General features: G+C 53.8%; 57 protein-coding genes and 1 tRNA gene (2 of these 58 only partly in view). 43 read left to right on the top strand and 15 right to left on the bottom strand.

The annotated features are described in order from the left end of the window. Positions 1-96 carry the final stretch of a divergent polysaccharide deacetylase family protein gene (locus SOM82_RS00520; protein WP_320460670.1) on the top strand. Its footprint begins 849 nt before the window's first position, so 96 of the gene's 945 nt are visible here — the last part of the coding sequence; the start codon falls outside the window, past its left edge; its stop codon occupies positions 94-96. 23 nt (positions 97-119) lie between these two features. On the opposite strand, the gene SOM82_RS00515 is transcribed toward SOM82_RS00520, so the two are convergent. The 3 genes from SOM82_RS00515 to kbl form a co-directional block, all read right to left on the bottom strand. Next, positions 120-920 carry a glycosyltransferase family 2 protein gene (locus SOM82_RS00515; RefSeq protein WP_320460669.1) on the bottom strand — a complete coding sequence of 267 codons (801 nt, stop codon included), beginning with the start codon at positions 918-920 and terminating at the stop codon, positions 120-122. Positions 921-1,060: 140 nt separating this feature from the next. Next, complete coding sequence (gene tdh, locus SOM82_RS00510) at positions 1,061-2,086, bottom strand: L-threonine 3-dehydrogenase (protein WP_064324310.1); 1,026 nt, start codon at positions 2,084-2,086, stop codon at positions 1,061-1,063. A 9-nt stretch (positions 2,087-2,095) separates the two neighbouring features. Continuing rightward, positions 2,096-3,292, bottom strand: a complete 1,197-nt coding sequence (kbl, locus tag SOM82_RS00505) for a glycine C-acetyltransferase (protein WP_320460668.1) — start codon at positions 3,290-3,292, stop codon at positions 2,096-2,098. Between the two features lie 340 nt (positions 3,293-3,632). Between kbl and rfaD the strand changes: the two genes are divergently transcribed. From rfaD to SOM82_RS00480, 5 genes are read left to right on the top strand one after another with little or no spacing between them, the layout of a single operon-like run. Then, entirely contained in the window at positions 3,633-4,565 is a 933-nt protein-coding gene (gene rfaD / locus SOM82_RS00500) for an ADP-glyceromanno-heptose 6-epimerase (RefSeq protein ID WP_320460667.1), read from the top strand. Positions 4,566-4,567: 2 nt separating this feature from the next. Further along, a complete protein-coding gene (gene rfaF, locus SOM82_RS00495; RefSeq protein ID WP_154128568.1) occupies positions 4,568-5,614 on the top strand; it encodes an ADP-heptose--LPS heptosyltransferase RfaF in 1,047 nt (348 codons plus the stop codon). Between the two features lie 3 nt (positions 5,615-5,617). After that, a complete protein-coding gene (rfaC, locus tag SOM82_RS00490; protein ID WP_320460666.1) occupies positions 5,618-6,604 on the top strand; it encodes a lipopolysaccharide heptosyltransferase RfaC in 987 nt (328 codons plus the stop codon). Next, entirely contained in the window at positions 6,597-7,700 is a 1,104-nt protein-coding gene (gene rfaQ / locus SOM82_RS00485; protein ID WP_154128566.1) for a putative lipopolysaccharide heptosyltransferase III, read from the top strand. Before rfaC ends, rfaQ begins: the two co-directional genes overlap by 8 nt. Beyond that, the gene (locus SOM82_RS00480; RefSeq protein WP_320460665.1) at positions 7,697-8,806 is read left to right on the top strand and encodes a glycosyltransferase family 4 protein; all 1,110 of its coding nucleotides are present in this window, start codon (positions 7,697-7,699) and stop codon (positions 8,804-8,806) included. Before rfaQ ends, SOM82_RS00480 begins: the two co-directional genes overlap by 4 nt. Here SOM82_RS00480 and SOM82_RS00475 read toward each other — a convergent pair. Next, positions 8,788-9,891, bottom strand: a complete 1,104-nt coding sequence (locus SOM82_RS00475; RefSeq protein WP_320460664.1) for a glycosyltransferase family 4 protein — start codon at positions 9,889-9,891, stop codon at positions 8,788-8,790. The genes SOM82_RS00480 and SOM82_RS00475 overlap by 19 nt on opposite strands. Positions 9,892-10,139: 248 nt before the next feature. Between SOM82_RS00475 and SOM82_RS00470 the strand changes: the two genes are divergently transcribed. The 7 genes from SOM82_RS00470 (at position 10,140) to coaD (ending at position 17,956) form a co-directional block, all read left to right on the top strand. Beyond that, positions 10,140-11,510 (top strand): O-antigen ligase family protein, encoded by a 1,371-nt coding sequence (locus SOM82_RS00470; RefSeq protein ID WP_320460663.1) that lies wholly within the window; start codon positions 10,140-10,142, stop codon positions 11,508-11,510. Positions 11,511-11,656: 146 nt separating this feature from the next. Next, positions 11,657-12,640: a glycosyltransferase gene (locus SOM82_RS00465; RefSeq protein WP_320460662.1), complete on the top strand. Its 984-nt coding sequence runs from the start codon at positions 11,657-11,659 to the stop codon at positions 12,638-12,640. 8 nt (positions 12,641-12,648) lie between these two features. Further along, positions 12,649-13,620, top strand: coding sequence for a glycosyltransferase family protein (locus tag SOM82_RS00460; protein ID WP_154128556.1), 972 nt, complete (start codon positions 12,649-12,651; stop codon positions 13,618-13,620). An 18-nt stretch (positions 13,621-13,638) separates the two neighbouring features. Then, entirely contained in the window at positions 13,639-15,273 is a 1,635-nt protein-coding gene (locus SOM82_RS00455) for a sulfatase-like hydrolase/transferase (protein ID WP_320460661.1), read from the top strand. Positions 15,274-15,428: 155 nt separating this feature from the next. Then, positions 15,429-16,703: a lipid IV(A) 3-deoxy-D-manno-octulosonic acid transferase gene (gene waaA / locus SOM82_RS00450; RefSeq protein ID WP_154128552.1), complete on the top strand. Its 1,275-nt coding sequence runs from the start codon at positions 15,429-15,431 to the stop codon at positions 16,701-16,703. Then, positions 16,703-17,473 carry a glycosyltransferase family 2 protein gene (locus SOM82_RS00445; protein WP_320460660.1) on the top strand — a complete coding sequence of 257 codons (771 nt, stop codon included), beginning with the start codon at positions 16,703-16,705 and terminating at the stop codon, positions 17,471-17,473. The genes waaA and SOM82_RS00445 overlap by 1 nt, the downstream gene beginning before the upstream one ends. A 3-nt stretch (positions 17,474-17,476) precedes the next feature. Continuing rightward, complete coding sequence (gene coaD / locus SOM82_RS00440; RefSeq protein ID WP_154128547.1) at positions 17,477-17,956, top strand: pantetheine-phosphate adenylyltransferase; 480 nt, start codon at positions 17,477-17,479, stop codon at positions 17,954-17,956. 1 nt (position 17,957) lies between these two features. On the opposite strand, the gene mutM is transcribed toward coaD, so the two are convergent. The 4 genes from mutM to radC all read right to left on the bottom strand — a co-directional run bounded on the left by mutM (position 17,958) and on the right by radC (position 20,149). Next, positions 17,958-18,767 carry a bifunctional DNA-formamidopyrimidine glycosylase/DNA-(apurinic or apyrimidinic site) lyase gene (gene mutM, locus SOM82_RS00435; RefSeq protein ID WP_320460659.1) on the bottom strand — a complete coding sequence of 270 codons (810 nt, stop codon included), beginning with the start codon at positions 18,765-18,767 and terminating at the stop codon, positions 17,958-17,960. 74 nt (positions 18,768-18,841) lie between these two features. Further along, positions 18,842-19,009, bottom strand: a complete 168-nt coding sequence (gene rpmG / locus SOM82_RS00430) for a 50S ribosomal protein L33 (protein WP_003024094.1) — start codon at positions 19,007-19,009, stop codon at positions 18,842-18,844. 21 nt (positions 19,010-19,030) lie between these two features. Continuing rightward, positions 19,031-19,267 carry a 50S ribosomal protein L28 gene (gene rpmB / locus SOM82_RS00425; RefSeq protein ID WP_002436699.1) on the bottom strand — a complete coding sequence of 79 codons (237 nt, stop codon included), beginning with the start codon at positions 19,265-19,267 and terminating at the stop codon, positions 19,031-19,033. A 216-nt stretch (positions 19,268-19,483) separates the two neighbouring features. Then, on the bottom strand, positions 19,484-20,149 hold the full coding sequence (radC, locus tag SOM82_RS00420) for a RadC family protein (RefSeq protein ID WP_320460658.1): 666 nt from the start codon (positions 20,147-20,149) through the stop codon (positions 19,484-19,486). Between the two features lie 169 nt (positions 20,150-20,318). Between radC and coaBC the strand changes: the two genes are divergently transcribed. The 3 genes from coaBC (at position 20,319) to slmA (ending at position 22,679) form a co-directional block, all read left to right on the top strand. Continuing rightward, a complete protein-coding gene (gene coaBC / locus SOM82_RS00415) occupies positions 20,319-21,530 on the top strand; it encodes a bifunctional phosphopantothenoylcysteine decarboxylase/phosphopantothenate--cysteine ligase CoaBC (protein ID WP_320460712.1) in 1,212 nt (403 codons plus the stop codon). Then, a complete protein-coding gene (dut, locus tag SOM82_RS00410) occupies positions 21,508-21,966 on the top strand; it encodes a dUTP diphosphatase (protein WP_320460657.1) in 459 nt (152 codons plus the stop codon). The genes coaBC and dut overlap by 23 nt, the downstream gene beginning before the upstream one ends. Before the next feature lie 116 nt (positions 21,967-22,082). Beyond that, positions 22,083-22,679, top strand: coding sequence for a nucleoid occlusion factor SlmA (gene slmA, locus SOM82_RS00405; protein ID WP_320460656.1), 597 nt, complete (start codon positions 22,083-22,085; stop codon positions 22,677-22,679). A 77-nt stretch (positions 22,680-22,756) separates the two neighbouring features. Here slmA and pyrE read toward each other — a convergent pair whose 3' ends face one another. Together pyrE and rph are read right to left on the bottom strand one after the other, a co-directional pair. After that, positions 22,757-23,398 carry an orotate phosphoribosyltransferase gene (pyrE, locus tag SOM82_RS00400; RefSeq protein WP_320460655.1) on the bottom strand — a complete coding sequence of 214 codons (642 nt, stop codon included), beginning with the start codon at positions 23,396-23,398 and terminating at the stop codon, positions 22,757-22,759. 109 nt (positions 23,399-23,507) lie between these two features. After that, a complete protein-coding gene (rph, locus tag SOM82_RS00395) occupies positions 23,508-24,224 on the bottom strand; it encodes a ribonuclease PH (protein ID WP_320460654.1) in 717 nt (238 codons plus the stop codon). Between the two features lie 125 nt (positions 24,225-24,349). On the opposite strand from rph, the gene SOM82_RS00390 reads away from it, so the two are divergent. The 3 genes from SOM82_RS00390 to SOM82_RS00380 all read left to right on the top strand — a co-directional run bounded on the left by SOM82_RS00390 (position 24,350) and on the right by SOM82_RS00380 (position 28,101). Next, on the top strand, positions 24,350-25,213 hold the full coding sequence (locus SOM82_RS00390; protein WP_320460653.1) for a YicC/YloC family endoribonuclease: 864 nt from the start codon (positions 24,350-24,352) through the stop codon (positions 25,211-25,213). Positions 25,214-25,387: 174 nt separating this feature from the next. Further along, the gene (locus tag SOM82_RS00385) at positions 25,388-27,328 is read left to right on the top strand and encodes an acyltransferase family protein (RefSeq protein WP_320460652.1); all 1,941 of its coding nucleotides are present in this window, start codon (positions 25,388-25,390) and stop codon (positions 27,326-27,328) included. A gap of 155 nt (positions 27,329-27,483) precedes the next feature. Continuing rightward, the gene (locus SOM82_RS00380) at positions 27,484-28,101 is read left to right on the top strand and encodes a trimeric intracellular cation channel family protein (protein WP_100778207.1); all 618 of its coding nucleotides are present in this window, start codon (positions 27,484-27,486) and stop codon (positions 28,099-28,101) included. Positions 28,102-28,160: 59 nt separating this feature from the next. On the opposite strand, the gene ligB is transcribed toward SOM82_RS00380, so the two are convergent. Further along, positions 28,161-29,831, bottom strand: a complete 1,671-nt coding sequence (gene ligB / locus SOM82_RS00375; RefSeq protein WP_320460651.1) for an NAD-dependent DNA ligase LigB — start codon at positions 29,829-29,831, stop codon at positions 28,161-28,163. Positions 29,832-30,081: 250 nt separating this feature from the next. Here ligB and gmk point away from each other — a divergent pair, with 250 nt between their 5' ends. From gmk to SOM82_RS00340, 7 genes are all read left to right on the top strand, one after another. Then, entirely contained in the window at positions 30,082-30,705 is a 624-nt protein-coding gene (gene gmk, locus SOM82_RS00370) for a guanylate kinase (RefSeq protein WP_154128512.1), read from the top strand. Between the two features lie 54 nt (positions 30,706-30,759). Next, positions 30,760-31,035, top strand: coding sequence for a DNA-directed RNA polymerase subunit omega (gene rpoZ, locus SOM82_RS00365; RefSeq protein WP_032615688.1), 276 nt, complete (start codon positions 30,760-30,762; stop codon positions 31,033-31,035). Between the two features lie 19 nt (positions 31,036-31,054). Beyond that, positions 31,055-33,166 (top strand): bifunctional GTP diphosphokinase/guanosine-3',5'-bis pyrophosphate 3'-pyrophosphohydrolase, encoded by a 2,112-nt coding sequence (spoT, locus tag SOM82_RS00360; RefSeq protein WP_154128511.1) that lies wholly within the window; start codon positions 31,055-31,057, stop codon positions 33,164-33,166. A gap of 107 nt (positions 33,167-33,273) precedes the next feature. Further along, complete coding sequence (trmH, locus tag SOM82_RS00355; RefSeq protein WP_320460650.1) at positions 33,274-34,062, top strand: tRNA (guanosine(18)-2'-O)-methyltransferase TrmH; 789 nt, start codon at positions 33,274-33,276, stop codon at positions 34,060-34,062. Continuing rightward, on the top strand, positions 34,062-36,143 hold the full coding sequence (gene recG / locus SOM82_RS00350) for an ATP-dependent DNA helicase RecG (protein WP_320460649.1): 2,082 nt from the start codon (positions 34,062-34,064) through the stop codon (positions 36,141-36,143). Before trmH ends, recG begins: the two co-directional genes overlap by 1 nt. Before the next feature lie 102 nt (positions 36,144-36,245). Then, positions 36,246-37,640, top strand: a complete 1,395-nt coding sequence (locus SOM82_RS00345) for a nucleobase:cation symporter-2 family protein (RefSeq protein WP_320460648.1) — start codon at positions 36,246-36,248, stop codon at positions 37,638-37,640. Between the two features lie 119 nt (positions 37,641-37,759). Beyond that, entirely contained in the window at positions 37,760-39,475 is a 1,716-nt protein-coding gene (locus SOM82_RS00340; RefSeq protein WP_320460647.1) for an AsmA family protein, read from the top strand. A gap of 467 nt (positions 39,476-39,942) precedes the next feature. Here SOM82_RS00340 and yicI read toward each other — a convergent pair whose 3' ends face one another. Together yicI and SOM82_RS00330 are read right to left on the bottom strand one after the other, a co-directional pair. Further along, positions 39,943-42,261 carry an alpha-xylosidase gene (gene yicI / locus SOM82_RS00335; protein ID WP_320460646.1) on the bottom strand — a complete coding sequence of 773 codons (2,319 nt, stop codon included), beginning with the start codon at positions 42,259-42,261 and terminating at the stop codon, positions 39,943-39,945. Between the two features lie 12 nt (positions 42,262-42,273). Further along, on the bottom strand, positions 42,274-43,668 hold the full coding sequence (locus tag SOM82_RS00330) for a glycoside-pentoside-hexuronide family transporter (RefSeq protein WP_320460645.1): 1,395 nt from the start codon (positions 43,666-43,668) through the stop codon (positions 42,274-42,276). Positions 43,669-43,954: 286 nt separating this feature from the next. On the opposite strand from SOM82_RS00330, the gene SOM82_RS00325 reads away from it, so the two are divergent. From SOM82_RS00325 to SOM82_RS00310, 4 genes are all read left to right on the top strand, one after another. Next, a tRNA-Sec gene (locus tag SOM82_RS00325) sits at positions 43,955-44,049 on the top strand. Positions 44,050-44,255: 206 nt separating this feature from the next. Next, positions 44,256-45,128 carry a phosphoribosyltransferase-like protein gene (locus tag SOM82_RS00320; RefSeq protein WP_320460644.1) on the top strand — a complete coding sequence of 291 codons (873 nt, stop codon included), beginning with the start codon at positions 44,256-44,258 and terminating at the stop codon, positions 45,126-45,128. A gap of 4 nt (positions 45,129-45,132) precedes the next feature. Further along, positions 45,133-45,417, top strand: coding sequence for a hypothetical protein (locus tag SOM82_RS00315; protein ID WP_320460643.1), 285 nt, complete (start codon positions 45,133-45,135; stop codon positions 45,415-45,417). Positions 45,418-45,616: 199 nt separating this feature from the next. Further along, positions 45,617-46,531, top strand: a complete 915-nt coding sequence (locus SOM82_RS00310; protein ID WP_320460642.1) for a reverse transcriptase family protein — start codon at positions 45,617-45,619, stop codon at positions 46,529-46,531. A 49-nt stretch (positions 46,532-46,580) separates the two neighbouring features. Here the strand turns inward: SOM82_RS00310 and SOM82_RS00305 are convergent, their stop codons facing one another. Beyond that, positions 46,581-46,772 (bottom strand): toxin-antitoxin system HicB family antitoxin, encoded by a 192-nt coding sequence (locus SOM82_RS00305; protein WP_320460641.1) that lies wholly within the window; start codon positions 46,770-46,772, stop codon positions 46,581-46,583. Between the two features lie 136 nt (positions 46,773-46,908). Here SOM82_RS00305 and SOM82_RS00300 point away from each other — a divergent pair, with 136 nt between their 5' ends. Next, entirely contained in the window at positions 46,909-47,199 is a 291-nt protein-coding gene (locus SOM82_RS00300) for a SymE family type I addiction module toxin (protein ID WP_320460640.1), read from the top strand. A 425-nt stretch (positions 47,200-47,624) separates the two neighbouring features. Here the strand turns inward: SOM82_RS00300 and SOM82_RS00295 are convergent, their stop codons facing one another. Further along, positions 47,625-48,623: a class I SAM-dependent methyltransferase gene (locus tag SOM82_RS00295; RefSeq protein ID WP_320460639.1), complete on the bottom strand. Its 999-nt coding sequence runs from the start codon at positions 48,621-48,623 to the stop codon at positions 47,625-47,627. A 136-nt stretch (positions 48,624-48,759) separates the two neighbouring features. Between SOM82_RS00295 and SOM82_RS00290 the strand changes: the two genes are divergently transcribed. The 12 genes from SOM82_RS00290 to SOM82_RS00235 form a co-directional block, all read left to right on the top strand. Next, complete coding sequence (locus SOM82_RS00290; protein WP_320460638.1) at positions 48,760-49,194, top strand: hypothetical protein; 435 nt, start codon at positions 48,760-48,762, stop codon at positions 49,192-49,194. 81 nt (positions 49,195-49,275) lie between these two features. Continuing rightward, positions 49,276-50,004 (top strand): MerR family transcriptional regulator, encoded by a 729-nt coding sequence (locus SOM82_RS00285; RefSeq protein WP_154128476.1) that lies wholly within the window; start codon positions 49,276-49,278, stop codon positions 50,002-50,004. Positions 50,005-50,102: 98 nt separating this feature from the next. Then, on the top strand, positions 50,103-50,513 hold the full coding sequence (gene uraH / locus SOM82_RS00280; RefSeq protein ID WP_320460637.1) for a hydroxyisourate hydrolase: 411 nt from the start codon (positions 50,103-50,105) through the stop codon (positions 50,511-50,513). Positions 50,514-50,693: 180 nt separating this feature from the next. Next, complete coding sequence (locus SOM82_RS00275; RefSeq protein ID WP_320460636.1) at positions 50,694-51,128, top strand: nuclear transport factor 2 family protein; 435 nt, start codon at positions 50,694-50,696, stop codon at positions 51,126-51,128. Next, complete coding sequence (locus SOM82_RS00270; protein WP_320460635.1) at positions 51,125-51,844, top strand: SDR family NAD(P)-dependent oxidoreductase; 720 nt, start codon at positions 51,125-51,127, stop codon at positions 51,842-51,844. The genes SOM82_RS00275 and SOM82_RS00270 overlap by 4 nt, the downstream gene beginning before the upstream one ends. Then, complete coding sequence (locus tag SOM82_RS00265; RefSeq protein ID WP_320460634.1) at positions 51,841-53,100, top strand: NAD(P)/FAD-dependent oxidoreductase; 1,260 nt, start codon at positions 51,841-51,843, stop codon at positions 53,098-53,100. The genes SOM82_RS00270 and SOM82_RS00265 overlap by 4 nt, the downstream gene beginning before the upstream one ends. Before the next feature lies 1 nt (position 53,101). Then, positions 53,102-53,824 carry a DUF1365 domain-containing protein gene (locus tag SOM82_RS00260; RefSeq protein WP_320460633.1) on the top strand — a complete coding sequence of 241 codons (723 nt, stop codon included), beginning with the start codon at positions 53,102-53,104 and terminating at the stop codon, positions 53,822-53,824. Then, the gene (locus SOM82_RS00255) at positions 53,821-55,041 is read left to right on the top strand and encodes a class I SAM-dependent methyltransferase (protein WP_320460632.1); all 1,221 of its coding nucleotides are present in this window, start codon (positions 53,821-53,823) and stop codon (positions 55,039-55,041) included. Before SOM82_RS00260 ends, SOM82_RS00255 begins: the two co-directional genes overlap by 4 nt. Next, positions 55,038-55,523, top strand: coding sequence for a DUF2878 domain-containing protein (locus tag SOM82_RS00250; protein WP_320460631.1), 486 nt, complete (start codon positions 55,038-55,040; stop codon positions 55,521-55,523). Before SOM82_RS00255 ends, SOM82_RS00250 begins: the two co-directional genes overlap by 4 nt. Next, a complete protein-coding gene (locus SOM82_RS00245) occupies positions 55,520-56,047 on the top strand; it encodes a chalcone isomerase family protein (RefSeq protein ID WP_320460630.1) in 528 nt (175 codons plus the stop codon). The genes SOM82_RS00250 and SOM82_RS00245 overlap by 4 nt, the downstream gene beginning before the upstream one ends. Continuing rightward, positions 56,044-56,574, top strand: coding sequence for a DUF3833 domain-containing protein (locus SOM82_RS00240; protein ID WP_320460629.1), 531 nt, complete (start codon positions 56,044-56,046; stop codon positions 56,572-56,574). Before SOM82_RS00245 ends, SOM82_RS00240 begins: the two co-directional genes overlap by 4 nt. Before the next feature lie 12 nt (positions 56,575-56,586). Continuing rightward, positions 56,587-56,917, top strand: partial view of a YbgA family protein gene (locus SOM82_RS00235; RefSeq protein WP_320460628.1) — the start only. 629 nt of this gene lie beyond the right edge of the window; only the first 331 of its 960 coding nucleotides appear in the window; its start codon is at positions 56,587-56,589; its stop codon lies off the right edge, out of view.

The following is a 56,917-nucleotide window of genomic DNA, read 5'->3' as shown; positions in this document are numbered from 1 at the left end:
ACCCGCTTCTTCACAGTAATTGGTGAGAGTATTAGCCAAAGTTCGCTGGCGAAATATGTCCAGCATCAGTGGCAAGGTTGGGGTAAGAAGGTGTAATCCCTGTCGCCTGTTATCGGGAATTATTCCACCAGCCGGGAGTCCGCATGCCCTTTAGCATCGGGCTCTTTTTTATTCTCGTGCTGATACCAGGCTTTGAAGTATTTCAAAAAGCTGTATGAGGTCGCGTACAGTCCCGTCACAATCCCCACTTTGCCCTGCCGCCACGCTCCGCTGAACACATACCATTTAAAGAACGCCCCGATAGCGCTGACCATACCGCGACTAATAGAGGGTCGCACGGTCTGATACTTCACCAGCCGCGACGTATAGCTATTCAGTTTATTGAACACTTCATGGAGGTTGTAGAAGGTGTCGTGGCGAACGCGCCCCGGGATTTTAGTCGCCAGAAGGGTGCCTTCCACTTTGTCATCGACCGGACGGTGGTTAAACCGCGCCAGAGTGCGATTGAAAAGACGCACCGGAAAATCAGGTGACGAAACCGGATAGATAGTTCTCACTTCTTCGCCCAGCACGTACCAGTAGCGGGCGATACGCCAGGCTTCGTTTGCAGCAGGTTCTTTTCCTGCTTTTAGCGCGAGGATGAAATCGACCGTTTCCGCATCAAGTATCTCATCGCTATCCATGCACAGAACCCAGTCATTGGCTGCCAGATCAATGGCATGGTTCATCTGCGCGGCATGCATCGTATAGGGATGGTGGTGAACCGGGAGATCGTACTCGCGACAGATATCCAGAGTGGCATCCGTACTTCCGGAATCGACGACGATCAGTTCATCCGCCACGGTAAGCAGCGGAGGCAGGACTTCGCGCAGCAAGCGCGAGGAATTACAGGTCAATAAACAAACGGTGAGCTTGAACATAGGCGCTGTAAAAGTAAACAAACCTTCAACAGACTGTATAAGCGAGTGGCAAAAAAAGCGAAGAAAAACTCGAAAAAATCCGATTGCGGATGCGAGAAGTGTGAAAGGGAGCGAAAAAGCGCCCGCAGGCGCTTTCGTTTTTAATCCCAGCTCAGGATCACTTTTCCTGACTGGCCCGAGCGCATTGCGTCGAAGCCTTTCTGGAAATCATCAATCCCGAAATGGTGGGTGATGATTGGCGTCAGGTCCAGACCCGACTGGATCAGGGCCGCCATCTTGTACCAGGTTTCGAACATCTCGCGGCCATAAATGCCTTTGATGAATAATCCTTTGAAGATGACTTTGTTCCAGTCGATAGACATATCTGACGGAGGGATCCCCAGCATTGCGATACGACCGCCGTGGTTCATGGTGTCGAGCATGGTACGGAACGCAGGTGGTGCGCCGGACATTTCAAGACCCACATCAAACCCTTCGGTCATGCCCAGCTCGGCCATAACATCATTCAGGTTCTCTTTGGAAACATCGACCGCACGGGTGACGCCCATTTTACGCGCCAGCGACAGACGATATTCATTCACATCGGTGATAACCACATTACGCGCGCCAACGTGTTTAGCAACGGCTGCGGCCATAATGCCGATAGGACCCGCGCCCGATACCAGCACATCTTCGCCCACTAAATCGAACGACAGCGCGGTGTGAACCGCGTTACCGAACGGGTCGAAGATAGAAGCCAAATCATCAGAGATATTGTCCGGAATTTTAAAGGCGTTAAATGCCGGGATAACCAGATATTCCGCGAAGCAGCCCGGGCGGTTAACGCCCACGCCGACCGTATTACGGCACAGATGAGTGCGCCCGCCGCGACAGTTACGGCAGTGGCCGCAGGTGATGTGGCCTTCACCGGAGACGCGATCGCCGATTTTAAAGCCTTTCACTTCCTGGCCGATACCGACCACTTCGCCGACGTATTCATGGCCAACAACCATCGGAACCGGAATGGTTTTTTGCGACCACTGATCCCAGTTGTAGATGTGAACGTCAGTCCCGCAAATGGCGGTTTTACGAATTTTGATCAGCAGATCGTTGTGACCGACTTCCGGCTCCGGCACGTCGGTCATCCAAATCCCTTCTTCCGCTTTCAGTTTGGATAACGCTTTCATCACAGGTCCTCAGGCAATCACGCCCAGTTGTTTGCCGATGCGGGTAAAGGCTTCAACCGCACGTTCAATTTGTTCAGGCGAATGCGCCGCAGACATCTGGGTGCGAATACGCGCCTGACCTTTTGGCACCACCGGGAAGAAGAACCCGGTGACATAAATCCCCTCTTTTTGCAGTTCGCGGGCAAAGTTTTGCGCCACAACGGCATCGCCTAACATCACGGGAATGATCGCGTGATCGGCACCCGCCAGGGTAAAACCTGCGGCAGTCATTTTTTCACGGAACAGACGCGCGTTAGACCACAGGCGATCGCGCAGCTCAGCGCCCGATTCCACCATTTCCAGCACTTTAACAGAAGCAGAAACAATCGCCGGAGCAAGTGAATTGGAGAACAGATACGGGCGAGAGCGCTGGCGCAGCCACTCCACCACCTCTTTACGCGCGGCGGTATAACCGCCGGATGCGCCACCGAGCGCTTTGCCCAGCGTACCGGTGATGATGTCTACGCGTCCCATCACATCGCAGTATTCGTGGGAACCGCGACCGTTTTCGCCGACAAAACCGACCGCATGAGAGTCATCGACCATCACCAGCGCATCGTATTTATCCGCCAGGTCGCAGACGCCTTTCAGGTTGGCAATCACGCCGTCCATAGAGAACACGCCGTCGGTGGCGATCAGAATGTGACGCGCACCGGCTTCACGCGCTTCTTTCAGACGTGCTTCCAGCTCCTGCATATCGTTGTTTGCATAGCGGAAACGCTTCGCTTTACACAGACGCACGCCGTCAATGATAGAAGCGTGGTTCAGCGCGTCAGAAATAATCGCGTCTTCCGCGCCCAGCAGCGTTTCGAACAGACCACCGTTGGCATCGAAGCAGGAAGAGTAGAGAATCGCATCTTCCATCCCGAGGAACTCCGCCAGCTTCTTCTCCAGCACTTTGTGGCTGTCCTGGGTACCGCAAATGAAACGCACGGAAGCCATGCCAAAGCCGTGGGTGTCCATGCCGTTTTTCGCAGCGGCGATCAGCTCAGGGTGATTCGCCAGCCCTAAATAGTTGTTCGCACAAAAGTTGATCACATGGCTGCCGTCAGCGACGGTGATGTCCGCCTGCTGCGCAGACGTGATAATACGCTCTTCTTTAAACAACCCTTCCGCACGGGCGGTCTCCAGGTCGTTGTTTAACTGTTTGTAAAAATCACCACGCATTGCAATTCTCCAGACTCGGCAAATTTCGGCACATATTACCCAAACCTATACGTCGATACGAGATGACGCATCATTAGTTCTCGTTTTTGCAGCATAAATCACGCGTACCCTTTTTACACATACACAAAATCATTCACACTGCCTCAAGGCGGCAAGAGAAGAAATCTCCGGGAGTATAGATAACTCTGTGACCGGGGTTTATGAACGCAGCCAACGCCGGGGCGGCGTGAAGGATGAAGTGTATGTCGGTGAATGGCTGAAGGGCCGCCATACTAATGATATGATATGAGTATTAGTGTTCGGGATTGTCCCCGGACTCCACACTACAAAGGTTACCGTTATGATCATCGTTACCGGCGGCGCGGGCTTTATCGGCAGCAACATTATCAAGGCCCTCAATGACAAAGGCATCACCGACATTCTGGTGGTAGACAACCTGAAAGACGGCACCAAGTTCGTCAATCTGGTCGATCTGAATATTGCCGACTACATGGATAAAGAAGATTTTCTGATCCAGATTATGGCCGGTGAAGAGTTCGGCGAGATCGAAGCCATCTTCCACGAAGGCGCGTGCTCCTCCACCACAGAGTGGGATGGCAAGTACATGATGGATAACAACTATCAGTACTCTAAAGAGGTTCTTCACTACTGTCTGGAGCGTGAAATTCCGTTCCTGTACGCCTCATCCGCAGCCACTTACGGCGGCCGCACCTCCGACTTCATCGAATCCCGCGAATACGAGCAGCCGCTGAACGTGTACGGTTACTCCAAATTCCTGTTCGACGAATATGTCCGTCAGGTTCTGCCAGAAGCGAATTCCCAGATTGTGGGCTTCCGCTACTTTAACGTTTACGGACCGCGCGAAGGTCACAAAGGCAGCATGGCGAGCGTGGCGTTCCATCTGAACACTCAGCTGAACAATGGCGAAAGCCCGAAACTGTTCGAAGGCAGCGATAGCTTCAAGCGTGACTTCGTCTATGTCGGCGACGTGGCGGCGGTGAATCTGTGGTTCTGGGAAAACGGCGTGTCCGGCATTTTCAACCTCGGAACCGGCCGTGCCGAATCCTTCCAGGCCGTGGCCGATGCCGCGCTGGCCTATCATAAAAAAGGCAGCCTCGAGTACATTCCGTTCCCTGAAAAACTGAAAGGTCGTTATCAGGCATTCACTCAGGCGGACCTGACCAACCTGCGCGCTGCGGGTTATGACAAGCCGTTCAAGACCGTTGCCGAAGGCGTAACGGAATATATGGCCTGGCTGAACCGCGACGCGTAAGCATGAAAATTTTGGTGATTGGCCCGTCCTGGGTGGGTGACATGATGATGTCACAAAGTCTCTATCGCACGCTCAAGGCGCGCTATCCCCAGGCGATAATCGACGTGATGGCACCCGCATGGTGCCGTCCGCTGTTGTCGCGTATGCCGGAAGTGAACGAGGCGATTCCGATGCCGCTCGGCCACGGGGCGCTGGAAATCGGCGAGCGCCGCAAGCTCGGCCATAGCCTGCGCGAAAAACGCTACGATCGCGCATTTGTCCTGCCAAACTCCTTTAAATCGGCTTTAGTACCCTTCTTCGCTGGCGTGCCGCATCGTACCGGCTGGCGCGGCGAGATGCGCTACGGTCTGCTGAATGACGCGCGTGTGCTCGATAAAGAGGCCTGGCCGTTGATGGTTGAGCGCTATGTGGCGCTGGCCTACGATAAAGGCGTGATGCGCACGGCGAAGGATCTCCCGCAACCTTTGCTGTGGCCGCAACTGCAGGTGCACGACGGCGAAAAATCGCACACCTGTAACGCGTTTGGCATTTCGTCCGAACGTCCGATGATCGGCTTCTGCCCGGGTGCCGAATTTGGTCCGGCAAAACGCTGGCCGCACTATCACTATGCGGCGCTGGCAAAACAGCTGATTGATGAAGGCTATCAGATTGTGCTGTTCGGTTCGGCGAAGGACCACGAGGCGGGCAACGAAATTCTCGCCACGCTCAGCAATGAACAGCAAGCCTGGTGTCGCAATCTGGCGGGAGAAACACAGCTGGAACAGGCGGTTATTTTGCTGGCCGCCTGTAAAGCCGTGGTCACCAATGATTCGGGTCTGATGCACGTCGCTGCCGCGCTGAACCGGCCGCTGGTCGCCCTGTATGGCCCAAGCAGCCCTGATTTCACACCACCGCTTTCGCACAAAGCGCGCGTCATTCGTTTGATCACGGGCTATCACAAAGTGCGTAAAGGCGATGCCGCAGAAGGTTATCATCAGAGTCTGATCGACATTACGCCGCAGCGTGTCCTCGACGAGCTGAACGATCTGCTGTTGAACGATGAAGGATAACGGATGCGGGTACTGATCGTTAAAACGTCTTCAATGGGTGATGTGTTACATACGTTACCGTCGCTGACAGATGCCATGCGCGCCATCCCCGGTATTCGCTTTGACTGGGTGGTGGAAGAAGCTTTCGCGCAGATCCCCGGCTGGCATGAAGCGGTCGATCGCGTGATTCCGGTGGCGATTCGCCGCTGGCGTAAAGCGTGGTTTTCTGCCCCGATCAAAGCCGAGCGTAAAGCCTTTCGCGAAGCGGTTCAGGCGCAGCATTACGATGCGATTATCGACGCGCAGGGGCTGGTCAAAAGCGCGGCGCTGGTGACGCGTCTGGCGCACGGCGTTAAGCACGGTATGGACTGGCATAGCGCCCGTGAACCGCTGGCGAGCCTGTTCTACACCCGCCGCCACGCCATCGCTAAACAGCAGCATGCCGTTGAACGTACCCGCGAGCTGTTTGCTCAAAGCCTTGGTTACGCCAAACCTGATAGTCAGGGCGATTACGCTATATCGCAGCATTTTCTCCATGATTCACTGCACGATGCCTCGCCATATCTGATTTTCCTGCACGCCACGACGCGCGACGACAAACACTGGCCAGAAACGCACTGGCGCGAACTGATCGCTTTGCTCGCGCATTCTGGTCTGCGGATTAAACTCCCGTGGGGCGCACCGCATGAGGAAGCGCGCGCGCTGCGTCTGGCTGAAGGTTTTGATTACGTGGACGTTCTGCCCCGTATGAAGCTTGACGGTGTCGCCCGGCAGCTGGCAGGGGCGAAAGCCGTTGTCTCAGTCGATACCGGGTTAAGCCACCTGACGGCAGCGCTGGATCGACCTAATATTACGCTTTACGGCCCAACGGATCCGGGTCTCATTGGCGGCTATGGAAAAAATCAAACTATCTGCCGCCCGGAACATTCATCGCAGCTGAGCGATCTCAGCGCCGCTGCGGTTTTTGCGCAATTAGAGCCTTTGCTGGCAGCAGAGAGAGCCTATGTCTGATTTTTTCTCAGCGGAGCGCCCGCCAAAGCGCGTGCTGATCATCAAGCTGCGCCACCACGGTGACGTTCTGCTGACCTCACCGGTCTTTACCGTGTTGAAAAAAAACTGGCCTGACGTCGAAGTCGATGCCTTAGTGTATGACGACACCCAGGCGATGCTCACCAGTCATCCTTATATCGATCAGGTACATACCATTGGTCGCCAATGGCGCAAACAGGGCTGGTTCGCACAATTCCGACTTTATCGTGCGTTACTGAACACACTCAAAGCACGTCAGTACGATGTGCTGATTAATCTGACCGAACACTGGCACGGCGCGCGTCTGGCTCGCCGGCTCAAGCCGCGCGTTTCCGTGGGCTTTAAGCCCGACAAACGCGGCGGTCTGGCGCGTCGTCGCTGGGTGAAATCCTTTACCACGCTATACCCGGCGATTCAGGATAACAGCCGTCACATGGTAGAGGTGAACCTCGACGCCCTGCGCCGTATCGGGATTCACCCGCAAAACGATGAAGATAAACACACGCTGTTTATCCCGGGTGACGCGGCTGAGGCTTCGATTGCTGAAAAGCTGGCCGGGTTTGGCCTGACCAGCAAATCCTACATTCTGGTACACCCGACCTCGCGCTGGATGTTTAAAGCCTGGGAAATCAAAAAGCTGGCGGCCACCATCGACAACCTCGCCTCGCGTGGTTTGCCGATTATTCTCTCTGCTGCACCGTCGAAAGAAGAGTCGGCGTATATGGATGAGCTGCGAGCCGCGCTCAGACAACCGGTGTTTGATTTAAGCGGACAGCTCAACCTGAAAGAGCTGGGCGCCCTGATGAAACACGCACGGATCTACTTTGGTGTCGATTCCATGCCCATGCATTTGGCCAGTGCGGTTGGCACACCGACCATTGCGATCTTCGGCCCGACGGGTGCGATTAAATGGGCACCGTGGGGCGTGAACTATCGCGTTATCACCGCCGGAATGACCTGTCAGCCCTGCGGCAAAGCGGGCTGTGGAGACAGTGGCGTTTCCGACTGCATCACCGCCATTACGCCACAACAGGTGTTAAGCGCGATTGATACGCTACTCCTGGAATATCCTGCATGAAGCTGGCCATCGTCCGACAGACATACAACCCCAACGGCGGCGCGGAGCGCTTTGTCTCGCGGGCGCTAAACGTTCTGGCGCAGGATACCGCGCTGGATGTGACGCTCATTGCCCGGCAGTGGGAAGATGCCGCAGGCTGGAAAACGCTGACGGTAAACCCGCCCTTTCGAAATCGTCTGAGCCGCGAGTCCGGCTTTGCCGAAGCCGCCGCCGCGCAGTTCGCCCGCTTCGATATCGTGCAGAGTCATGAGCGTATTCCCGGCGCGACCATTTTCCGTGCCGGTGATGGCGTACATGCCACCTGGCTTGCACAATATGGCCGCGTTTTATCGCCGCTGGCGCGCTGGGCGCAGTCTTTGAGTCGCTATCACCGCTACATTCTGCAGGCGGAAACGCAGATGTTTACCCATCCTCAGTTACGCAAAGTGATCTGTAATTCGAAGATGGTGCGGGATGATATCGCTCGTCGCTTCAGCCTGGCGGATGACAAGCTGGCGGTTATCTATAACGGTGTCGACACTCATCACTTTAGCCCCGCGGCGCATAAACTTTCGCAGCGTGAAGCATGGGGTATTCCGCCGCAAGCGCCCGTGCTGGCCTATGTCGGCTCCGGGTTTAGCCGCAAGGGCGTTGCCACCGCGCTACGCGCGATTGTGCCGCATGCGGATGTCTGGTTGCTGGTCGCCGGACGCGATAAGCACGCCAAAAAGTACCAAAAACTGGCCAGCGCGCTCGGCATCTCATCACGCGTTCGCTTTCTGGGTCCCGTGGCTGATGTTCGTCAGGTTTACGGCAGCGCCGATGCGCTGATCCTGCCAACGCTCTACGATCCCTTCCCGAATGTTTGCGTCGAGGCGCTGGCCTGCGGCCTGCCGCTGCTGACGAGCCACGGCTGTGGCGCAGCAGAGTGGATTCAGGAAGGGGTCAATGGCTGGGTGCGCGATGCGCTGGATAGCGCAGGCTATCAGCAGGCAATTCAAAGCTGGCTGGAGGGCCGCCAGCAAGGGGTGAACTATTCAGCCGCGGCGCGCGCTACGGCTGAACCCTACACCCTGGAACGGATGGCTAAAGAGCTACAGTCGCTCTATCACGATCTGTTGCGCTGAGCCGCTGCTGCAGAGAATACGCTCTCCATCGCTTCCAGCATGCATTCACGCGTGAAATGGGCGCACAGGTAATCATAGCCCTGCTGCGCCAGCGTCTCGCGAAGCATCGCGTCATCGTGCAGTTTCATAATCGCCTCATGCAGCGCAGACTCATCGCGTTGGGCAATCAGTAATCCCGTTTGGCCGTCGATAACCGCATCAGCCGTGCCACCCGCATCCGTGGCGATGGTCGCAACACGCGATGCCAGCGACTGCAACACGCCCTGCGGGACGCCTTCCATATCGTGTGAGGGGCTAAGAGCAATATCAAACGCCGGAAACCACCGTTCAGGATCGCTGCGATGCCCTGACATCAGCACGCGTTGCTCTAATCCCAGTTCAACAATTTCCTGTTCCAGCGTGGCTTTGTGCGGCCCTTCGCCAACAATAGCCAGTTTGATCCGCGGATTATCTATTTTAGCCAGCGCACGCAGCAGAACGCTGTGACCTTTATTTGGACGCAGATGCGATACCACGCCAAGCCAGAAGTCATCCTGAGATAATCCACAATGCGCCCTGGACTGCTGTTTATCCGCCGGGTGGAAACGCTGTGTATCAACGCCACTTGGCACCGAAGTGCTTTGCGCCATCGGTACACCAATATCGGCCATCTGATGGCGCAGCGCTTCCCCTGTTGTCACGATATGCGCGCAGGCTTTGCGAAACAGCCAGCGCGTGGTCCAGTTGTTACGCGGCACGCCCGACGCGTGACGGGTACGCACCAGCGGCACAGGATTTGAAAGGGTTAAATTGGCGAGCGCCACCAGCCAGGTATCGGCTGAATTGTGACTATTAATGACATCAATGGCGTGGCGGTTTTGTTTCAGCCACTGGCGCAACAATTGCAGATTTTTAACATTTTTTCGCTTGAGCGGCATAGTCACAACCGTCAGTCCGGCCTCGCGTGCCAGGGCATGTAGCGGCGCGGTTTCCGGGCAAAGTATGGTCACCTGATGGCCGCGCTGAATCATGCCAGACGACTCATTAATAATACGTAAAGGTTGTCCGCCTTTGCCGCCATCTGCTTCAGTGTGAACAATATGCATAAATTTCCTGTCAATGGGCTGTAGCCTCTCGAATCAGGGATTATATACGCGGCGGGCCACGGAATGCATAAAGTAAACATTAAGCTGAAAGTAACGGATTATTCCTGCTTACAAACATTGTCCTTCTGTAGTTATCCCTTCTGTGGTACTTTTCTCTCGCTTTTATTCCCATCGGATAGCCGTGAAATTTTCGCAGCGCTTTGTTAACTAACAGATAAAGACCGAATTTCTTAATCACTACCAAAATTATGACAAATTTTCGCAACATCCTGACGGGCCTTTTAGTGCTGGCTGTACTGGCTTTGTGTTTTGTCTGGCCAATTCCTAATGACCAGCTGCCTTTCCATCGCAATGGCCTGATTTATCCCATCATTGCGGTCACTCTGGGCCTGTTTTTCAGCTCACCCGTAGCGAAGAAAAATTTAAACTTAAGCAAAATTAAGTTTGTTCTCATCGTGGTTTGGGTATTAACGTTATTTATCCTGATTAATGGTCTCTTTGTTGCGCCTGATATTAAAGAGATGGTTTCTACCTGGGATGGACAATGGTTGCGCCCGGTATTACTTTTCTGTGCGGGTCTGGTGTTATTACCGACCATTCAAAGCCAACTGCCTTCTGTCACTGCCGCACGATTCTTTACGCTGATTGTTCTCTTTTTCTGGGGCGTTGTGTGCATCCATTTATTGGATACGCTCTGGCTTTACTGGCGCGACGGGGTCATTCACTGGGGCGAAACGCGAATCGTCTTTAACCGCACGCGCATGAGTTTCCAGGTGAATATGATCACCGGTTTTATTCTTGCGGAACTGTTAGCACGCGGTCTGCTGCATCAGCGTTTTTTACGCCTCAAAACCTGTGTTCTGGCATTGATGGTGCTGAGCAACCTGGTTTGTACCGCGCTGGTGGATACCCGCTGGGGCACGATCGGGCTGGTCGGAAGCTTGTTCTCGACGTTCATTCTTTTAAGCCTGCATAGCATGCGCCGCAGTCGTGTCGTGCTCACCGGTAGCATTTTACTCGGCATCGTTATTGCTTCAGCCTTACTTGGCTACGCGTCGTGGAAAACAGATCCCCGTTGGCAAAGCCTGGAAAGTGATGCGATTGCCGGCTGGAACGCGCCTTTCACCAGCTTCTGCTACAACAAAACGAACGGGACAGTGCCACGTAATGATATGGGCCGCCCAATGAACCATTCTAACGGCTGCCGGGCCAGTTTCTTCCACCAGGGCTGGGGACTCATCGCTGAGCACCCTGCAGGTATGGGGCCACGCAAAGAGGCTTTCCGCTACGTATTGCGTCGCGACACTCAGGATAATCGCATCAATATTCCTCATAGCCACTACGGTCTGATTGAATTTGGTATCCAGAATGGGGTTATCGGCATTGCTGGCTGGTTGATTCTGCTGGCAGGTTGCTGGTATGTCGGTTGGCGAGAATTCCGTCATGGCAACACCATGGTGGGCATGTTCTTGCTGCTGTTTACGATCGGTTTCTTCTCCAGAACCATGGTTGATCACAACCTTAAAGACCACTATCTGGAGCAATATATGCTCTTGACCGGGCTACTCATCGGGATGTGCGCGCTACGTCCTGCAAAAGATAAAGCGCCCCACTCCTGAGAACCAATACCGTGCGCCGATGCGGATAAACATCGGCGCACTCATAGCCATCAGAACTCTTTAACCTCTCGGCTGTCGAAATGCCATCGCACGTTACAGTTGAAAACGTTGAGCGCGGCATCACCGCGGAATAATACGGAGTAAGCATGTCTGGAACGCCTCAATTAAGCCTCGTTGTCGCCGTATATAATGGCGAACCATTCCTGAGCGCTTTTTTTGACAGCATTAAGAAACAGAATCTGGAAAGTCTGGAGCTTATCATTGTGAATGATGGCTCAACCGACGGTTCTGCTGAGATCATTTCCCGCTGGGCCCACGAGTTTCAGGATTTCCAGGTTATCGACCAGGCCAACGGCGGCGTATCGGCAGCCCGTAATACAGGCCTTGCCGTGGCGAAAGGAGAGTACGTTGCTTTCCCGGATATAGACGATGTGATTTACCCGGGAATGTATCCACGCCTGCTGGAAATCGCTTTTGCCGGCGATCTGGACGTTGCCACCTGTAACGGCACCTATATTTACGATGACGGCCGGCCATCGAAAAAGATTTTCCCGTCTGACAAGCTTGCATCCACGGGTGTTCTGGACGGTCCTACGTGGCTGCAAATGGCGCTGGAATCGCGCAAATTCCTGCATGTGACCTGGCTGAATATCTATCGTCATGCCTTTATTAAAGAGCAGAGTTTTACCTTCGAACAGGGTCTGCGCCATCAGGATATTCCGTGGACAACGGAAGTGTTGCTGACCGCGAAGCGGGTGCAATACGTGGATGAAGTCTTTTACGATTATCTGATTCACTCCGCCTCTGTATCGCATACGCCGGGCACCGACGACACCCGCATGCGCTCCTCTCGCCACTATATGAAAATCCTCGAGATGTTGGATGCGATTAATAAACGCTATCCGGAGCAGGTGAAACGCGTCCCCGCCTGTCACTGGCAGATCGCGAAAGAGGGCCTGGGTATTCTCCACAGTATTAATAATATTGAGGACATGGCGAAGAAACGTGAGATCATTCGCGAGCTTTTTGAACGTGGCATCTGGTCCATGATCTGGCAAAACGCGCGTGGATTACGCCAACGCTGGCGTCTTGGACGTCGCTACTTTCGCCTTAAAAAAATTCTCGGCTAACGGACATTATGAGCAAACTCAAACTACACGCGGTCTCCCGCGCCGATTTTATTGCTAAAAATTACGCAGATTTCCAGACGTTGCTGGATAACCGCGTAAACCCGGATGACATTCCTGAGCGTTTTTATTGCGGCGGTCGCGGCGGATGGACTTTCCAGACGACGCTGGCGCTTAAACACTATTATGGCGACGACATTGAGTGTTCATTTGGCTCAGAGTGCCGGGCAGATGCCATCAACCTGATGCACAACGATGACTTTGGCTCACGCGTTAAGCCGTGGCGCGGTGTGACCGTGGTAGCGCGTGCCGACCGTCCGCCGGTCATTGGTGCTGATGTGGTGGTCGATCAGAATCCTGAAGTCGACGGCCACAATAACCGAATTTTCGTGCCTTACTGGCCACAGCCCGGTGTCAAACCGCGCGAGCGTACCGATGAAACGGTAAAAACCGTGGCCTTCTTTGGTCGCGTCGACAGTTTCCCGGAAGCGTATCGCGAAGGCAATTTCAAACAGCGTCTGGCGGAACAGGGTATCGAGCTGCGGATTTCATTCGATAACTGGACGAACTACCAGGACGTGGATGTCTGTATCAGTTTCCGGAAATCGCACGACCATAAACTTGCCCGCAAGCCTGCCAGCAAACTGATCAACAACTGGCTGGGGAAAACGGTCATGGTGTGTGACGATGAACCGTCTTACCGCGCCATTCGCGAAAGCGACCTGGATTATCTGATCGCGAAAAACCCGGACGAAGCGTTCGAGGCGATCATGCGTCTAAAAAATTCTCCTGAGCTGTATCGTCAGATGCGCGAACAGGGTGATAAACGACTGCAGGTCTATTCCCGTGAAGCGGTTGCCGCTCGCTGGTTTGCCCTGTTTGAGGACATCTGGCGGAAAGGATTGCACAATCGTCCCACGCTGGTTCGTGCTGTGCGCTTTGCTTTTGGCAAAGCCATTCGCCCGCTGACTAAAAAGTTCTGAGTTAGATTGAGTCTGAATATGTTCAAAACATCTACACAATCATCACTCACACCGCGCCGCAATGTTCTGCGCACGCTGGTGTTGACGCTTGCTTTCCTGGTGCTGTTTTCGCTGTCCGAAATTATCATTCTGCTGAAGGATCACGTTTATCAGCCGAAAGCCGGGGATATCTCGCTGTATCTGATCATTTCTGTTCTGGCGGCGATCAGTGCGCGTTTCTTCCTGACTCGCCTGCTGTTGGCCGTCACCTTTATTGTGCAAATATCGGAAGCGGTCTACTACCAGTTCTACGGTCAGTTTTATGGCCCGAGCGAGGTCTGGCTGGCGTTCGTGGAAACGAAAGACATCGCCAGCGGCATTACCGATAGTCTGGGCTCCCTGGGGATCTACTTCGCTATCATGGTTGTGGCCATCATTTTTGCGCTGTTCTTTACGCGTCGAATGGCCCCTCAATGGCATAAGTGGCTGGCAATGCCATGCCTGCTCGCCATCGTAGTCATGTTCGCGGGTCAGTTCTATAAAGCCATCGACGGGCAGATGTATAAGTTCAACCCGGATCTGCGCCATTCGTTACTGCGCAATGGCCTCTCTGCGATGAGCTATAGCGCCATTCGTCTGATCCCAGAGGCTATTTCCGGTGAAAATCAGCGCATAACGCACTACGAGCCTTATCAGGTCAAACCCATTGAAGGGACGCAGGCGGGCAAGTATTCCATCATTCTGGCGATTGGCGAGAGCCTGAACCCGCACCACGTTGGCGCGCTGGGCTACGAGCGTGATACGACTCCGGAACTGAAAGCGCTGATGGATCAGTACCAGGGCACAGGTCGCCTGATTGTGTCTAACGCCGTCTCGACTCGCGTCGCCATTCCGATGCTGGTGAATAACCTGCGCGAGCCGGATAACTACGGCGCGTATAAATCAAAATCGACCAATATCTTTGCCAACGCGAAAAAACAGGGCTATCAAACTGCATTCATCTCCGCACAGGGGCTGGAAGGGTTGAGCAACTGGATTGGCATTCACGACATCGATCTGTGGGAAGATACCCAGATTCGCCCGGCGCCGGATGTCGGTGCGGATGTCGTGCTCACGCCATCGGTTGAAAAGGCGAGCCTGGACTGGAACAAACCGTTCCTGATGGTGCTCAACAGCCGGGCGCCGCATATCCCTTACGAGCGTAATATTCCGCCGGGATTTGCTAAATTCTCCACGCCACACCTGAGTGATGACGTGGCGCAGAAGAAAAATGAGTACGACGATGCCGTTCGTCTGTATGACAAAGAGCTGGCCTCCGCGATCCGCACCACGATGGCAAAATCCAAACTGCCGGTGCTGGTGTTTATCACTTCGGATCACGGAGAACGCGTGGGTGACGGCGGCTTGTTCGGCCACTCTGTCGTAGAAATGCCTATCGCCCAGGTTCCGTTTATCTATTTCAGCAACGATCCGACCTGGTCAATGAGCGCAATCAGCCCGCAGATACCGCTGAACCACTATCAGGTGGCGACGCTTATCAACAAAATGCTGGGCTACTCGGTCAGCAATCCGAATCAGAAAGACGACAGCTTCTTCATTACCGGCGGTGATATTCGCGGCCTCTCGGAGCGCGTAACCTACCATTTGAATGCGCTCCCTGAAGCGGAGCGTTAATTCATAAGGCACTCAACGGGCAAGCAATTGCCCGTTTTTTTTGGCGTAAACGAACGTAACACCGTCAAATGGACGAGCAAAAACGCCAAAGAGATAGCTTTAAACGGTCTAAATGCTTAGAATTTGCCCGCCGAAACTGAAAAACGGATAATCGCTTGGAATTGTTGTATACCGCCCTGCTCTACCTCATTCAGCCCCTGGTGTGGCTGCGACTGCTGCTTCGTAGCCGGAAAGCGCCTGCGTACCGAAAACGCTGGGCCGAACGCTATGGCTACTGCCGTAATAAAGTCGCGCCGGACGGTATTTTGCTGCATTCCGTTTCCGTCGGTGAGACGCTGGCGGCGATCCCACTGGTTCGCGCGCTGCGCCACCGCTATCCGTCATTACCGATTACCGTCACCACCATGACGCCGACGGGCTCCGAGCGCGCGATGTCCGCCTTCGGCAAAGACGTGCATCACGTCTACCTGCCCTATGATTTACCCTGCGCCATGAATCGTTTCCTCAACACCGTGCGCCCGAAGCTGGTGATTGTGATGGAAACCGAACTATGGCCGAATATGATTTCCGCCCTGCATGCCCGTAAAATTCCGCTGGTCGTCGCCAACGCGCGCCTGTCTGAACGCTCAGCGAAAGGTTATGGCAAGCTGGGACAGTTTATGCGCCGCCTGCTGTCAAAAATCACGCTGATCGCAGCGCAAAACGAAGAAGACGGTGCGCGCTTTATTTCCCTTGGCCTCAAGCGTAATCAGCTTGCGGTCACCGGCAGCCTCAAATTTGATATCTCCGTTACTCCAGAGCTGGCTGCCCGCGCAGTCACCTTGCGCCGCCAGTGGGCACCGCGTCGCCAGGTGTGGATTGCCACCAGTACGCATGATGGCGAAGAAGAGATCATCCTGCAGGCGCACCGCAAACTGCTGGAAAAATTCCCCGATTTACTGCTGATTCTGGTGCCTCGCCATCCGGAACGCTTTAAAGATGCCCGTGAGATGGTGCAAAAAGCCGGTTTTAGCTTCATTCTGCGCAGCAGTGGCGAGATCCCCTCGGGAAGCACTCAGGTGGTCATTGGCGATACCATGGGCGAACTGATGCTGCTGTACGGAATTGCCGACCTGGCATTCGTGGGTGGCAGTCTGGTTGAACGCGGCGGTCACAATCCGCTGGAGCCAGCCGCACATGCGATCCCCGTTTTGATGGGCCCGCATATATTTAACTTCAAAGATATCTGCGCTAAATTGCAGCAAGCCGATGGCTTGATTACCGTGACCGATGCAGATTCAGTGGTGAAAGAGGTCTCTACCCTGCTCACCGACGAAGATTACCGCCTGTGGTATGGTCGTCATGCTGTCGAGGTGCTGCACCAGAATCAGGGCGCATTGACCCGCCTGCTGCAACTTCTGCAACCTTATTTGCCTCAGCGGAGTCATTAATGTCAAAGCGTCTGTCGGTGGTGATGATCGCCAAAAACGCCGCCGACCTGCTTCCGGAGTGTCTGGATTCTGTCTCCTGGGCCGATGAGATCATTCTTCTCGATTCTGGCAGTGACGACAACACCACGGAAATTGCCCGCGCCGCAGGGGTAAAGGTCTTTGTCGATACGGACTGGCAGGGCTACGGCATTCAGCGTCAGCGTGCGCAATCTTTTGCCACCTGCGAGTACGTGCTGATGATCGACACCGACGAGCGCATCACTCCCGAGCTTCAGCACGCCATTCAGGCCACTCTTGCTGCGCCGGTTTCTGGCGCGGTGTATAGCATCGCCCGCCGCAACTATTTCCTCGGTCGATTTATGCGCCACAGCGGCTGGTATCCGGACCGCGTTTTGCGTCTTTACGAACGCGAGCGTTACCGCTACAACGATAATCTGGTGCATGAATCGCTGGATTGCGACAAGGCGCAGGTGATCGCTCTGTCAGGCGATTTACGTCATCTCACCTGTCGGGATTTTGCCAGCTTCCAGCGCAAACAGCTCAACTATGCCACCGCATGGGCGCAGGAGCGCCATCAGCGCGGCAAGAAGACAACGATTGCAAGCATCTTCGCCCATACGCTGGGGGCGTTTCTGAAAACGCTGCTGCTGCGTGGGGGCGTACTGGACGGCAAACAGGGCTGGTTACTGGCAGTGGTTAATGCACAGTATACTTTCAACAAATACACCGAGCTGTGGGCGTTGAACCGCGGCTACTCAGAGAAAGCGTGAGCCATGAGCACTAAAGCGATTTATCCGGGTACCTTCGATCCGATCACTAACGGCCACATTGATATCATCACACGTGCCGCAAGCATGTTTGATCAGGTTATTCTGGCGATCGCCGCCAGCCCCAGCAAAAAACCGATGTTCGACCTGAATGAACGCGTCGCACTGGCGAGTGCCGCCATTGCGCACCTGCCGAATGTGGAAGTCGTAGGCTTTAGCGATTTAATGGCGAACTTCGCCAGGGCGCAGCAGGCTAAAATCCTGATCCGTGGATTACGCGCCGTTGCCGATTTTGAATACGAGATGCAGCTGGCGCATATGAACCGTCATCTGATGCCAGAGCTGGAAAGCGTCTTCCTGATGCCGTCGAAAGAGTGGTCGTTTATCTCATCATCGCTGGTGAAAGAGGTGGCGCGCCACGCGGGAGATGTCACCCACTTCCTGCCAGCGAACGTTCATCAGGCGCTGATGGATAAGCTCAAGTAATTCACTTCTGGCACTGGCGGCAGTAAAACGTTGCGCGCTGCGCATGTTTGGTCGCCACCACTGGCGTACCGCACACCCTGCACGGCTCACCCTTACGGCCATACACCTGCAGTTCCTGCGCAAAATAACCCGGTTTCCCGTCGCTTTGCAGAAAATCCTTCAGTGTCGTTCCGCCCTGTTCGATCGAGCGCAGCAGAACCGCTTTAATCACTTTTACCAGCAATTCGCTCTCCTGCGTTGAAAGCGATGACGCCAGCCGATCGGGATGGATCCCGGCAGCAAAAAGTGATTCGCTGGCATAGATGTTGCCAACGCCGACCACCAGTTTGTTATCCATCAGCCAGGGTTTAATCGGCGTCTTCTTTTTCGCACATTTCGCTTGCAGATATTCGGCGTTAAACGCCTCGCTCAGCGGTTCCGGGCCGAGATGGGCCAGTACGTTATGCCCTTCAAGCTCTTTGGTCCACAGCCATGCACCAAAGCGGCGAGGATCGGTATAACGCAGCACTTTGCCGTTGCTCATCACCAAATCGACGTGGTCGTGTTTTTCGGCTGGTCGCTCTTCGGTGAGAATACGCAGACTTCCGGACATGCCCAGGTGGATGATTATCCAGCCGTCCGGCAATTCCAGCAGCAGATATTTAGCGCGACGTTGCACACTGAGCACAGGCTTGTCGCTGAGGGTGTGGATCTCATCGGAAACCGGCCAGCGGAGGCGACCGTTGCGAACGATGGCATGAAGAATGGTCTGGCCAACCAGGTGCGGTTCAATTCCACGACGGCTGGTCTCTACCTCGGGTAATTCAGGCATGTTTCCTCCATTGAGATACACAGAATGCAAAAAACCCCGCGATTGCGGGGTTTTTCTTTACAAGGAATCTAAAATTATTTGATTTTAGCTTCTTTGTATAAAACGTGCTGACGGACAACTGGATCGAACTTTTTCAGTTCCAGTTTTTCCGGCTTAGTACGCTTGTTCTTCGTGGTGGTGTAGAAGTGACCAGTACCAGCAGAAGAAACCAGCTTGATTTTCTCACGAATACCTTTAGCCATGATTTATTTCCTCTTAAGTACTTAGTACTTTTCGCCACGGGCACGCAGTTCGGACAGAACTGTATCAATGCCTTTCTTATCGATTACACGCATACCTTTAGCAGATACGCGCAGGGTGACAAAACGCTTCTCGCTCTCAACCCAAAAACGGTGAGAGTGCAGGTTCGGCAGGAAACGGCGTTTAGTCGCGTTCAGTGCGTGGGAACGGTTGTTACCGGTCACCGGACGCTTGCCAGTAACTTGGCAGACTCGGGACATGTCTATTCTCCAAAAATCAAATTAGCTCGAGCTTCGTATGGGGTATCGGCGCCTCGTCAGGCTTTACAGCCCGGTCATCGCGGTTCTAAGCGAACTCTCGATTGCCAGGCCCAAATGCCAAACCCGAGATTCTCAAAGGTGGCGTAGTATACGCTGACTCGACGATGTGCTCAAGTCCCGAACAGACAAAGATCCCGATGGATCGCGCGAAATGGTCTAAATCCAACCATGTTCAGCAAAAGAAACATACTCTCCACGACCGATAATGAAATGGTCAAGTACACGAATGTCCATGAATTGACAGCATTTAACGATGCGCTCGGTGATCTCTTTGTCAGCTTTACTCGGATTAGCGCAACCCGAGGGGTGATTATGCGCGAGGATCACGGCGGCCGCATTCACTTTTATCGCTTCGCGGACAATTTCTCGCGGATGGACCTCAACATGACTCAATGTCCCGGCAAAAAGACGGCTGTGTGTCAGCACCCGATTTTTGTTATCGAGAAAGATCACCAGGAAGATCTCACGCTCGGCATCAGAAAGCTGGCTTTGCAAAAATTCGCGTGTCATTTCAGGGCTTAATAACAGATTCTCCTCGAGCACGCGCACGCTGTAATAGCGTCGCGCCAGCTCAGCAATCCCTTTAAGCTGTGCATATTTGGCCAGGCCAATGCCTTCAACATGCTTAAATTGCACCAAATCGGCGGAGAGCAAACCGTAGAGTGAGCCAAAATGCTGCAGCAGCTCCTGCGATAAAATAAACACACTCTTCCCGGATGTACCGGTGCGTAAAAACAGCGCCAGCAGCTCGGTATCGGTCAGAGCTTCAACACCGAATTGCAGCAATTTTTCCCGCGGCAAGAGCGGCAAATCACAATCCATATCCCGCCTCCTTTTTTTGCCATGTTGACACAGGAATTCCTGGCGCTCGACGGTCACTTTTCGTTCTTGCGTAACGCCTCGCAAAGTGAGACGCGCACAAAATCACGCCGTTTTTTGGATTGTGATAAAATGCCAGTTCTCTGGTGAAACCCAACAGGAAAGAATCATGATGAGCCTGGCTGGTAAAAAAATCGTTCTGGGTGTGAGCGGCGGTATCGCTGCGTATAAAACGCCAGAACTGGTCCGTCGCTTGCGTGAGCGCGGCGCAGACGTGCGGGTTGCGATAACGGAAGGCGGCAAAGCATTTATCACCCCTTTAAGTCTGCAAGCCGTATCAGGATACCCCGTATCAGACAGCCTGCTCGACCCGGCGGCCGAAGCGGCGATGGGGCACATTGAGCTCGGCAAATGGGCGGACCTGGTTATCCTTGCCCCTGCGACCGCAGATTTAATCGCCCGCGTCGCAGCAGGAATGGCGAACGATCTGGTCTCAACCATTTGCCTGGCCACTCCGGCTCCTGTCGCTGTTGTCCCGGCGATGAACCAGCAGATGTACCGCAATGCGGCGACACAGCACAATCTTGAGCTCCTGGCCTCTCGCGGCCTGCTGATTTGGGGACCCGATAGCGGCAGTCAGGCTTGCGGGGATGTGGGACCAGGGCGCATGCTCGATCCACTTACCCTTGTCGATATGGCGGCAGCGCATTTTAGCCCTGTCAACGATCTGCAACATCTCAACATCATGATTACGGCGGGCCCGACGCGCGAACCGCTCGACCCGGTGCGTTACATTACCAATCACAGCTCCGGCAAGATGGGCTTCGCCATTGCCGCTGCGGCGGCAAAACGCGGGGCAAATGTCACGCTGGTGAGCGGTCCGGTCGCTTTAGCGACGCCACCGTTGGTGCAGCGTATCGATGTTAACACCGCCCTCGAGATGGAAGCCGCTGTCCAGGCACACGCACAGACACAGCAGATTTTCATCGGCTGCGCGGCTGTAGCCGATTACCGCGCAGAATCTATTTCGGATGCGAAAATTAAAAAGCAAGGCGATGAATTAACGATAAAAATGGTGAAAAACCCGGACATCGTCGCAGGTGTTGCAGCACTAAAAATCCATCGTCCCTACGTCGTTGGGTTTGCCGCAGAAACAAATAATGTGGAAGAATACGCCCGGCAAAAACGTACCCGCAAAAATCTCGATTTGATTTGCGCGAACGATGTATCGCTGGCGACACAAGGCTTTAACAGCGACAGCAATGCACTGCACCTTTTCTGGCAGGATGGAGAGAAAATCTTACCGCTTGAGCGCAAGGAACTCCTGGGCCAACACTTACTGGACGAGATCGTTACCCGTTATGATGAAAAAAATCGACGTTAAGATTCTGGACCCGCGCGTTGGTCAGCAATTTCCGCTGCCAACCTATGCCACCACCGGTTCTGCCGGTCTTGACCTGCGTGCCTGTCTCGATGACGCCGTAGAGCTGGCTCCGGGCGCTACCACGTTGCTGCCAACTGGCCTGGCTATTCATATCGCCGACCCGTCTCTGGCTGCGGTGATACTTCCTCGCTCTGGCCTTGGGCACAAGCATGGTATCGTATTGGGCAATCTGGTGGGTCTGATCGACTCCGATTATCAGGGGCAACTGATGGTGTCTGTCTGGAACCGTGGTCAGGATAATTTCACCATTGAGCCGGGCGAGCGTATCGCGCAGATGGTGTTTGTCCCGGTCGTACAGGCCGAATTTAATCTGGTAGAAGATTTTGACGCTACCGACCGTGGCGAAGGCGGCTTCGGCCACTCTGGGCGTAAATAAGCCCAACGAAACGCACCTCACAGCGTAATAATGCAATAACACACCGCAAACGACCGTTTGCGGTCGCTGTGTGGGTGAAGCAGGAAAGGCGCTTATTTTCAGGGGTATTTTGTAACATGGCAGAAAAACAAACCGCGAAAAGGAATCGTCGCGAAGAAATACTTCAATCTCTGGCTCTGATGCTTGAATCCAGCGATGGCAGTCAACGCATCACCACCGCAAAGCTGGCTGCCTCTGTGGGCGTGTCTGAAGCGGCGTTATATCGTCATTTCCCCAGTAAAACGCGGATGTTTGACAGTCTCATTGAGTTTATCGAAGACAGCCTGATCACCCGTATTAACCTGATTTTAAAAGACGAAAAAGACACCACTTCACGTCTGCGGCTGATTGTTCTGTTGATTCTGGGATTTGGTGAACGCAATCCGGGCCTGACCCGCATTTTGACAGGCCACGCGCTGATGTTTGAACAAGACAAACTTCAGGGACGAATCAACCAACTCTTCGAACGTATCGAAGCACAATTGCGCCAGGTTCTGCGCGAAAAGAAAATGCGCGAAGGCGAAGGCTACGTCACCGATGAAACCCTGCTGGCAGGTCAGTTACTCGCCTTCTGTGAAGGGATGCTCTCCCGCTTTGTGCGCAGCGAGTTTAAATATCGCCCAACGGATGATTTTGACATCCGCTGGCCGTTAGTTGCTGCTCAATTGCAGTAATACTCTTGCCGGTTGGCGCTAGCATGTTTAACCGGCCTGCCTGTGCCCGGTGAGCGCTACGCCACCGGGCTATTGACTCAAACGCCAAACTCTTCCCGATAGGCACGCACTGACGCCAGGTGATCCGCCATTTCAGGTTTCTCTTCCAGATACGCAATCAGATCTTTCAGGGTGATGATAGAGGTGACTTTGCAGCCGTAATCACGTTCGACTTCCTGAATCGCAGAAATCTCGCCGCGACCACGCTCCTGACGGTCCAGAGAGATCAGCACCCCAGCCAGCGTCGCGCCATTGGCCTGGATGATCTCCATTGATTCACGAATTGCCGTGCCTGCCGTAATCACATCATCGACCAGCATGACGCGCCCCTGCAGTGCGCTTCCCACCAGATTACCGCCTTCGCCGTGGGTTTTGGCCTCTTTGCGGTTAAAGCAGTAAGGCACGTCACGATCGTGGTGTTCAGCCAATGCCACCGCCGTCGTGGTCGCGATCGGAATACCTTTGTAGGCCGGGCCAAACAGCAGATCGAAATCAATTTCAGAATCCACCAGCGCTTCGGCGTAGAAGCGCCCTAACAGTGCCAGATCACGCCCGGTATTAAACAGCCCGGCGTTGAAGAAATAGGGGCTTTTGCGCCCGGATTTCAGCGTAAACTCGCCAAACTTAAGTACCTGCTTGTTAAGCGCAAACTCAATAAACTGGCGCTGATACGGTTTCATGGATTCGCTCCTCAAATTACTGATCATCATTTTTGGTTTACGCAAAATCATTCACGCATTATCGCGAGGGATGAAGCGTAAAAAAAAGGGCGACAACGTCGCCCTTATATCAATTTTCTAACGCCGCTTTCTGCGCCGTTACAATGGATTCGATTCCCCCTCGGGCCAACGCCAGAAGAGTGAGTAATTCTTCATGGGTGAACGGCTCGCCTTCTGCTGTGCCCTGCACCTCAATAATACGACCGTCCTCCGTCATGACGACGTTCATATCGGTTTCTGCTGCAGAATCTTCCACGTACTCCAGATCGCAGAGCGCTTCACCCTTCACAATCCCAACCGAGACGGCTGCAACCATACCTTTCATCGGGTTAGTTTTGAGTTTGCCGGCAGCAATCAGTTTATTCAACGCATCGGCCAACGCCACGCAAGCACCTGTAATAGAAGCCGTACGCGTGCCGCCATCAGCCTGAATCACATCGCAGTCGAGGGTGATGGTGAATTCGCCCAGAATTTTCAGGTCAACGGCTGCGCGCAGTGCGCGAGCAATCAGACGCTGGATTTCCATCGTGCGACCGCCTTGCTTACCCTTTGCCGCTTCACGGGCATTACGGGTATGGGTTGCACGAGGCAGCATGCCGTATTCGGCGGTGATCCAACCTTGGCCCTGACCTTTCAGAAAACGCGGTACACCTTCTTCAATAGAGGCGGTGCACAAAACTTTGGTATCACCGAATTCAACAAGCACGGAGCCTTCAGCGTGTTTTGTATAGTTACGGGTCAGGGTGACGGGACGCACCTGATTGGCGCTACGACCTGATGGACGCATGATGAAATCTCCGGCTTGAAACGAATGTGGCTGCGCATTATACGGATTAAACACGCTTATTCCTATCCTGACAAAGCCCTGAAAGCTATAATCCCCCCATCTCTCCTCTAAAAACGGGAATATCTATGATTCGCAGTATGACCGCCTACGCCCGGCGTGAAATCAAGGGTAGCTGGGGTAGCGCTACCTGGGAAATGCGCTCGGTAAACCAGCGCTATCTGGAAACTTATTTCCGTATGCCGGAGCAGTTTCGTAGCCTGGAACCGGTCGTTCGCGAACGCATTCGTGCTCGTCTGACGCGTGGCAAAGTAGAATGTAATTTGCGCTTTGAACCCGATGCGAGCGCGCAAGGGGAGCTGATCCTCAATGAAAAACTGGCCAAACAGCTGGTTAATGCCGCGAACTGGGTCAAAATGCAGAGCGACGAAGGTGAAATCAACCCCGTTGATATCTTGCGTTGGCCTGGCGTAATGGCTGCCGGTGAGCAGGATCTGGATGCCATTGCCGCTGAAATCCTTGGTGCGCTGGATGGTGCTCTGGATGATTTCGTCATTGCCCGCGAGACCGAAGGTCAGGCGCTGAAAGCGATGATAGAGCAGCGTCTGGAAGGTGTCAGCGCAGAAGTCCTGAAAGTACGCGCGCATATGCCAGAAGTCCTCCAGTGGCAGCGCGAGCGCCTGCTTGCCCGACTCGAAGATGCAGAAGTTCAGCTGGAAAATACCCGTCTGGAGCAGGAACTGGTCCTGATGGCCCAGCGTGTTGACGTGGCCGAAGAGCTGGATCGTCTGGAAGCGCACGTCAAAGAGACCTACAACATTCTGAAGAAAAAAGAAGCCGTGGGTCGTCGTCTCGATTTCATGATGCAGGAATTCAACCGCGAGTCGAACACGTTGGCATCCAAATCAATCAACGCCGAAGTGACCACATCTGCGATTGAGCTGAAAGTGCTGATTGAACAAATGCGCGAGCAAATTCAGAACATTGAATAAAGGTTAATAGTATATTTACTAATTAATGGTCCCTTCTGGGACCATTTTACTGAATACTATTTAGACCGAAATCGGTTACTTATCTTCGCACCAGAACACAAGAATTTCTTAACTATTTTTGGTACACTCCCCGTCGTAATCATTAGAACTCATCGCATATGTCCGGGAAAGAGAATGGCAAACATCAACTTATCAATTGAGGGAACAAGAGCCCTCACAGTTGACCTCGATTTCCGGCAGGACATCAATCTACTACGCGGTATTGCTATACTGGCTGTCGTTTTTTATCACTTCGTGCCAAGTCTGCTTCCCGGTGGGTTTGTTGGTGTAGATATCTTTTTTGTAATTTCTGGTTTTTTAATGACCAAGATTATCGCGACAGGCCTGGAGCGACAATCATTTAATCTGATTCACTTTTATGCTGCACGCTGTAAAAGAATTATTCCCGCGCTATTAGTTTTGTGCGTAATACTATCTTTAGTAACGTTCTTCTGGCTACCAACAAATGAATATCGAAAGCTGGGTAATTATGTCGGTTATGCGGCATTATTTATTTCAAACTTAAAGCTGAAAAAAGAAGCCGGCGATTATTTCGCAACGGACTCGCACGAAAATTGGTTCTTACATACCTGGTCATTGTCAGTCGAGTGGCAGTTTTATCTCGTACTTCCGTTCATTATGATGGCCTTATACCCGCTAAGAAAGAAAGTCGATCCCGGGATATGCCTTTTACTGCTCGCGGTGTGCTCATTTTTCGTCGGTATGAACAGTCATTCTGTTAATTCCGCCACACGTTTTTACCTCATGCCCTATCGCGCCTGGGAGATGCTTTGCGGTGGCCTTGTCTGGTATGCCGCAAAACGCTATACCCTACCTAAATCGCTGCGTTCGGTTACCGCAATAACAGGCTATATAACCATTATTCTGTCCGTTTGGCTTGTTCGTGCTGAAAATGCTTGGCCAAGTACAATCACGTTGTTCCCTATCGTCGGAACAATGCTAGTGGTTTATAGCAATCACTCTTCAGTAGTCCGCCTGATCGATCAAAACTTTCGCTGGCTTGGGTTAAGTTCCTATTCGATTTATTTATGGCACTGGCCGATTGCAGTGTATTTAATTTATGCGGGTCAACAGCACAGTGGTGTATGGACACTGAGTGCTATAGCACTGTCCTTTGTCGCAGGATGGTTGTCCTGGGTATTAATTGAAAAACCAGCAAAAAATGCGCTTAGCAAACAATCTCCAGGGGCATTTTGGTTAACGTTATTCGTCTGTATAGGGACGGCGTGGTTATTCAGTTACCTAGTGAAAAGCGATATCGTGGTAAATCGGCCCGACCCTCAGGTCAATCTTATTGCAGCGGAAGCAAATAATAAGAACTATGCGGCCGATCCTAAAACCCACTTAAGCCAATATGGCTCCGGGAAGTTGGCAGCCATTATCGTGGGTGACAGCCATGCAGAGGCCACTGCAACGGCCCTTGCCGCAGCAGCCCAAAACCGAGGCTCGGTTATTGGGATCACCTACTCCGGCTGCCCTACACTCGCGAATGCCGAGCAGATTGAGTATAAGCAGTGTGGTAAATTTAACCGTGGGCTGGAAAAACGACTGAAGGAATACCCCAAAGATGTCCCGGTGGTCATCGTCAACCGTTTGACTCATTACGCAGAAAGCCGACTTGTGAAATTCGCGGTGAAAACAGATTCCGAAGACGCTTATATGCAGCTTTATGCGAATTCAATCATCGACATGGCGTGCTCCCTGAATCGTGACCGTCCTGTCTACCTTGTCAATCCAATCCCTGAGATGGATGCCAATGTTCCGCGAACCCTTTCGCATAGCCTGATGACTCGCGGTGATGCGCGTGATATTTCGATATCGTTGTCTTCATACCAACAACGCAACCGCGAGATACTTCAGGCTCAGAATCAGGCAGCAAAACAGTGCGGCGTGAAGGTGCTGGCTCCCACAGCCTACCTTTGCTCAGCAGGACGATGCATGGGAAGTAAAAATCTTGTGCCATGGTACTTCGATGACAACCACCTCAGCGAAACGGGCAATAAAAATCTGGTCCCTATGTTTGAGTCGATGTTTAGCCGTAACACCCATGAATAAAATTAATGATAAAAATCGATATTTTCGCCAGATAACTAGCATTATAAGGATTCATTAATTAGAAAAAGTATCGCTGCACCATTCAGACAAGAAAAACTAAATCGTGAGCAGCGTCATAAAACGCTACCCTGAGTCCCTCATTTCTGGGGGGACTCATGCTGCTACATATTCTTTACCTGATCGGCATCACCGCTGAAGCCATGACCGGCGCTCTCGCAGCAGGGCGCCGACGTATGGATACCTTTGGGGTAATCATTATTGCCACCGCAACGGCTCTTGGCGGAGGTTCTGTCCGCGATATCCTGCTAGGACACTATCCGCTCGGCTGGGTTAAACATCCTGAATATGTCGTTATCGTTGCCGTCGCCGCGGTGCTGACCACAATTGTCGCTCCCGTGATGCCACATCTGCGACGTCTGTTTTTGGTCCTGGATGCTTTAGGGTTGATTGTGTTTTCCATTATCGGTGCGCAAATTGCGCTGGATATGGGCGAGGGGCCTATTATCGCTACCATCGCTGCCGTTGTGACGGGTGTGTTTGGCGGTGTTTTACGCGATATGTTCTGTAAACGCATTCCCCTGGTGTTCCAGAAAGAGCTTTACGCGGGTATTTCGTTCGCTTCCGCCGTCTTGTATATCGCCCTGCAGCATTACGTGTCGAGCCATGATGTCGTCGTTATCGCCACCCTCCTATTCGGTTTTACCGCACGTATGCTGGCGCTGCGCTTAAAATTGGGGCTTCCTGTTTTTCATTACAAACACGATGCGCATTGAGTGCTTTGCAATGGGCAATGAATGGTAAAATCGCTGCATATCTCTATAACAGGTTCGCTCTAAAACCCCAGTATGCCTTGCGTTCGCAACCAGGCTGCCATAGCCGCGATAGCTGGATCGTGAAAAAACTCGACCAGCTTTCGTGCTTTCTCCGGGCCGACACCGGGAAGCAGGCGCCAGCTCACCGCCTCTTTGTCGCGTAATTGCTGCCATGAATGTTCTGTCAGCGCCTTTGCTGCAGCCTGAGGCAGCGGCACACTTAGCGCACCTATCCAACGCATAAAAGGCTGATGACGTACCCGCTCAAAACGATGCCATAGCTGTAATCCCCGCGAAGCATTTAAGCCTGGCGTATTCTGGAGCTGCTCCTGAGTCAGCGACAGCCAGGAGAAAATATGTTCGAAATGATGAACCTGATGTAATAGCCGCCAGCCTGACTCACCCAGTCCTTCGATATCGAGCATCTGCTTCGAACTCAGCCAGACTAAACGGGCAAAAAACTGTTCCAGACATTCTGGCGACGCGTAAAAGCAGGTCAGCGGGCTAAAATGCGAGGACGGTGGCGTCGGTTTCACGCGGTCCACACCCCGCCACACAACCTTATCCAGCCGGGGAATGCCCTGCCCCGCCAGACTTACCAGTACCTGATCGCCAGGCGCGATATCCAGTGTCCGCCAGCGCCCTACGGAACCGAGACTCACTCGCTGTACCCGTTTGTCATCCAGTTGCACAGGTTCAAGAGAGGCGACAACAGAGATCTTGCCCGTTCGCCCAACCGCAAACTGAATGGCTTTAACCTCTGCAAGCTGTGAGATGGGCGAATACTTCCATGCAACCACCCAGTCTCCTGCTCCAGGCTGCCAGTGCTCACCCGCAGGTTCGATTGCGGAACGCACCACAATGCCGTCCGTGGCAAAGGGCAAAACGGATGTCAGCCAATCGGTTTTGTTTTGCTCCACCTCTTCTGCAGTGCGGACTGCGCGCGTATAACGCCCGGTCAGAGAAAACCCCGCTTTCGCCAGTTCAGTGACGCGCTGCGGCATTGAAGAGGGGCCATCGGGCCAGGCCCAGATAAAAACGCCAATATTATCCAGCGCCGGCTTACCATTCTGACGCATCATCATGCCAGCGACTTTAGCGCGCGCATTCATTCCCCCTTTCTGCTGCTGGATATGCCCTTCGCTGCGTAAAAACAGTTCGCCCTGCAAAACACTGTCCGCCAACGCTCCCTGCAGAGTTAACGGAATCGACGGTATTTTTTGCACCTGCGCCGTCCAGTCCTCTCCTTTCATTCCGTCGCCACGACTAATGGCCTGCACTAACTTGCCCTTGCGATAGACCAGCGTCAACGCCACGCCGTCCACTTTCGGCTGCACCCACAGATCGTGGTGCGCTTTCATCCACTGGCGTAACTCATTTATGCCCACAACCTTATGCACACCCGTATGCGCAATAGGGTGTTTCACCGTCCCACTGGCAGGTGGGATGTCATCGGAAGTGGGTTCGTTGTTGAAGCAAAACCGCCAATGTGCGAGCCGCGCACTAAGCTGATCGTAAACCTCATCGCTGACTTCGCTTTTCCCCTCCTGCCAGTACGCCTCACTCCAGCGGGCGATCTGCGCACTCAGTTTTGCCATTTCCTGATCTGCTTTTGCATGCGACCAGGCGGGACAAACCGCCATCACGCAGCCATTCCACAGCATCAACACCAATCCAGCCCATTTCCACATCGCGATATCTCCCTGTTTTGCGAAAGGTATAACCCTGCTGTTTTAACCTGGCTAGCGGCAAAACCACGATTTACGAGCTTGCTTCCGCGTTATGTTCTGATTGCAGCAAACGGCGGGTAAAACCGGAAAACGGTACGCAAAAATCAATAATCCAGTGGAAAAAGTGTGACAAAGACTACGTCACACTGCGCCGACGTGTATAATAAGCCCGTATGTAGGACTTCATCGCTAACACATACAAAAGACTCTCATGGCTCAAGGCACGCTTTATATTGTTTCTGCCCCAAGTGGCGCGGGTAAATCCAGCCTGATTCAGGCACTGTTAAAAACCCAACCGTTGTACGATACGCAAGTTTCGGTTTCTCACACCACGCGTTCCCCGCGTCCGGGTGAAGTGCACGGTGAACACTATTTCTTTGTTAATCATGACGAATTCCGAATGATGATTGGCAGAGATGCGTTTCTTGAACATGCGGAAGTATTCGGTAACTACTACGGTACTTCGCGTGAAACCATTGAGCAGATTCTGGCGACAGGCGTGAATGTGTTTCTGGATATCGACTGGCAGGGCGCGCAGCAAATTCGTAAGAAGATGCCACAGGCGCGGAGTATCTTTATTTTACCGCCGTCGAAAGAAGAGTTGGACCGCCGTCTGCGTGGCCGTGGTCAGGACAGCGAAGAAGTTATCGCAAAACGTATGGCGCAGGCAGTTGCAGAAATGAGCCATTACGCCGAATATGATTACCTTATCGTGAATGATGATTTTGATACCGCATTAGGCGATTTGAAAACTATCATTCGTGCAGAACGTCTGCGTATGAGCCGCCAGAAGCAGCGACATGACGCTTTAATCACCAAACTGTTGGCAGACTGAACCCACATTCAGTATCATGCCCAGTCATTTCTTCATCTGTGGAGCATTTTAAGTATGGCACGCGTAACTGTTCAGGACGCTGTAGAGAAAATTGGTAACCGTTTTGACCTGGTACTGGTCGCCGCGCGTCGCGCTCGTCAGATGCAGTCCGGTGGCAAAGATCCGCTGGTACCGGAAGAAAACGATAAAACCACCGTTATCGCGCTGCGCGAAATCGAAGAAGGTCTGATCAACAACCAGATCCTCGACGTACGTGAGCGCCAGGAGCAGCAAGAGCAGGAAGCCGCAGAACTGCAGGCCGTAACCGCCATTGCTGAAGGTCGTCGTTAATTAAACCTGCGGGTCGCCCTTGTATCTGTTTGAAAGCCTGAATCAGCTGATTCAACACTACCTGCCAGAAGACCAGATTAAGCGTCTTCAGCAGGCGTATCTCGTTGCACGTGACGCTCACGAGGGCCAGACACGTTCAAGCGGTGAACCCTATATCACGCACCCGGTAGCGGTGGCCTGTATTCTGGCCGAGATGAAACTCGACTATGAAACACTGATGGCCGCTCTGCTGCATGACGTGATCGAAGATACCCCCGCCACCTACCAGGATATGGAACAGCTTTTTGGCAAAAGCGTTGCAGAACTGGTGGAAGGGGTCTCTAAGCTTGATAAGCTGAAATTCCGCGACAAGAAAGAGGCGCAAGCCGAAAACTTCCGCAAGATGATTATGGCGATGGTGCAGGATATCCGCGTCATACTCATTAAACTCGCTGACCGCACTCATAATATGCGCACACTGGGCTCACTACGCCCGGACAAACGTCGCCGCATTGCTCGCGAAACCCTCGAAATCTATAGCCCACTGGCGCACCGTTTAGGTATCCACCACATCAAAACCGAGCTGGAAGAGCTGGGCTTTGAAGCGCTGTACCCTAATCGCTATCGGGTGATTAAAGAGGTGGTGAAAGCCGCGCGCGGCAATCGTAAAGAGATGATTCAAAAGATCCTTTCTGAAATCGAAGGACGTTTGCAAGAAGCGGGAATTCCGTGCCGTGTGAGCGGTCGCGAAAAACATCTCTACTCCATTTACTGCAAAATGGTGCTCAAAGAGCAGCGTTTTCACTCGATCATGGACATCTACGCGTTTCGCGTCATCGTTCATGATTCTGATACCTGTTACCGCGTGCTCGGCCAGATGCACAGCCTGTACAAACCCCGTCCGGGGCGTGTCAAAGACTACATTGCCATTCCAAAGGCGAACGGATATCAGTCTTTGCACACCTCGATGATTGGTCCGCACGGCGTACCGGTTGAGGTACAAATCCGTACCGAAGACATGGACCAAATGGCGGAAATGGGTGTTGCGGCGCACTGGGCTTACAAAGAGCACGGCGAGACCAGCACTACCGCGCAAATCCGCGCCCAGCGCTGGATGCAGAGCCTGCTGGAACTGCAACAAAGCGCCGGTAGTTCGTTTGAATTTATCGAGAGCGTCAAATCCGATCTCTTCCCGGATGAGATTTACGTTTTCACACCTGAAGGGCGCATTGTTGAACTGCCCGCGGGTGCAACGCCGGTCGATTTCGCGTATGCCGTGCATACCGACATTGGCCATGCCTGTGTTGGCGCACGAGTTGATCGCCAGCCGTATCCGCTGTCCCAGCCGCTCACCAGCGGCCAGACGGTCGAAATCATTACAGCTCCTGGCGCACGTCCGAATGCGGCGTGGCTGAACTTTGTTGTGAGCTCGAAAGCGCGCGCGAAGATCCGCCAGTTGTTGAAAAACCTCAAGCGTGACGATTCCGTCAGCCTGGGACGTCGCCTGCTTAACCACGCGTTGGGTGGCAGCCGTAAGCTGGCCGAAATTCCGCCGGAGAATATTCAACGTGAGCTTGAGCGCATGAAGCTCGCCGCGCTGGACGATCTGCTGGCAGAAATCGGGCTTGGTAATGCCATGAGCGTTGTGGTCGCCAAGAATCTTCAGCAGGGAGAAGCTTCTGCTGCACAGCCTACGACGCAAGGCCACGGTCACCTGCCGATCAAAGGCGCAGACGGGGTGCTTATCACCTTCGCTAAATGCTGCCGACCCATTCCTGGCGATCCGATCATCGCGCATGTGAGTCCGGGCAAAGGTCTGGTTATCCATCACGAATCCTGTCGTAACATCCGTGGCTACCAAAAAGAGCCTGAGAAGTTCATGGCCGTTGAGTGGGATAAAGAGACTGAGCAGGAATTTATCACCGAAATTAAGGTCGATATGTTCAACCATCAGGGCGCACTGGCGAATCTGACGGCGGCGATTAACACTGCCACCTCTAATATTCAGAGTCTGAACACGGAAGAAAAAGATGGTCGCGTATATAGCGCGTTTATTCGTCTGACCGCCCGCGATCGTGTACATCTGGCCAATATTATGCGCAAAATCCGCGTTATGCCGGACGTCATTAAAGTCACCCGTAACCGAAACTAGCCTTAAACACAGAATCATTATGAACAGCGCTTGCGCTGGCCCCGTCGGGGTGAGGCCCATAAATGGGCCGAATAACGAGTCGAGGCAATTTGAAGGATGCAGTGTTTATGAATTCACAGCGTTATGCGCGTATATGTGAGATGCTCGCCAGACGTCAGCCTGACCTGACGGTCTGTATGGAGCAGGTTCATAAACCTCATAATGTCTCTGCCATCGTTCGCACTGCGGACGCCGTGGGCGTACATGAAGTCCACGCGGTTTGGCCCGGCAACCGGATACGCACCATGGCCTCCAGCGCGGCGGGCAGTAACAGTTGGGTGACGGTCAAAACCCATCCCACGATTGCCGAAGCCGTATCGCATCTGAAAGGCTGCGGTATGCAGATTCTGGCGACCCATCTTTCTGATAAAGCCGTCGATTTTCGCGAGATTGATTATACCCGCCCAACCTGCATTCTGATGGGTCAGGAAAAAACCGGGATCACCCAGGAAGCGCTGGATCTGGCGGATCAAGACATTATTATCCCGATGACGGGCATGGTGCAGTCCTTAAATGTATCTGTTGCCTCCGCGCTGATTTTGTATGAAGCGCAGCGCCAGCGGCAGAATGCGGGGATGTATGAGCGCGAAAACAGCATGCTTCCTGAAGATGAACAGCAGCGTCTGTTGTTCGAGGGGGGTTATCCTGTCCTTGCCCGCGTCGCAAAGCAAAAAAACCTGCCCTATCCCCACGTCAACGCACAAGGTGAAATCGAAGCCGATGCCGCGTGGTGGACAACAATGCAATCATCCCAGGAAACCCGCAATCATCCCGGCGTCACTGCTACGATAAATGAGCACAATCCCGCGCGCTATGTAGCCGGAAGAAATGAAGACCGCCTGAAGGATGAAGAGTAATGAACGGCCGCCTGCTCGATGCCGTTCCGCTGAATACGCTAACGGGCGTTGGCGCGGCGCAAAGCAATAAGCTGGCAAAAATCGGTCTGCACACCGTGCAGGATCTGCTCCTGCATCTCCCTTTGCGATACGAAGATCGCACCCAGCTTTATGCCATCGGCGATCTGCTACCTGGTATCTACGCCACCGTGGAAGGCGAAGTCCTGAACTGTAATATCTCTTTTGGCGGCCGCCGAATGATGACGTGTCAGATCAGTGATGGTTCCGGCATTCTCACCATGCGATTCTTTAACTTCAGCGCGGCGATGAAAAATAGCCTCGCCGCAGGGCGTCGGGTGCTGGCGTATGGCGAAGCCAAACGAGGCAAATACGGCGCGGAGATGATCCACCCGGAATACCGCGTGCAGGGCGATCTCAGTACGCCGGAACTGCAAGAGACACTCACTCCAGTTTATCCCACGACCGAAGGCGTTAAACAGGCAACGCTGCGCAAACTTACCGATCAGGCGCTTGAACTGCTCGATACTTGCGCCATTACCGAGCTGCTGCCGCCCGAGCTGGCACAGGGGATGATGAGCCTGCCGGAAGCTATTCGCACACTGCACCGCCCGCCGCCCTCTTTACAGCTCAGCGATCTAGAAAGCGGCCAGCACCCGGCACAGCGTCGGCTTATTCTTGAAGAGTTGCTGGCACATAACCTAAGCATGCTGGCGCTTCGCGCCGGTGCCCAGCGTTTTCATGCGCAATCCCTTGCTGTAAGCGATGCGTTAAAAAATAAGCTTCTGGCCTCGCTGCCTTTCAAACCGACTGGCGCACAGGCGCGGGTCACCGCAGAGATCGAACGCGATATGGCGCTCGACGTGCCGATGATGCGCCTGGTTCAGGGAGACGTAGGTTCCGGTAAAACGCTGGTTGCCGCGCTGGCTGCATTGCGCGCCATTGCTCACGGTAAACAGGTGGCGCTGATGGCACCGACAGAACTGCTTGCCGAGCAACACGCCAATAACTTCCGTCACTGGTTCGCCCCGCTTGGCATTGAAGTGGGCTGGCTGGCCGGAAAGCAAAAAGGCAAAGCACGTCTTGCGCAACAGGAAGCCATCGCCAGCGGTCAGGTACAGATGATTGTCGGTACCCACGCTATTTTCCAGGAACAGGTGCAGTTTAACGGCCTTGCGCTGGTGATCATCGACGAACAGCACCGCTTTGGCGTGCATCAGCGGCTGGCGCTGTGGGAAAAAGGGCTTCAACAAGGCTTTCACCCTCACCAGCTGATCATGACGGCCACTCCCATCCCACGAACACTGGCGATGACCGCCTATGCCGATCTGGATACATCGACTATCGACGAACTCCCTCCGGGACGAACGCCGGTCACCACGGTGGCTATCCCGGACACGCGCCGCTCAGAGATCATCGAACGAGTACGCCATGCCTGCACTCAGGAAGGCAGACAGGCATATTGGGTTTGCACACTCATTGAAGAGTCCGACCTGCTGGAAGCCCAGGCCGCAGAGGCGACGTGGGAAGAGCTGAAGCTGGCGCTACCCGAGCTGAACGTCGGACTGGTGCATGGCCGTATGAAACCCTCGGAAAAACAATCCGTGATGCAGTCGTTCAAACAGGGCGATTTGCATTTGCTGATCGCCACAACGGTCATCGAAGTGGGTGTGGATGTCCCCAACGCCAGCCTGATGATCATCGAAAACCCGGAGCGTCTGGGTCTTGCGCAACTCCACCAGCTGCGGGGCCGCGTTGGCCGTGGTGCAGTCGCTTCCCACTGCGTGCTGCTGTTCAAATCCCCGCTTTCCAAAACGGCACAAATGCGCCTGCAGGTCCTGCGCGACAGCAATGACGGCTTTGTGATTGCGCAAAAAGATCTTGAGATCCGTGGGCCTGGTGAACTGTTAGGCACTCGCCAGACCGGTAATGCCGAATTCAAAGTCGCCGACTTGCTGCGCGATCAGTCTCTCATCCCGGAAGTTCAAAGGCTTGCACGCTACATTCATGAACGCCATCCTGCCCAGGCCGCCGCATTGATTGAGCGCTGGATGCCGGAAACCGAACGTTATTCCAACGCCTGATAAATCCCGCCAGATACGCTTTTAAATTTTTTAAATGCAATCGTTTGCTTTTACCATTCGGTCAGATAAAATGCCCGCTTTTCCACCGTGGGATTGCCGCCGATGTCCGTTAACGCCGTAGAGTCGCCAGATGCGCAACCGATTGCGCAGGTTCAATATAATAGTGAATTAATTTACCGCCTTGAAGACCGCCCGCCTCTGGCACAGACTCTGTTCGCAGCATGTCAGCACCTGCTGGCGATGTTCGTGGCCGTTATCACACCTGCCCTGCTGATTTGCCAGGCGCTGGGATTACCCGCCCAGGACACTCAACACATCATCAGCATGTCGCTGTTTGCATCCGGTGTAGCCTCGATTATTCAAATTAAAGCCTGGGGTCCGGTCGGGTCAGGGCTGCTCTCGATTCAGGGCACCAGCTTTAACTTTGTGGCTCCGCTGATCATGGGTGGAACAGCACTGAAAACCGGCGGTGCCGATGTGCCGACGATGATGGCGGCGCTGTTTGGCACGCTGATGCTGGCAAGCTGTACGGAAATGGTGATCTCCCGCGTCCTGCATCTGGCGCGCCGGGTGATCACGCCGCTGGTTTCCGGCGTAGTGGTCATGATTATCGGCCTGTCATTGATTCAGGTAGGCCTGACCTCTATCGGCGGCGGCTATGCGGCCATGAGCGACCACACCTTTGGCGCACCGAAAAACCTGCTGCTGGCGGGCGTGGTGCTGGCAATTATTATTCTGCTCAACCGTCAGCGTAACCCGTACCTGCGTGTGGCTTCTCTGGTGATCGCGATGGCGGCCGGATATCTGATGGCCTGGGCGCTGGGCATGCTGCCGGAGAACACCGCTCCAGCCAACAGCCCGCTGATCATGGTCCCGACGCCGCTGTATTACGGCTTAGGTATCGACTGGAGCCTGCTGCTGCCGCTGATGCTGGTATTTATGATTACCTCGCTGGAAACCATCGGCGACATCACGGCCACCTCAGACGTCTCAGAACAGCCCGTTTCTGGCCCGCTCTATATGAAACGCTTAAAAGGCGGCGTGCTGGCGAATGGCCTGAACTCGTTTGTCTCGGCCGTATTCAACACCTTCCCGAATTCCTGCTTCGGCCAGAATAACGGCGTGATCCAGTTGACCGGCGTAGCCAGCCGCTACGTGGGCTTTGTGGTTGCGCTGATGCTGATCGTCCTCGGACTGTTCCCGGCGGTGAGTGGTTTTGTGCAGCACATTCCTGAACCGGTGCTGGGCGGTGCAACGCTGGTGATGTTCGGCACTATCGCCGCTTCCGGCGTGCGTATTGTCTCCCGTGAGCCGTTAAACCGCCGTGCGATCATGATTATCGCGCTCTCCCTGGCCGTAGGCCTGGGGGTTTCTCAGCAGCCGCTGATCCTGCAATTTGCGCCAGACTGGGTGAAAAATCTGCTCTCCTCGGGGATTGCCGCTGGCGGCATCACTGCCATCATTCTGAACCTCGTTTTCCCGCCTGAAAAAAACTAACGGTTATCACGGCAGGCTCTCATTGCCTGCCGTGATACCTAATGACACGAATCCCGCCTTGAGCATTGCGCATAAATCGTGCATAACTCCTCTATGTGCGTTTGACGGGATGGAAGACGATGAAATTTATTGGAAAGCTACTCCTCTGGATTTTGATTGCGGTCATGATCGCAGTCCTGGCCTTTTATTTTCTTATTCAGACCCGCTGGGGCGCGGCTCAGGTGAGCAGTTGGGTGACGGTTAATACCGATTACGAACTCAATTTTGATCTGATGGATCACCGGTTTTCATCCCCTTCTCACCTCATTCTGGAAAATGTCACCTTTGGTCGCGACGGCAAACCGGCCACACTGGTGGCAAAAACGGTCGATATTGGCCTGAGCAGTCGCCAGCTCACCGATCCCGTGCATATGGATACCATCACCCTGACCGATGGCACGCTCAATCTCTCGCCGCAGACCGCTCCGCTCCCCTTCCAGGCCGACCGCCTGCAGCTGAATAACATGGCGTTTAACAGCCCCAATACTGCGTGGGATCTGAGTGCGCAGAAAGTAACAGGCGGCGTGAGCCCCTGGCAGCCGGAAGCAGGCAATGTGCTCGGCAAAAAAGCGCAGATTCAGATGAGCGCCGGATCCCTCACCCTCAATGGCGTGCCTGCGAGCAATGTGCTGATCCAGGGCGAGTTGAACGACAAAGAGGTGAATTTGGGCACTATCGGCGCCGATATGGCCCGTGGCTCGCTGACCGGCACCGCGCGGCGTAACGCTGACGGGGGCTGGGTCATCGACACTATGCGCCTGAACGACATTCGTCTGCAAAGCGACAAATCATTCATGGATTTCTTTGCGCCCATTACCACGCTGCCTTCGCTGCAAATTGGTCGCCTGGAGGTCACCGACGCACGTCTGCAAGGACCGGACTGGGCAGTGACCGACCTTGATTTAAGCCTGCGTAATCTCACGTTAAGTAAAGGCGACTGGCAGAGCCAGGAAGGGCGTTTATCCATGAATGCCAGCGAATTGATCTATGGTTCTCTGCATCTTTTCGACCCGATTATGAATGCGGAATTCTCGCCACAGGGCATTGCGCTGCGCCAGTTCACCTCCCGCTGGGAAGGGGGCATGGTGCGCACGTCCGGTAACTGGCTGCGTAACGGTAAAGCGCTGGTGCTGGACGATGTTGCCGTGGCCGGGCTGGAATACACGCTTCCGCAAAACTGGAAAACCCTGTGGATGGATCCGCTTCCGGAGTGGCTCAACAGCGTGACGCTGAAAAAATTCGGTCTGAGCCGAAATCTGGTCATTGATATCGATCCGGCTTTCCCGTGGCAGATTACCGCTCTCGATGGCTATGGCGCCAATCTGCAGCTGGCGAAAGCGCACCAGTGGGGCGTGTGGAGCGGTAACGCCACGCTCAACGGTGCAGCGGCAACATTCAACCGCGTGGATGTCCGTCGTCCGTCGCTGGCGTTGGCCGCCAATGCTTCAACAGTGAATATCACCGAACTCAGCGCGTTTACCGAGAAAGGAATTCTGGAGGCGACAGCCGCCGTATCGCAGCTCCCGCAGCGACAAACCACCGTCAGCCTGAACGGGCGCGGCGTGCCGCTTAATATCCTCCAGCAGTGGGGCTGGCCGGCGCTTCCTGTTAGTGGCGACGGCAATATCCTGTTGACCGCAAGCGGCAGCGTGCAGGACAACGCGCCGCTGAAACCAACGGTTAACGGGAAGTTGAGCGCCGTGAATATGGATAAACAGCAGGTGATACAGACCATGACGGGAGGGGTGGTTTCGACGACTCCGGCCGCGGAGCCGTCGGCTTCCCCCTCACCCTAGCCCTCTCCCTCAAGGGAGAGGGAACTGAACAGTGCGGTCTTTTATATCGAACAAATCCCCCCTCTCTGATTGGAGAGGGAACTGAGCTGCGCGGTCTTTTATATCGGGCGACAAACCACAGAAGAAGTCAGCCCGGCTCCGAACAAATCCCCTCTCTCAAGGGAAAGGGAACTGAACTGCGCGGTCTTTTGTCTCGGGCGACAAGCCCCAGAAGAAGTCAGCCCGGCTCCGGACAAATCCCCTCTCCCCTATGGGGAGAGGGAACTGAACTGCACGGTCTTTTATATCGGGCGAAAGGCCACAGAAGAAGTCAGCCCCTGCTACGAACAAATCCCCTCCCTCAAGGGAGAGGGAACTGAACTACGCGGTCTTTTTTTTCGGGCGACAAGCCACAGAAGAAGCCAGCCCGGCTCCGGACAAATCCCCTCTCCCCTATGGGGAGAGGGTCAGGGTGAGGGGAAACAGCACTACAGTTTGATCACCACTTCATTCCCTGCGGATTTCACTACCACGCCCCACTCGCTGCCCGCATGTGAGCCGCCTTTGACGCCAGCGATCTGCTGCACATTGCGCAGGCAAACCGACCAGTTTTGCGCATCGCCTTCACCTTTCACCGTCACGGTGTCGCCCTGGCGAGAAGCCGTCAGCGTAAACACCACCGAACCATCCGCCGCAGGCACTTCACTCACCGCCGAGCAACCGTCTGCCAGGCTAAAGAGCTGGAAGGCCGTGCCGTGATTCCACGCATAATCAGGTTTCTGATTATTGTCACCCAGCGCCAGAAGCGTATTTTCGCGCACATAGACCGGCAGACTCTGGAAGTCGTGCTGCTGTTTGTGCCAACGACTGCCCTGCACTTCGTCGTTATGCCACAGATGCGTCCAGCGGCCTTCCGGCAGGTAAAACTGCACATCACCGGCTTCACTGAATACGGGCGCGACCATCACCGCATCGCCGAGCATATACTGGCGATCGAGGTAGTCACACGCCGGATCGTCAGGGAATTCGAGCATCATCGCACGCAGCATCGGCGTTCCAAACTCGCGGGCCAGCGCGCCCTGGCGGTACAGATACGGCATCATCCGGCATTTTAGCTGAGTGAAGTGGCGCACCACGTCGCAGGACTCATCGTCGTATGCCCACGGCACACGGTACGATTTGCTGCCGTGCAGGCGGCTATGGCTGGAGAACAGCCCGAACGCACACCAGCGTTTGTAGACGTGCGCTGGCGCGGTATTCTCGAATCCACCGATATCATGGCTCCAGAAGCCAAAGCCCGACAAACCAATCGACAGCCCGCCGCGCAGGCTTTCTGCCATAGACTCGTAGTTGGCATAGCAGTCACCGCCCCAATGCACCGGAAACTTCTGCGCACCGACCGACGCAGAGCGCGCAAACAGCACCGCCTCTTCTTCGCCCACCGTCTCTTTCAACACATCCCACACCAGCTCGTTGTAGATATACGCGTAGTGGTTGTGCATCTTCTGTGGATCGGAGCCGTCATGCCACACCACATCGGTCGGAATGCGCTCGCCGAAGTCGGTCTTGAAACAATCGACGCCAATATCAACCAGCCCTTTCAGCTTGTCCGCGTACCACTGGCAGGCTTCCGGATGGGTGAAGTCATAAATCGCCAGTCCCGGCTGCCATTTGTCCCACTGCCACACCGAGCCATCCGGGCGTTTCAGCAAATAGCCTTTCTCTTTCAGCTCGTTAAATACCGGTGATTTCTGGCCGATATACGGGTTGATCCACACGCAGACTTTCAGCCCTTTGTCCTTCAGGCGACGAATCATCCCTTCCGGATCGGGGAAGGTGACCGGGTCCCACTCAAAATCGCACCACTGGAACGCCTTCATCCAGAAGCAGTCGAAGTGGAAGACGTGCAGCGGCAGATCGCGATCGGCCATGCCGTCAATAAAGCTGTTGACCGTGGCTTCGTCATAGTTAGTAGTAAACGACGTGGTGAGCCACAGGCCGAACGACCAGGCTGGCGGCAGCGCCGGACGGCCGGAGAACTGCGTATAGCGGTTCAGCACCTCTTTCGGCGTCGGGCCGTCGATTACAAAATATTCCAGATACTCGCCTTCGACGCTGAACTGCACTTTGGAGACTTTCTCCGAGCCGACTTCAAACGATACATTTTCCGGATGGTTCACCAGCACGCCGTAACCGCGGTTAGTGAGGTAGAACGGAATATTCTTGTACGACTGTTCGGTGCTGGTGCCGCCGTCACGGTTCCAGGTTTCGACCGTCTGGCCGTTACGCACCAGCGCGGTAAAACGCTCGCCAAGGCCGTACACCGCTTCGCCGACCCCTAAGTCCAGACGCTCGAACATATAGTTGCTGTCAGTGTTGCCGTCCTGCACGTAGCCGTTATTTTTCAGCTGACTGCCGGTGATGCGCTGGCCATCGCGCAGGAAATCCAGCGCCCAGAACTCACCTTTCGTGACTCGCACGCTGATGTTACCGCTTTTCAGCTCGGCAAATTCCGCCGTATTTTCAATCTCAACCTTAACGTCTTTCAGAACATTCAGTGGATAGTGCGGACCGTTGTCCAGCGCACCCTGGAAGTGCTCGATACGCACCCCCACGATACCCTCCTGCGGCGAGAACAGGCGAACCGTAAACATCAATGTGTCGAGTTGCCAGGTGCGTTCACGCACGTCGCGCGGTGCGACATACACCACCAGGTCGTTGCCCTGCTGTTCCACGTCGAACACCTGAACCGGATAGGTCACATTCAGGCCCGGTTGAATAAGCCAGTTTCCGTCACTGATTTTCATACTTTCTTCCTCTTAGTTCTGTAATTCTTTGCTGACCGGCAGGTCGTCGAACGCCTGCTGGTTACGGCGTGCGCCTTGCGCCAGCTCGCCCATGATTTTGGTCAGGAACGGGGTCTTCAGGGTGTAATAGCGTTTCGCAATAATCGCGCTGAGCACGTAGCAGACCGCAGGCGCCAGCGTAAACAGGCCGATAATGATGTTAATCGTGGCGCTGTTCTGGGTTTTGGCGGCGGCGTCATAGCCCCCGCCCGCCAGCATCCAGCCAATCATTGCGCCGCCCAGTGCCAGACCCAGCTTCAGCACAAACAGCGTCCCCGCAAAGCTGATGCCGGTCAGACGTTTGCCGTTGGTCCATTCGCCATAATCAACGGTATCGGACATCATGACCCACTGGATCGGCGTCACCAGCTGGTGCAGAACCCCTATCACAAAGATAAAGCTGAACATCATGACGGTGGCATGCATCGGCACGAAGAACATCGCCACGCTCGCCACCGCCAGCAGGGCGTTGGTCCACCAGAAGACGCTGACTTTGCATTTCCAGTCGGTAAGCGGTTTGGCCAGCGCGGAGCCAATCAGGTTGCCGACGCAGTAAGTGGTGAGGAACGCGACGAACACTTCCGGCGAGCCGATAATCCAGGTGCAGTAATACATCATCGCACCGCCACGCACGCAGACGGCGAGGATATTGAGAATGGTGAGAACACCGACCACGCGCCACTGGTCGTTGTGCCAGATGTCGCGCAGGTCTTCACGCATGGAGGTGGTGCTTGGCGGCACCTGGATGCGCTCTTTGGTGGTGAAGAAGCAGAACGCCAGCATCAGGAATGCCACCACCGACAGCACGGCGATCCCGCCCTGGAAGCCGAAGGCTTTGTCTTCACCGCCAATCAGCTTCACCAGCGGCATCATCAGCACGGTGGAGAGCATGCCGCCCGCCGTCGCCAGCACAAAGCGCCAGGATTGCAGGGAGATACGCTGCGTCGGGTCGTTGGTGATCACACCGCCCAGCGCGCAGTACGGAATATTGACCACGGTATAGAGCAGGGTCAGCAGGGTGTAGGTGATGGCGGCGTAAACCATTTTACCGTTCAGGCTGAGGTCCGGCGTGGTGTACGCCAGCACACATACGATACCGAACGGAATCGCGCCAAACAGGATCCACGGGCGGAATTTACCCCAACGGCTGCGGGTACGGTCGGCCAGCAGGCCCATGCACGGGTCAGAAATCGCATCCAGCGCACGCGCCAGCAGGAACATGGTGCCGACAAACCCGGCGGGAATGCCGAAAATATCAGTATAAAAAAACATCATGTACAACATGACGTTATCAAAAATAATGTGGCTGGCGGCATCACCCATGCCGTAGCCAATCTTTTCCTTAACGGATAATACTTCGCTCTTCATTTTTGTAATCCTTTGACGCTGTAGGGGCGCTGAGACCGGTGACTTAACTTGTAAACCATCCTTTGGCGAGCGGGTATTCTGTTTTCTCGTTAGTAACTTACGTTTCTTCTTTTTTGTGATCGCGGTAAAACTCGGGAGAGAAAGGCTAACCTGAGGATTTTCTTAGGAATTAACCGAAAGGGGGTAATACAGGTCAAAAGAGGGGTGAAAAAAGTGTGCGAAATGATGTGGTAAATGCCTGAAAGTAGCTATAATGCGCACCGCCTCCATGTAGCAATCGAGGCGCGGAAGATCGTCATCTCCGGTGAGGTGGCTGGATTTCAAATCCAGTTGGGGACGCCAGCGTTCCCGGGCAGGTTCGACTCCTGTGATCTTCCGCCAATACAAAATCGATAAGATCCTTTTATCGTTTTTTGTAAATTTTGTTGGAATCTGCATAGTTTTTTTAATTATTTCTCTTTATACAATTCACTAGATTTTCTAGCGCGTATAAATTTTATACAATTCTGTTTCCTTGCTCTAAAAAAGCATGTTAAATTAAGTATAGATTATCACTCACTTAATGAAAAAAAAGGAAATCTTGTGGCATGAACAGTAATAGTCCATTAAGAAATAAAGTATCTGAAGAAATAAATTTCAATTTCATTGTTGAAGTAATTGATGCCCAACCTTGGATACAAAATTTCGAAGATGAATTAATTACTTTATTTGAATTCTGTGACAATCATGATCAAAAAAAACTCTTATGTGAGTTATTAAAAAGATTCTTTTATTTAAATGACATTAAAGAGCGAGAAGCCTGTCTTGCATTAAACTCAAAGATTAATGAGTGGAAATTATCACCCGAAAATACTTGGATCGTTGCTGTTGCAAACAAATCTGAGGTAGATGGCTCTAGTGCTGGACTTCAAAAATTAAAAAATAAAATAAAACCGATTGAAGAATGGCACAATCGATACATAGCTAATATACCATCTGCAATAGATCATATAAAAAATGGTGATAATGTTGTCCTATTCGATGATTTCATAGGAACAGGTGGTAAAATTGAAAGAAAAGAAAAATGGTTGAAGAAACTCTTAAGCGAAAATGGAATTGATGTTAACACGATAAATATTTTTATCACTGGATTTGCAGGGATGCAGTTTGGATTAAAGGCTTTTTCTGAAAAATCGGAATCATTAATTTATGTTAAGCACGTATTACTCAAGGGAATATCGGAAAGTTTTTCTTTAACTCAGATTGAATATTACATTGATATTATGCTTTCATTAGAAAATAAACTAGGCAAACGATACAAAAATAAATCTCTTCCAGATTATTCGTTAGGTTTTAATCGCAGCGAAACCCTTTACTGTGGTGCGAACGATAACTGCCCAAACAATGTTTTCCCAGTGTTATGGTGGCCAATAATCAAAAATGACGCCCGTCATTGTACATTATTAACTAGGGCGGGATAAACATATGAATTCTTATTTAAAAATATGTGTCAAAGAAATAGTTCATACTTTACTTGATGGCCAATGGCATGAACTTTATTATTTTCACCAAAAATATAGAGCTCCTATAAAAATAATATTGGAATCTGTAGGTGAACTTTTAGAAACGGGGCTTATTATAAAATCTGGAAGAATGATTAAACTAAAAGAAAAACATTCTAACCAAGATCTAAAGATGCTCAACTTTTACTTTAAAACAAAAAAACCAAATGCGTTAGTTTATTCAAATAAAAAAATTGAACATTTTTAACATTATGATATTATTGTGTTGCTGGATTCCAACGCTAGCATTTTGAGGTGTATACGCCTCGTTCGTTTAGGTTGGTTTTAGCCACTGAACTGATGTACTGTACTTCGTCAAGACGAAGTACAGTAGTTCACAATTCATTGACATGAATTGTGAACACCGTGTTAAAGTAAGTAAGTAGCGTCGGGGTCCAGCAACCATAATGAATGTCCAGAATTTTATCGATACGCTAAACTTAGAAGATATAAAACCATCTTTAATATCACCTATTATTGCGTCACCGTCTTCTTTTTATAGGCAATTTAAATTACAAAAAAAAAGAGGCGGGTTTAGGGAGATAAACGCTCCCTACCCATTTTTAGATTTTATCCAGAAGAAAATTTATCATTTCTTAGATGAGAGATTTGCACCACATGAGGCGGTTTTTGCCTATACTCATGGGAAAAATGCAATTTTGCATGCTGAAAAACATGTGAAATCCGATGTTTTACTGGTCCTGGATATCAGTGATTTCTTTGGTAACATTACAAACAGTAAAATATTCAACTCCTTAATAAATATGGGTATCAATGCGTCAACTGCATCTGTTATTACATCTTTATGTTGTTTAAATAACCGTATTCCACAAGGTTCAAGTACTAGCCCAATATTAAGTAACATTATTTTCCATTCAATTGATAACAGACTAAATGCCTTAGCACTTAAATTTAATTTAATTTACTCTCGATATGCCGATGATTTGGCTTTTTCTGGAAATCATATACCCAAAAACTTCAAAAAATATGTATGTGGAATCTTAAGTGAAAATGGTTTTTCTATAAACAAAGACAAAACAAAAATAAAAATGAAGAACTCAAAAAAAATACTAACGGGGGTATCTATAACAAATGGAACGATGAAATGCCCAAGAAAATTCAAGCGGGAACTTAGAAAAGATATTTTTATATTGGAGAAAAACATTAATGACCTTTCTGCGATCACTCCTTTGGACCCATTAATTTATGAAAGAATTTTAGGAAAAATAAACTATTTGCTCCAAATTGAGCCCAATAATGGTTTTTTCCAAAATAAAAAATTGGAAATCAGTCGGCATCATCTGAAATTTCTTGGTAGATGATTTTACTATTCTTTAAAATTTAGAACTACTTTCTTTTAAAGAAAAATAATTACTTATTTTGGCTTTTACCAAGCCTTAGTAATTCCTCTCGTCCTAAATTCTTCAACCAATTCCCTAAACTCATTCCTGCATCTTTTGCAGCGGCCTCAAACTCAGCCTTCAGCTCCGGTGTAATGCGAATCTGAAAAGTCGGTGCTTTTCCGGATTTTGACTGATTTGGGTCGCGTTTGGCTGTTGACATGTACGTACCTATGAGAGCAAAATATCACCATTAAGATACGTACCTTAGCACACAATAACCTGAGAATTAAACGCCCTCGTCTGGTACTCGCAATACCTGACGAGAGCTAACCTCACCAACTATCAAGGAGTTGATTATGGCTGATTCGCATTCTACCCCAGACACCACCACCACCGGAACTGAGCGCACGATAATTGTGGGATATCGTCCAAATGTTCACGACAAAACCACGCCGAACATCATGCTTTCCGGCAAGTGGCTGCGCGCCGCTGGGTTTGAAACCGGGCAACAGGTGACGGTCAAAGTCATGGACGGGTGTATTGTTCTGGTGGCGTACAGCGAGCAAGAGCAGCGGTTGCTGGACGAATTAAAACAGGCGCAGGCGAAGTTGAAAGGGATTGAGGGGGCGTTGGTTGGGGTGCATTAGGTTTGGTGCGGGGTTTTCCCCTCACCCTAACCCTCTCCCTCAGGGAGAGGGGACCGATCGAGCACAGCAATATCACCGCCGCAAAAAACTCAAAACCCACAGCGATGCCCTGGTCCGGCTGTAAATCGCTGAGTCGTTGACTGGAGGTAGGGGCGACGCACAGGGATGTGCGTCGAGGGCGCTGCTTTACAGGGACGTTACCTGCGCCCGTCCCCGTCAGCCGGAAGGAATAAGACGAGGGCACCGCGAAGCGGCGATTTACCGCCGGGAGCCCGGGTTGCCAGGGTGGTGGCGATTGAGCCACCCTGGCACGTTCACGGGTATCGTGGTGACAGAGAATCGCGGTTCGCAAAGTGAACGGAATAACCACTTCAGCAGCATATCCCCCTAACCCTCTCCCTCAACCGATCGAGCAAAACCCCCAATCAAACCCTAATCTCCATCACCGCATACACCCCATCCTTCGGTACAATCACCGTCACGTTTTCCGCCGGGATCCCCGCCGCAAGATGGATATCCTGCAATTGCTGCAACGTGCGCGGAAAAATAGGCGACCAGCCGATACAGCGCAGGGTAAAGTCAATCTGCGGGCTGCTGGTGAGCATATTCGACACAATCACCGCCCCGCCGGGTTTCACCAGCCGGAGCGCGCGTTGCAGGAAAATCACCGCATCCGCGTCGTTGAAGTATTCAAAAATGCCCAGCGCGTCGACCAGTTCGGCCTGATGCTCGCCTAGTTCCAGCAGTAAATCGTCACTGCGGATGAAATGGTGGATAAGATGGCGCTTGAGCAACGTCAGCTGTTCCCCGACGATCAGCCCCTCCTGCGCCGCCATCGTTTCGGCCCAATGCAGGGCGACAACATCATCATCCACCAGCGTCAGGTGAACGCTCTGTCCGTCCAGCTTTGCGGCGCGCAACGCCTCCAGCACCGGAATGGCCGCGCCGCTCGCCAGGCTTATCCAGTCACTTTCGATTTCATTGTGAATGTATTGATTAACCAGCGCGCCCAGCACCTGCGCGCGGGAGCGCACACCGATCGCATCATTGGCATGGATAAACCACTGGCGGCTTTCGCTGTCCATCCGCGTGCCTTCCGGCAGCCGATCTTCCAGCGGGTTTTGCACCACAAACAGCGCCAGCGCGGAAGGGACCAGCCGGGCGCGCCAGGCCGCCAGCGCCGGGCGCGTGCGGTACGCCTGCTCGGAATAGCGATGTTGCGGGACAAGCAGCGGTAATCCGTTTTCACCGTCTTCCAGCCGCGGGGGCAGAAGCTGAGGGTCAGCCTTCAGGGCCTGATCGAGCGCATCGATCTCTTTCCTGGCATCGTCTTTCATCGGCCATTGATCGCTGACATCGGGAAACGATGCGCTGTAAATGGTCATATTTGCCGGAGCACTACCGCGAAAAGATTGCCAGTTCATATCGTTCCCCCCGTTCGGCCCTACACGCAAGTCTATGCAAACGCGACGGCATTACCCTACGAAAAATGCACGATATGCCTTAATTTTCAGCTCACCTGTGCCGCTCTGAATCGCTATACACGAGGGAGCGATCGGGATGAAAAAACAGGTTTGGCGGCTGCTGCTGCCGTTGATGCTGTCAGGCTGCGCCAGCATTGTGGGCAGCAATGAAGAGATGGTGTATATCGACAGTACCCCGCCCCATGCGTATTACTCGATTATCGACCGCGATGGCCTGATCATCGCCACCGGCACGACGCCGCGGTCCGTCATTATCAAGAAATCCGACGGCAGTTATTTCGGCAAACGGGACTACACGCTGACTCTCAAACAGCAGGGCTACTACTCGGTCATGATGCCGCTGGAGTACCGGTTCAGCCACTGGTACACCTTCGGCAATATTATCTTCGGCGTGCTGGGCTGGTGGATTGTGGACCCGTTCTCTGGCGGGATGTACACGCTAAAAGAAGAGCGGATCCAGGCGATGCTGCGCCCTTGCCCGCCAGGACCGTTCAATATGATGTGCTCGTAAAGATCAGAATGGTTAACGCTTCATCCAGCCGGGAAGAATACGTAGTATATTGAGAGTTAACTTTTTCTACGGGCGTTATCCATGTCTTACTCCATCGGCGAATTCGCGCGGCTTTGCGGCATCACCGCCACCACCCTGCGGGCGTGGCAGCGTCGCTATGGTCTGCTAAAGCCGCTGCGCACCGATGGCGGGCATCGCCTTTACAGCGATGACGACGTACAGCAGGCGCTGAAAATTCTCGACTGGGTGAAAAAAGGCGTCCCGGTCAGCCAGGTGAAACCGCTGCTGGCACGACCGGGCGCGCGCCGCACCAACAACTGGCTCACCCTGCAAGAGAGCATGTTGCAGCGGCTGAAAGAGGGAAAAATAGAATCCCTGCGCCAGCTTATTTACGATTCAGGCCGCGAATCCCCCAGACCGGAATTAGTCACAGAAGTCCTGCGTCCGCTGCGAAGCCAGGTTTCGGCGAATATTCCGGCAATAATGACCCTGCGCGAAATTCTCGACGGCATAATTATTTCCTACACCTCATTTTGTCTTGAAGGGGATAAACGCGCGCCGGGCGATAATTATTTACTCAGCGGCTGGCATCTGAACGACCCGTGTGAAATCTGGCTCGAAGCGCTTAAACGCACGGGGCAAGGACACCGGATCGACGTCCTTCCGGTACCGCCGGCCACGCTGGCGCCGGATATTTTCCCGGATCGAAAATGGTTACTGGTCACTACCGGCAAATTAACCGCCGCGCGTAAAAAACAGATTGAACAGTGGCAACAACAGGTCATTTCCCTTGAAGTGATTACCCTGTAAATCTATTTCCCGCGCCAGTTATCACGAAAATTTGAATATTTTTCCGCCGCCAGAATGCTAACGTTTTCCTGTTATTAATCATAAAACAGGAAAACAAAATGAATAAGATCTCCGGCCTGCTGCTTTTATCCTCCATGGCTTTCGCCCCCGTCGCCTTTAGCGCCCCGGTGGGTACGCTGAGCGTTCATATTCTCAACCAGCAAACCGGTATTCCGTCGCCTGATGTGACGGTCACTCTGGAAAAACAACAGCAAAACAGCTGGACCACGCTGGCAAGCGGCAAAACCGACCAGGACGGGCGGATTAAATCGCTCTATCCGCAGGATCAGGACATGCAGCCGGGCGTGTATAAAGTGACATTCAAAACCGGTGATTACTTCCACAGCCAGAAGATGAACACGTTTTTCCCGGAAGTTCCGGTACTGTTTACCGTCACGAAGAGCAACGAAAAGCTGCACATTCCCCTGCTGTTAAGCCAATACGGCTACTCCACCTACAAAGGCAGCTGACACCTCTGGCGCTCCCCCCTCACGGGAGCGCTCAATTTCCTGCATCAAGCACACCTAAATAACACACTGAAAAATATATCAAATAAAAAATAATCCAATCTAAACTTGGACAAATTACAATGATTGTGTAAGTTTTAAGTATCACGTTTTTTCAGGATCGTTTACAGCAAAGGTGAGCCAATGAGCGCCGTGCACTCCGTTATTGATCGGTTTGTGAGTTACTACGCCGGGCTGGAAAACCAGCCGCCATCGGCCCTGCCTGCGCTTTATCACCCCGACGCGGTACTGATCGACCCTTTCGGTCAGCATCAGGGGCTGTTTGCGATCCAGCGCTACTTCACCCATCTGCTGGCCAATGTGGATGAGTGCCATTTCTCCATCGACAAGCCCTTCACCGACGGCAACCGTTTTGCACTGACATGGACGATGCACTGGTCACATCCGCGTTTAACGGATGGCGAAACGCTCGCCCTGCCGGGCTGTTCCGTGGTGGAGGTACAGGACGCCACGGTTGTGCGTCAGCGCGATTATTACGATGCCGGAGAGATGATTTATGAACACCTGCCCTTGCTGGGCTGGGCGGTTCGCGGCGTCAAAAGGAGGGTGCGGCCATGATGACTGTCCTCATCACCGGAGCCACCTCAGGGATTGGCGAGGGACTGGCGAAGTCCTGGGCGGATGACGGCTATCGCGTCATTGCCTGTGGCAGGGATGCCGCTCGCCTTGAGGCGCTGCGCCAGTACAACCCGCACATCTCATTACGCCAGTTTGATATGACCGACGCGCAAGCCTGTCGCGAAGCGCTGGCCGATTGCCGCGTTGACCTGGCGATCCTCTGCGCCGGCACCTGTGAATATCTCGATCGCGGCACGATCGACGTCGATCGGGTCGCGCGGGTGATGAGCACCAATTTTAGCGGCCCCGTCAACTGCCTGGCGGCGCTACAGGATCAGCTTGCGCCCGGAAGCCGCGTGGTGCTGGTCAGCTCCATGGCGCACTGGCTGCCCTTCCCGCGCGCAGAAGCCTACGGTGCATCCAAAGCGGCGCTCACCTGGTTTGCCAACAGTCTGCGCCTCGACTGGGAACCGAAAGGCATTGCCGTCACGGTGGTTTCACCGGGCTTTGTCGATACGCCCCTCACCCGCAAAAACGATTTCCCCATGCCTGCAAAAGTGAGCGTGGAACAGGCCGTGACCGCCATCCGTCGTGGCGTGGCGAAAGGCAAAACGCATATCGCCTTCCCCGGCGGATTCAGTCTGGTGATGCGCCTGCTGGCGTCACTGCCGCTATTTGTCCAGCACGCGCTGCTGCGCAGGATGGTGCGCTCATGAACATCGCCATCATCGGCGGCGGGATCGCCGGGCTGACCTGCGCATGGCGGCTGGCCGGACACCATAACGTCACTCTTTTCGAGGCAGAACGCGCGGTTGGCGGCCATACCGCGACGGTCGATATCGCGACCCCGACAGGCACATTTGCCATCGACACCGGGTTTATCGTCTTCAACGACCGCACCTATCCGCGTTTTATCGGCATGTTAAGCGAACTGGGTATCAGCGGACAAAAAACGCAGATGAGTTTTTCCGTCCACAACCCTGCGAGCGGGCTGGAATACAACGGGCACACCCTGACTTCGCTGTTTGCCCAGCGGCGCAATCTGCTGAATCCCACTTTCTGGCGGCTGCTCAAATCCATTGTGCGCTTTAACCGGCTGGCAAAACAGGCGCTGGCAGGGCCGGTGGACAACCACCACACGCTGCAAACGTTCCTGGAACAGCACCACTTTAGCGACTTTTTCGCCCGGCATTACATTCTGCCGATGGGGGCCGCCATCTGGTCCTCGTCGTTACAGGAGATGCGCCGTTTTCCGCTGGCGCTGTTTCTGCGCTTTTTTGACAACCACGGGCTGCTGGATATCACGCATCGGCCGCAGTGGTACGTCGTGCCGGGCGGATCGCGCGAGTATGTCCGCGCCCTGCTGGCGAAGCTGGGCGACCGTCTGACGCTGCACACCCACGCCCCGGTGCAAAAAGTGACTCGCCATGCTGATGGCGTAGAGGTGCAGATTGCCGATCGGACCCACACCTTCGACCAGGTGATTTTTGCCTGTCACTCCGGGCAAGCGCTCGCGTTGCTGGAACATCCCAGCCAGGCAGAAAGCGAAATTCTCGGCGACATTGGCTGGCAACGTAACGAAGTGGTGCTGCATAACGACAAGCGCTGGCTGCCGGTGCGTGAACGTGCCTGGGCAAGCTGGAACTATCGTCTGAGCGAACAGGATCACGCCAGCGCCTGCGTAACCTACAACATGAATATTTTACAAGGGCTGCCGAAGGGGACGCCGTTGTTCTGCGTCACCCTCAATCCAGACACCGCAATCGACGAACGCTACGTCTGGCAGCGTTTTGTTTATGAACATCCCCAATTCAATCCGACAAGCTGGCGGGCACAAACCCGGCGCGCCGAGATCAACGGCCACCAGCGCAGCTGGTTCTGCGGGGCTTACTGGTACAACGGTTTTCACGAGGATGGCGTGCATAGCGCGCTTGATGTGGTGGCAGGGATCGCCGCCGTGGAGGGGGCGTAACATGAACAGTTGCCTGTACCAGGGCGTGCTACGCCATCGCCGTCTGCTGCCCCGGGCGCACCACTTTCGCTATCAGCTGTTTATGGCCTGGCTCGATCTCGATGAACTGGCGATCCTGCCGTCGGTAGGGATCCGCCGCAACCGCTTTGCCGCGGCCTCATTCCACGACAGCGACTATCCGCTGGGCGCGCCACTCAAAGAGAAGGCGCTCGACAGGCTGGAGAGCCTGACCGGGGAACGCACCGATGGCCGGGTCATGCTGCTCACCCAGTTGCGCTACTTCGGATTCCATTTTAATCCGGTCAATTTTTATTACTGCTTCGACCAGCAGGAGACGTTGCGCTGGGTCCTGACCGAGGTCCGCAACACGCCGTGGAACGAGCGGCACTACTACGCGGTGAACGGGCAGGAGGCGCGCCCGATGGCGAAAGCGTTCCATGTGTCGCCGTTTAATCCGATGGATATGGTGTATCACTGGCGCTTCAATCGTCCCGGCAAAACCTTGCACATGCACATTGAAAACCATCAGGAAGCGAAAGTGTTTGATGCCACGCTGATGCTGGCCCGCCAGCCGCTGACCCGCGCAGCGCTCAATTCGCTGCTGCGGTGCATCCCCCTGATGACGCTCAAAACCGTCCTTGCGATTTACTGGCAGGCGTTGCGGCTGTGGCTTAAACGCATGCCCATCTATAACCACCCCGCCAGCAGGAGTGAACGCTCATGACCGATCCCGTTTATGCGCTTGAACCAGAATGCCCGCGCAACGCGCGGATGGCGCGCTGGCTGCTGTTCCGACTTTTAGGGGAGTTGCAGCAGGGTTCGCTGACCGTACGCGAGGGTAACCAGACGTTCCATTTCGGTGACGCCAGCGCAGCGCTGCATGCCGACGTGGAGATCCTCTCCTCCGCGGTATACCGGCGGGTGTTGACCGGCGGCAGTCTTGCCGCCGCCGAAGCCTGGATGGACGGGGAATGGGAGACGCATCAGCTCCCCACTTTGCTACAGATTTTAGCCCTCAACGGTAAAGCGCTGGGGCGGCTGGAGAGCGGTTTTCGGCTGCTGGGCAAGCCCGTTGAACGCCTGCGCCACTGGTCGCGCCGCAACCATCGTCAGCAGGCGCGGGAAAATATCTCCGCCCATTACGATCTGGGCAATACCTTTTATGCCCATTTTCTCGATGATGAGCTGCTTTACTCCAGCGCGCTGTTTACCGCGCCGGATCAGGATCTGACGGCCGCGCAGCAGGCAAAAATGGCGCGACTGTGTGACCAGCTGGCGCTGAAGCCTGCCGATCATCTGCTGGAAATCGGCACCGGCTGGGGCGCGATGGCGGAATTTGCTGCCCGTCACTACGGCTGCCGGGTGACCACCACCACACTGTCGTTAGAGCAGTTTAGCTGGGCACAGGCCAGAATTGCCCGCGCCGGGCTGCAGGATCGGGTTCAGGTTCTGCTGTGCGATTATCGCGATCTCACCGGGGAGTTCGACAAACTGGTGTCGGTAGAGATGATCGAGGCGGTCGGCAAACGCTTCTTACCGGAATTTTTCCGCACCTGTCAGGCGCGCCTGCGCCCCGGTGGCAAAATGGCGATTCAGGCGATCACCATTCAGGACCAGCGCTACCGCGCCTACAGCAAAAGCGTCGATTTTATTCAGCGCTATATCTTCCCCGGCGGCTTTTTGCCAAGCATTACGGCGATGAGCGATCTGATGACCCGCCATACCGATTTTGTGGTACGCAATCTGTTTGATATGGGACCGGACTATGCGCGCACGCTGGCTCACTGGCGCACACGCTTTATCCATGCCTGGCAGGATATTGAAAAACTCGGCTTTGACGAGCGGTTCCGCCGGATGTGGCTCTACTACCTGGGCTACTGTGAAGCCGGGTTCAACGCCCGCACCATCAGCGTGGTGCAGCTGACGGCAGAGCGCGTATGAACCGCCACGTGCAGGTCTTTTTGCTGGCTATTGCGTTCGATCTCTACTGGACGCTGGTGGTGCTATTTCGCGAGCGCGGCGTCATGGTCTGGCTGGCGCTGGCGCTACTGGCCTGCCTGATGCTGAAGCCGGTCCAGCGTATCTACGCCATTCTGCTGGCCGCCGCGGGCAGTTCGCTCGATACGCTCTGGTCGCTGACGGGACTGATTCGTTTCAACGGCGACAGCATTTTGCCGCTGTGGATGATGGCCCTGTGGCTGATGTTCGCCTGCGTCTGGAACCAGCTCACCAGCACTACCGCGCTGCCCCGCTGGCTGCTGGTGCTGATGGGCACCGCAGGCGGGCCGGTGGCCTATTTTCTCGGCGAGCGTCTGGGCGCGATCGCTTTTCTGGCCCCGACATTCATCGTCCTGAGCTGGATGGCGATGGGCTGGCTGGTGTTAATTCTGTTTTTCCATCTGCTGGTGGGGAGGCAACCATGAGATCCGCCTTGCTGCTTCTGCTCTGGCTGGCTGCCGCGCTCCCTGCGGCGCACGCCGCCGACTGGCTCACCTGGCGCAAAGTGGGCGAGGCGACACTGACCTGGGGGCCGTTTGACGTTTATCGCTCCCGGCTGAGTACCCCGGATGGCCGTTACACCGGCCTGCAACAGGATCAGGCGCTGCTGATCACCTATCAGCGCAGCATCAGCCGTGACGAACTGGTCGACGCCACCCGCGATCAGTGGCAGGCGCAGGGCATTCTGGACAGTGAACCCAACAGCGAGGAGTGGCTGCGCAGGCTGCGGGCGCTTTGGCCCGATGTGGATCAGGGAAGCCAGCTGGCGTTTGTCGTGACTAACGGCCAGGGGCAATTCTGGTATCGCGCCCCGACGGCCCGCTCGCCGTTCACACCGCTCGGCCCACCGCAATCGGCCACTTTCAGCGAGCGCTTTCTGGCGATCTGGCTCGGCCCTCGCACGCAATATCCCGAACTACGACTGCAGTTGCTCGGAGGTAAACCATGAAACGTTTTCTGACTCTCGGCCTGATGCTGATGACGCTGCTGGCCGGCTGTAGCACCGATATTAATGATTACCGCGAGCAGCAGCCGCGGCTCGATATCTTCGACTATTTTCAGGGCCAGACCGAAGCCTGGGGGATGGTGCAGGATCGCAGCGGGAAGCAAATTCGCCGCTTCCACGTCGATATCAAGGGCGAGGTCAGCGGCGATACGCTGACGCTCAACGAACAGTTTGTGTACGACGATGGCGAAAAACAGCAGCGCGTATGGCATATCCGGCGCGTCAGCGCCGATCGCTTTGAAGGCCGTGCGGGGGATATCGAGGGCGTGGCGACCGGCCAGGCGGCGGGAAACGCCTTCAACTGGCGCTACAGCATGAACGTCAAAGCCGACGGCAAAACCTGGCTACTGCACTTCGACGACTGGATGTATTTGCAGGACGGCAAACATCTCTTTAATAAAACCGCGATGACGAAATTTGGCTTTAACGTCGGGACGGTGACCATTTTCTTCACCCGCAACGCGCAGTAAGGGGACAACATCATGAACAATAAACCCATTCTCGGTATCAGCGGATGTCTGACCGGCTCGGCCGTGCGGTTCGACGGCGGGCATAAACGCATGAGCTTTTTAATGGATGCGCTGGCGCAATGGGTAACGTTCAAACCCGTATGCCCGGAAATGGCGGTGGGCCTGCCTGTCCCTCGCCCGGCGCTGCGACTGGTCAAAACACCCGACAGTGAGATGCACATGCGTTTTACCCAGGCCCCCCATGAAGACATCACCCATAAAATGGCCGAGTTTGCCGGGCACTATTTGCCGGGTATTGCCGATTACGCCGGATTTATCGTCTGCGCCAAATCGCCAAGCTGCG

The sequence above is a fragment of the Lelliottia sp. CFBP8978 genome, assembly GCF_034046055.2.
Lineage (GTDB): Bacteria > Pseudomonadota > Gammaproteobacteria > Enterobacterales > Enterobacteriaceae > Enterobacter.
Note: the sequence above shows the minus strand (reverse complement) of the source record. Positions and strands in the feature narration are given on the sequence as shown.

Bases quoted from the DNA above. Each gene is read 5' to 3' on its own strand.
- SOM82_RS00515 (WP_320460669.1), bottom strand. From the start codon at position 920: ATGTTCAAGCTCACCGTTTGTTTATTGACCTGTAATTCCTCGCGCTTG.
- tdh (WP_064324310.1), bottom strand. From the start codon at position 2,086: ATGAAAGCGTTATCCAAACTGAAAGCGGAAGAAGGGATTTGGATGACC.
- kbl (WP_320460668.1), bottom strand. From the start codon at position 3,292: ATGCGTGGTGATTTTTACAAACAGTTAAACAACGACCTGGAGACCGCC.
- rfaD (WP_320460667.1), top strand. From the start codon at position 3,633: ATGATCATCGTTACCGGCGGCGCGGGCTTTATCGGCAGCAACATTATC.
- rfaF (WP_154128568.1), top strand. From the start codon at position 4,568: ATGAAAATTTTGGTGATTGGCCCGTCCTGGGTGGGTGACATGATGATG.
- rfaC (WP_320460666.1), top strand. From the start codon at position 5,618: ATGCGGGTACTGATCGTTAAAACGTCTTCAATGGGTGATGTGTTACAT.
- rfaQ (WP_154128566.1), top strand. From the start codon at position 6,597: ATGTCTGATTTTTTCTCAGCGGAGCGCCCGCCAAAGCGCGTGCTGATC.
- SOM82_RS00480 (WP_320460665.1), top strand. From the start codon at position 7,697: ATGAAGCTGGCCATCGTCCGACAGACATACAACCCCAACGGCGGCGCG.
- SOM82_RS00475 (WP_320460664.1), bottom strand. From the start codon at position 9,891: ATGCATATTGTTCACACTGAAGCAGATGGCGGCAAAGGCGGACAACCT.
- SOM82_RS00470 (WP_320460663.1), top strand. From the start codon at position 10,140: ATGACAAATTTTCGCAACATCCTGACGGGCCTTTTAGTGCTGGCTGTA.
- SOM82_RS00465 (WP_320460662.1), top strand. From the start codon at position 11,657: ATGTCTGGAACGCCTCAATTAAGCCTCGTTGTCGCCGTATATAATGGC.
- SOM82_RS00460 (WP_154128556.1), top strand. From the start codon at position 12,649: ATGAGCAAACTCAAACTACACGCGGTCTCCCGCGCCGATTTTATTGCT.
- SOM82_RS00455 (WP_320460661.1), top strand. From the start codon at position 13,639: ATGTTCAAAACATCTACACAATCATCACTCACACCGCGCCGCAATGTT.
- SOM82_RS00445 (WP_320460660.1), top strand. From the start codon at position 16,703: ATGTCAAAGCGTCTGTCGGTGGTGATGATCGCCAAAAACGCCGCCGAC.
- coaD (WP_154128547.1), top strand. From the start codon at position 17,477: ATGAGCACTAAAGCGATTTATCCGGGTACCTTCGATCCGATCACTAAC.
- mutM (WP_320460659.1), bottom strand. From the start codon at position 18,767: ATGCCTGAATTACCCGAGGTAGAGACCAGCCGTCGTGGAATTGAACCG.
- rpmG (WP_003024094.1), bottom strand. From the start codon at position 19,009: ATGGCTAAAGGTATTCGTGAGAAAATCAAGCTGGTTTCTTCTGCTGGT.
- rpmB (WP_002436699.1), bottom strand. From the start codon at position 19,267: ATGTCCCGAGTCTGCCAAGTTACTGGCAAGCGTCCGGTGACCGGTAAC.
- radC (WP_320460658.1), bottom strand. From the start codon at position 20,149: ATGGATTGTGATTTGCCGCTCTTGCCGCGGGAAAAATTGCTGCAATTC.
- coaBC (WP_320460712.1), top strand. From the start codon at position 20,319: ATGAGCCTGGCTGGTAAAAAAATCGTTCTGGGTGTGAGCGGCGGTATC.
- dut (WP_320460657.1), top strand. From the start codon at position 21,508: ATGATGAAAAAAATCGACGTTAAGATTCTGGACCCGCGCGTTGGTCAG.
- slmA (WP_320460656.1), top strand. From the start codon at position 22,083: ATGGCAGAAAAACAAACCGCGAAAAGGAATCGTCGCGAAGAAATACTT.
- pyrE (WP_320460655.1), bottom strand. From the start codon at position 23,398: ATGAAACCGTATCAGCGCCAGTTTATTGAGTTTGCGCTTAACAAGCAG.
- rph (WP_320460654.1), bottom strand. From the start codon at position 24,224: ATGCGTCCATCAGGTCGTAGCGCCAATCAGGTGCGTCCCGTCACCCTG.
- SOM82_RS00390 (WP_320460653.1), top strand. From the start codon at position 24,350: ATGATTCGCAGTATGACCGCCTACGCCCGGCGTGAAATCAAGGGTAGC.
- SOM82_RS00385 (WP_320460652.1), top strand. From the start codon at position 25,388: ATGGCAAACATCAACTTATCAATTGAGGGAACAAGAGCCCTCACAGTT.
- SOM82_RS00380 (WP_100778207.1), top strand. From the start codon at position 27,484: ATGCTGCTACATATTCTTTACCTGATCGGCATCACCGCTGAAGCCATG.
- ligB (WP_320460651.1), bottom strand. From the start codon at position 29,831: ATGTGGAAATGGGCTGGATTGGTGTTGATGCTGTGGAATGGCTGCGTG.
- gmk (WP_154128512.1), top strand. From the start codon at position 30,082: ATGGCTCAAGGCACGCTTTATATTGTTTCTGCCCCAAGTGGCGCGGGT.
- rpoZ (WP_032615688.1), top strand. From the start codon at position 30,760: ATGGCACGCGTAACTGTTCAGGACGCTGTAGAGAAAATTGGTAACCGT.
- trmH (WP_320460650.1), top strand. From the start codon at position 33,274: ATGAATTCACAGCGTTATGCGCGTATATGTGAGATGCTCGCCAGACGT.
- recG (WP_320460649.1), top strand. From the start codon at position 34,062: ATGAACGGCCGCCTGCTCGATGCCGTTCCGCTGAATACGCTAACGGGC.
- SOM82_RS00345 (WP_320460648.1), top strand. From the start codon at position 36,246: ATGTCCGTTAACGCCGTAGAGTCGCCAGATGCGCAACCGATTGCGCAG.
- SOM82_RS00340 (WP_320460647.1), top strand. From the start codon at position 37,760: ATGAAATTTATTGGAAAGCTACTCCTCTGGATTTTGATTGCGGTCATG.
- yicI (WP_320460646.1), bottom strand. From the start codon at position 42,261: ATGAAAATCAGTGACGGAAACTGGCTTATTCAACCGGGCCTGAATGTG.
- SOM82_RS00330 (WP_320460645.1), bottom strand. From the start codon at position 43,668: ATGAAGAGCGAAGTATTATCCGTTAAGGAAAAGATTGGCTACGGCATG.
- SOM82_RS00320 (WP_320460644.1), top strand. From the start codon at position 44,256: ATGAACAGTAATAGTCCATTAAGAAATAAAGTATCTGAAGAAATAAAT.
- SOM82_RS00315 (WP_320460643.1), top strand. From the start codon at position 45,133: ATGAATTCTTATTTAAAAATATGTGTCAAAGAAATAGTTCATACTTTA.
- SOM82_RS00310 (WP_320460642.1), top strand. From the start codon at position 45,617: ATGAATGTCCAGAATTTTATCGATACGCTAAACTTAGAAGATATAAAA.
- SOM82_RS00305 (WP_320460641.1), bottom strand. From the start codon at position 46,772: ATGTCAACAGCCAAACGCGACCCAAATCAGTCAAAATCCGGAAAAGCA.
- SOM82_RS00300 (WP_320460640.1), top strand. From the start codon at position 46,909: ATGGCTGATTCGCATTCTACCCCAGACACCACCACCACCGGAACTGAG.
- SOM82_RS00295 (WP_320460639.1), bottom strand. From the start codon at position 48,623: ATGAACTGGCAATCTTTTCGCGGTAGTGCTCCGGCAAATATGACCATT.
- SOM82_RS00290 (WP_320460638.1), top strand. From the start codon at position 48,760: ATGAAAAAACAGGTTTGGCGGCTGCTGCTGCCGTTGATGCTGTCAGGC.
- SOM82_RS00285 (WP_154128476.1), top strand. From the start codon at position 49,276: ATGTCTTACTCCATCGGCGAATTCGCGCGGCTTTGCGGCATCACCGCC.
- uraH (WP_320460637.1), top strand. From the start codon at position 50,103: ATGAATAAGATCTCCGGCCTGCTGCTTTTATCCTCCATGGCTTTCGCC.
- SOM82_RS00275 (WP_320460636.1), top strand. From the start codon at position 50,694: ATGAGCGCCGTGCACTCCGTTATTGATCGGTTTGTGAGTTACTACGCC.
- SOM82_RS00270 (WP_320460635.1), top strand. From the start codon at position 51,125: ATGATGACTGTCCTCATCACCGGAGCCACCTCAGGGATTGGCGAGGGA.
- SOM82_RS00265 (WP_320460634.1), top strand. From the start codon at position 51,841: ATGAACATCGCCATCATCGGCGGCGGGATCGCCGGGCTGACCTGCGCA.
- SOM82_RS00260 (WP_320460633.1), top strand. From the start codon at position 53,102: ATGAACAGTTGCCTGTACCAGGGCGTGCTACGCCATCGCCGTCTGCTG.
- SOM82_RS00255 (WP_320460632.1), top strand. From the start codon at position 53,821: ATGACCGATCCCGTTTATGCGCTTGAACCAGAATGCCCGCGCAACGCG.
- SOM82_RS00250 (WP_320460631.1), top strand. From the start codon at position 55,038: ATGAACCGCCACGTGCAGGTCTTTTTGCTGGCTATTGCGTTCGATCTC.
- SOM82_RS00245 (WP_320460630.1), top strand. From the start codon at position 55,520: ATGAGATCCGCCTTGCTGCTTCTGCTCTGGCTGGCTGCCGCGCTCCCT.
- SOM82_RS00240 (WP_320460629.1), top strand. From the start codon at position 56,044: ATGAAACGTTTTCTGACTCTCGGCCTGATGCTGATGACGCTGCTGGCC.